Source organism: Leptospira chreensis (genome assembly GCF_016919165.1).
GTDB classification, from domain to species: Bacteria; Spirochaetota; Leptospiria; order Leptospirales; family Leptospiraceae; genus Leptospira_A; species Leptospira_A chreensis.
The window spans coordinates 1-57,671 of sequence record NZ_JAFFPS010000015.1; the positions used below are offsets into that span (position 1 = coordinate 1).

The window sequence follows — 57,671 nt, forward strand, 5'->3', positions numbered from 1 at the left end:
GGGGATATGAACTGTGACAGGAATGTTCCCATCATCGAAGGAATCAGAAACGGAACGAATGGTCACCACTTGCACCACATCCCAACCACTATCACTGGTATCACCTGAATAGTTCGCAGCCTGCCCGTTCGTTGGTGTAAAGGTGAGTGTTCGTGAGGAAGCAACTCCTGCAGAACTATTGAGTAGAACTGCCTCTGATCCATCAGAAGAAGTAATGGGTCCAATCGTTACATTGGCATTTGGTTTTAATGATAATCTGATTTCAAAGGTAATGGTAGAACTTCCATTTTCCACCATGGAGGAGGCCGATAAATTTTGGATTCGCACCAATGGTTCATTACTATCGGTATTGATCGCGGTCACTGCGGGAATGGATAGTGAACTATATTTGGGATCTGTAGAGGAGGAATTTCCAAAAGAGATATTTACATTTTGATCCCCGTCATCGGTTCCATCTAACACTGATGTGATGGTGACGGTTTGTGGAGTGTTCCAATTTCCTGTAGTGAAGTTTAAAGAACTAGGAGAAACAGTAATCTCGGATGTATTACTGGATGTGATGGTTGGAATACTCACGGAGTTAGTCGGTTGTGAGTTTAAAACTACAGTGAAGGTTTCGGTCGTTGGAGTTCCATTCTCATGAACCACAAGTCCACCGACGGGAGTGACGGTAAATCCTGCGGTATCATCATCGGTGACAAGGATGGTCACTTGTGCTGGTGGAGTTACGGAGTTATAAACAGGATCGGCAGAACCACCAGTATCCACCGTTCCAAATTGTAAAGTGACGGTTCTTGTATCTTCATCAATGGAATTGTTGTTTGTGGTAATATTGACGAACTGGTCTACGTTCCAATTGGCATTGGTGAAAACTAAACTCGTAGTGCTGGCATTAGTAATGGTATTGTTTTCTGAAATTCCTGTGAGTGTGACCGTAAATCCAGGAGGAGGTTGGGATAAAAGATGGATGGCAAAGGAAAGATTTCCTCCATTTTCCGATATAGTCAAACTCCCGGGCGAAGTGAGAACAAAGCCAGGAACATCATTATCTGTATTGGTAATCGAGGGAAATACTGGCCCCGCCAAACCATTGTAATCTGTATCCGCAGAGGTGGCAGCACCTGAAACAACAGAAACAGTTCTTGGCCCATCCACAATAAAATCATCCACACCAGTCACAGTGACAATTTGGGGAGTAAACCATGTTCCCGGTAAAAAAGTGAGAGAAGATGGAGAAGCTGTACCTTCTGTACTCGGTGTGCCCACAATCGAAGGAATGGTTACGGAACTCGTGGGGAGAGTGTTCATCACAACAGCAAAACTCACAGCACCACCTGCTTCTGTTGTTGTGAGTCCCGATAAGTTGACTACTGTAAACCCAGCCACATCATCATCGACATTTGTTCCTGTAATGACAGGAACAACTTTGCCTAAGTAAGCAGGATCATCCGATATTGTCGGATCGGCTGATATTTGAAAGGTACTGTTATCCACACTAAAGTCATCCACACCGGTCACTGTGACTCTTTGTGGCACATCCCAATTGTTAGGTGTAAAAACAAGTTCTACTGCAGCGACTGTCGCTTCTGTTGTATCATTGGAAACAAAGTTTCGTATGATAACATCTCTCATGGGTCTTGTTTGTAAAACATAAGCAATGGTTCCGGTTTCTCCGGTTTCGGAAGTGATTAGGCCAAGACTGGGACTTGCGGCCACACCGGAGGATTCATCATCCGTATTGACAACTAGTAATACGGGAAGACCTTGTGTAGAAAATCGAATATCGGAAGAAAACATAGTTCCCAGTTGGACTCTATAGTTTTGATTTCCATCAGACAGTAGATCATCTACTCCCGCCAAACGTATGCTTTGTTGTACATTCCAAGTGTCTGCAGAAAATTCAAGGTAGGTGGCTGATAATAAAACACCTTCCGTAGGATCGGAGACCGTGATTGGTCCAATTCTTACTGAACTGTTTGGTTCTATGTTCAAACGAATTGTGAATTCTGCTTGTCTTCCATTTTCACTCGTAAATAAAAAATTCTCAGACTCGTAAATAACAGAACCTTGCCCAGTTGTGGACGCAAAAAAAGAAGCAAATAACCTCTGTAGATTAATAGGTGTTATGGATTGGCAAGATACAGTGAGAATGGAGAAAGCGAGGGAAACGATGGAAAAACAGACCCTGAACATGATTCCCTTTTGTCCTCGTATGACTTCCAATTAGGGTTCTCCCTTTATATATTACGAGAAAAATAACCTAAATCAGAAAAAAATTTCCAGGATATGCAATAAACAAAAATGAGCCAAAATCAAAATCAATCATCCAAAGGACCACTTGCTGGTGTAAAAGTCGTCGACCTATCTTTGCTCCTTCCGGGCCCTCTCTGTTCGCAACACTTAGCGGATATGGGAGCCGAAGTCATTAAAATTGAAAACCCCAGAGCTTACGATGGGTCTCGTGCGATGTTCAAAGGAAAAACGGGATACCCTGCTTTGTATATGATGCTCAATCGTAATAAAAAAGCGATCACTCTGAATCTGAAAAGAGAATCGGCAAAAGAAATTCTTTTTAAACTTTTGGAAGACGCTGATATTTTACTCGAAGGTTTTCGTCCCGATGGAATGGACAAGATGGGAATTGGATATGATGTCTTAAAAGAAAAATTTCCTCGTTTGATTTACTGTGGAATTTCTGGCTATGGAATCTCGGGTAAGTACGTAGACTTTGCCGGACATGACTTGAACTATCTTGCGATCTCGGGGGTTCTGGACCAAACAGGAAATCCTCCAAGACCCGCAGGTTTTCAATTGGCCGATGTGGGTGGAGGAACACTCACTGCACTTTCAGCCATCCTTGCTGCTCTCTACTACAGAGAAAAAACAGGGAAAGGACAACGCATTGATATCTCTATGACAGATGCTTCTCTCCAATTTCTTTCGTTATACGGTGGAATTTTATCCGCCTCTGAATCCTCTCCTGAAGCTGGAAACGATATTCTCTCTGGTAAATTACCCAACTATAATGTTTATGAAACGAAAGAAGGAAGGTATGTGGCCCTTGGTGCTTTGGAAGATATGTTTTTTCAAACTTTTTTACGAGCCGCGGGGATGGAAAACCTTACCAAAGACCATCCCATGAACGAAGAAAATATTCCTCTCATCAAACAAAAGTTAACTGATTTTTTTAAATCAAAAACATATTCCGATTTACAACCGTTATTTGATAATACGGATGCTTGTTTATCTCCGATTCTCAATATGAAAGAAGTAGCGCAAGATCCCCATATGAAAGACCGGGGAATGGTCCTCGAAAGAAATCATCCCAAATATGGCCCCATCCTCCAATTTGGGTCTCCTTTTCACTTTTCGGAAACTCCATTCGTCTACAGAAATGATCCCCCGGAACACGGGGAACATACAGAGGAGATTTTGGGAGGTTTGGGTTATCCCAAGGATAAAATTGCGGAGTTCAAAAAAGACCGGGTGATCTAACCGGGTCTTGCTTTTTTTTCGTGATTTCTTTAATTTGTCCCAGGGGGGAGGTAAACTCTCTCCCAACCATACAATATGAAGTTATTACAAGTATCCGACCTCCATCTCTCTAATAGTTCCAAGGACGAAAGAACTTATTCCCTAGCAGTTCTTAAAGAAATTTTTAATACCGCAGAACAAACCAAATGCGATCGTATTTTATTTTGTGGTGACCTTTTTAATACCTTTCCCGATCTAGAAGGCCTTCGGTCGGATTTTTTAAAAGAAGTCTCTTCGTATTCAGGCCTTGTTTACTTCCTTCCCGGAAATCATGAAATCTTGGAGAAAAAAGGGAGTAGCAATCGTTATGCGGATTATGATTGGTCCACAAAAGTAAAGGTCCTCGACGAAACTCCTTATTTTTTATTTGAAGATTCTGGAATCGAGTTTTTATCCATTCCCCACCAAGAAAATTATTCTGGATTGTTGCTTTCTCCTCCTCCTCCCAAACAAACCAAAGTTCGGATCGGCCTTGCTCATGGAACAGTTTCCGGGATGAGTTTCACTGGTCTACATGAGGAAGAAGAAGAGGGCGGGTCGTATTTGGATCCTCATCTCATTCAAAATTTGGGTTTAGATTATCTTGCCATTGGGCACCTCCACCGGGCACGAAAGGGGACCGTTGGAAACTGTAGCGTTGGTTATGCGGGGTCTTCTCGTGTTTGGAGAAAAGGAGAATCAGGGCCGAGGGGTGGGATTTTCATTCATATTGATGGATCCAAAATACAAACAGAATCTGTGTATTGGAAGGAAGCTGGTGAGTATAGAGAAATCCTTGTTACTTTAGACACAGAAGGAAAACCAGAAGAGAGTATTGAAACCTACTTAAAAGGAACAAATCCCGCCGATTGGATTGTGTTTCGTTTTGCGGGTTATGTGGACTCGATGACAGAAAAACAAAATTTCCAAGAATCGGTCCTTCGCGAATGGAAATCAAAGTATCGTATTTTGGAATTTGATCCCGATGAATCACAAATTACAGTCATCAAACATTTGTCTGAAAACGAATTTGTAAAACAGTTCCTAGACAAAATGAATGAACGAAAAGATAAAATGGATTCCACTCTTTGGAAACATACAAGAGTCACTGGGATTCGTTTGATTTTGGAAGGAAAGAAAAACCGATGAAATTGAAATTAGAAAACTTCGGTATCTTTTCTAAAAAAGAATTCCCTATCGAAAAAGTGACTGTGTTTACAGGTCCGAATGAATCAGGAAAAACAACCATCCTAGATGCCTTTCTTTCCGCTCTTGTGAAAGTCGTTGGAAGTACAAAGTATGGAGCTTTACTCAATGCCCGATACAAAGCGGATCGAAGTTCCGATTTAGGAATTCCCAAACTTTCGATTTCTCAGAATTTATATTTGAACTCTCTTGTGATCCGCGAAGGAAATATGGATGTAGGTTCCGAAAAGGAACTCGTGAGCACCATCGAACAAACGATATTCGATAGTGGATACAACCCTTCTCAATTAAAAGAACAAGTCGAACAACTTTCTGCCAAATCAGGAACTAGAAAATCGGCCAAAGAATGGAATTTAGCTTTGTCTGGTTTTGAAACCGCTAAACAAAAGTTTAACGATGCAGAATTTTCTTTACATAAAATTTCTTCCCAATTTGCAGACCTTCCCCTTTGGGAGGCCGAACGCCAAAAATTAAAATTGGAATTGGCATCAACTCTGGCAGAAAAGTCCAAACAACAAACGGCGTTTGAAACATTCAAAGAAACCGAAGAACATGCACAAGCGGATCGTGTGTACAGCCAGTTATTACAATGGGAAACTCTTGAATCCCAATCCAAACAAGAGGAAAAACTTCTAAAATCGGACTTAGATCGAAAAGGGAAATTGTTAGATGGAGAAATCCAAGCCTTAGATCAAAAATTGTCTCTATCGAAAGAAAGATTACAAAGTTTAGATTCAAAATGGGAATCCTCAAAAACCCAAAAAACAGCAGTAGAACAAAAATCCAAAAAACTAGAATCCTATTTTGATTTTTTTGAAACATGGAAACAAACCCTCCGAAGGTTCCAAGAAGAATCTCCAGTAGTCCAAAAAATCATTTGGAATCCACTTTACAGAAGTTTGGCGGGTGGTTCTGGTGTTTTGGGAATTTTTTCTCTTATCTTTTCTCTATTTACAGACTTTGTGGTTTGGATTTACTTTGTGCCTGTCCTTCTTTTGGGTTTGGCTTTGTTTTTTGTATTTCGTGCCAAAGAGATCCAAATCGAAAGAGATGAACCCAAATGGCAGGAAATGGTTCGGCGACTTGCCACGGAGATGGAAACCAAAACTTTAGGGGAGTGGAAACCGGATTCTCTCAGTATGGAATCACTTTCTCTTACCTTCCAAAGATTCGATAGGGAATATACCAAACAAAAACTCGAATCAGAAAGTATGGTTACGGCGATGACGGCCTTGGAAGAGGAAATCGCTCGGTTGCAATCAGAAGATAAAAAAACAAATGAAATTCTTTCAGAGAAAGAGAGAGAGCTAACTTCGATTTGGCGAGAAGCTGGTGTCAGTTCTTTATCGGAACTTTCTGAATTGTTTATCCAAATTCGATTGAAACAAGATAAATTAAAAACCTTAATTGAATCCTTAAAAACCGAATCAAAAAAATGGGGAACTGAGGACTTGGGTGAATGGAAACTCAAACTCAAAGACAAACTCAGTGACTGGGACAAAATGGGAATTTCCAAAACATTTTCTTCGGAAGATCGGACCACCAAACAAAGATTAGAAAATGAAATTCAAACATTCGCAGACAAAATCCGGGACTTAGAACGAAATATTCTAGAGTTAGAAAAAAAATTGGATACGGGAAAGGCTGTTCTCGAATCACAAATGGTTCCGGCACAAAAAGAATGGGAAGGGACCAAACGAGATTTAGAAATCAAAGAAAAATGGAAAAATGATTTGGAGAGAAACTTCCAAGCATTGGTCGTTTTGTCTGAAGTGTTTTCGGAAATGCAGGTCGAAAGTACGGACAAAATGTCCTCTCTTGTTAAATCCTTACAAACAAGAATGGATGCACTGAGAGGTTCTCTTCCTGCAAAACAAATCCAATGGAATGGATTTTCGGATGAAATTCATATCACTAGTGATTCCTCAAAGGAAAGTTTGGTTTTTACCAATTTATCTACAGGGACAAAAGAACAAATCTCTTATGTATTACGTTTGGAATATGCTTTCCGGATCGGGAAACAGTTTAATTTACCCTATCTTTTGTTAGATGAACCATTTCGTCATATGGATGAGGGCCGAAGGGATTCTGCTTTGGCATACACACTGCAGTGTATTGCGAGTGCGGAAGAAGAGTGGAAGGTTGTGTTTTTTAGTTTTGATGGAGAGCTTGTTTCTAAAATCAAAGAATTGGCAGCAGGACTGAATCTCCCCTGCCAAATCCATGAATTGACTAAACGAGTTTCTTAGCTTCCGCAAGAACTGTATCGTAATTGGGTTCACTTCCAATTTCTGGTACAAGTTCTGTGTAACGAACGATATCGTCTTTATCCACAACAAAAACAGCACGTGCGGAAAGTCCTGCGAGAGGGCCTGCAGCGATATGAGTTCCGTAATTTTTAGAAAAAGAAAAATCTTTGAACTGAGATCCTGTAATTAAATTTTCAGAATCGATTCCTTCTGTGGAACAAAATCGTTTCATTGCGAAGGGAAGGTCACCAGAAATGATAAGTGTTGTGATTCCGTTTTCTTTGGCGGCTCTTTCGTTAAACTTTTTTGTTTCCAAAGCGCAAACTGCTGTATCCAAACTAGGAACGGCTACTAGAATTTTTACCTTCCCAGCAAGGTCTTTTAATGTTAGATCACCTAAATCTTGTTTTGCGACTCGGAAATCGGGAGCTTTATCCCCTGGTTGCGGAATCTTCCCTTCGAGTGGAACGGGATTTCCTTTGAGTGTTACTTGTGCCATGATTGTCTCCTGTTATGTTTAGACCAATTCTAGTCTTTCAGTGAATGGATTCTTCGGGAAGGATTTTTTCCATCCATTGCAAAGATTCTGCAAGTTCCCCTTTCCGAATGGTGGCACTCAAAAATCGAACACGCTCGAGAAGCCAAGAAGGTGAAATTTCCGTAATCTCGCTGAATGCCTCCAATTCTTCTTTGTTTAAACTTCCATCAAAAGAGGAACAAAGAGCAAAGGTTGCAATCGGCCATTTTCTCTCATCCTTTGTTAGATTTTGGAGGGAGCGAACAAACTCGGCCCAATCGTCAAGGTTTGTCAATTTGTCTCTTTCGGGCAAAAGGCCAATCAATCGAAAGAGCAAATATTCAAAGTTAGGGTGGAAGGTTTTTGTAAAAACGATGGAGAGGGCCACAGCGCGGACGGTCGATTCAATGAATCCATCGCTTCTTTTTTTAGATTTGATTTTTATTAATATAGCATCGGATAACTTTCTAGTAATGATTCGCTTGCGAAGTTCATATAAAATCATATAGGTGGTTAGGCTATCCCAAATTCCTGTCACAGGACCCGATATGTATTCGATCAGAAACCGAAGCCCCGTCCGTCCTAAAAATACCTTTAACAAAAGTTTTGCGAAAATGTTCGATAGGAATACTTTACTTTTATACAAAATTGTGCGAAAGAAGAGGGCTCTTTCGTTTAGGTGTTTGTAAGGATCAATTCCATACAAACGAACCCTAGGGTCGGGAATTTCCAATACCAAACGGGCCATCATACCGGGAATCGGAGTGATGAGTTCGGGTTCTTCGGCAAGTTCGATGTCGGCATACTGTGCCATACGAAAGGATAAATAAAACCCCAAGCGAAATAGGAGATAAAATTCAATGATGGTGGCAAGAACCAGTAGGAATACAAACCCGAGAAGGGCCGGGAGCGAGATGGCAGCAAGGGGCCAAAATGAGAGAGGGGGAAGGTAAGTACAAAGATAAACAAAAGCAATCGAGGGCAAAAACCCAATCCAAAAGGACCAAAATATGCCGGAAAAGATCAATATCCTTGTATGGTAGGCAAAACTTTTGCCAGAGTCTTTGGGTTTACGAGAACGCGAACCGATGCTGATGAGAACCCGGCGTCCCCACTGTTCTAAAAAACCCGGCTTGTAACGTTCTGTACTCATATTTTTTTGCAACCGAAATCCTTGTTTAGGACTCCCACTCCATGAAACAGGAATTCTCTATGACGACACAAGCTGAAATCAAAATCAAAGCACCGATCGATTGGGTAACCACGATATTTTTACTCACTTCTCCTCTAGTGGGAATCTTCGGAACTCTTTATGTCTATCTTTATGATACCATCCACTTAGGCACTTGGGCCTTGTTTGTATTTTATTTCTTTGCCACGGGAATGGGAATCACTGTAGGATATCATAGACTTTTTTCTCATAAGGCTTATGAAGCAAAATCCCCGATCAAACTCCTCTTACTTCTTTTTGGAGCAGCGGCTTTTCAATCTACAGCTCTCGAATGGAGCGAAGACCACCGCATCCACCACAGATTTGTAGATACAGACAAAGATCCGTATTCGATCCAAAAAGGATTTTGGTTTGCCCACATTGGTTGGTTGTTTCGCAAACGAAAGTATATACAACATGGGGTACAAGATTTAGCGAACGATCCTCTGGTTCTTTGGCAACATAAACATTTTTATCCCATTTCTATCTTTATGTGTTTTTTCCTTCCTGGTTTTATCACTATGTTATGGGGTTCGTTTTTAGAAGGATTTTTTGTTGCGGGGTTCCTTCGGCTTTTTGTAGTACACCAGTTCACATTTTTTATCAACAGTGCTTGTCATGTTTGGGGAGAACGAACTTTCTCCAAAGAACAAACGGCAAGAGACAATTGGATCATCGCCTTTTTTACGTTTGGTGAAGGTTTTCACAACTTTCATCATGAATTTCAATCCGACTATCGCAATGGAATTCGTTGGTTTGATTATGATCCGTCCAAATGGATGATTCGAGGCCTTTCTTTTTTGGGACTTACATATAATCTAAAAAAAGTATCAGAAGAAAAAATCTTACAAAAAACTATGTTTCTGAAAGAAAAAGAAACCCTTCATAAATATGCAAATGTAGGGGAAGAAAAACTTCGTCATTGGGAAGAACAACTCGCAAGTCTCCGTGAATCCGCCTTACAAGAATACCAAAAATGGAAACAAGCAAAACAATCTTCTAGTGAAAGTGAAGTCGGAGTTTTACGAAAGAACTTTGAACAAACCAAAGAGAGTTGGGAAAAACTTTTAGGTAGACCTCTTTTTTCTTAACCTCGAATTTCCCGGAAGATTTCTTTCGGGATGCTGGGAACATCTCCAGGACCAACTAACGGTAGATATACCATAAAAAGAGTTCTTCCAGGAGCCGATTCCACTTCAATCCTTCCTTTGTGTTTTTCGATAATCCCTTTCACAATCCCAAGGCCAAGCCCTGTTCCTTCGCCTTGGTCTTTGGTTGTAAAGAAGGGATCCCAAATTTTATCTTTAATGTCTGTGGGAATTCCTGATCCATTGTCTTCAAAACTAATGAGTACATAGTCTTCCCCAATCCTTCGGGAGGAGATGACAAGTTTTGGATGTTCTATTTTTTTCATCGCATGGATGGCATTGGTGATGAGGTTTGTCCACACTTGGTTGAGTTCATCGATATTACAACGAATTGGTGGAATGGTTCCATAAATCCTTTCGATTTCCACTCCATGTTTGATTTGGTTTTGCATAATCACAAGTGTGTTTTCCAAACCTTCATGTAGGTCGGATACAGCATAGGAAGCTTGGCCCAAGTGAGAATAATACTTCAGCGCTTTCACAATACGCACAATATTACGAATCGCATATTTGATGTTTTTGATATTTCTTTGGAGGCTTAAAGTATTCTTTAACATCTCAAAGGTTTCTTTTCCCCCTGTTTTCCAAATCCGTATTAGCTCGTCTTGCATATGCAAAAGATGATGATCGATAAGAAATGTAGATAAGTCAGAAGCATCGTTTTCTGGAATTCCATCTTGGATGAATCGAAGCTTAGTTTCTTTTTTCAGTTTGAATTTATCTTTCGGATCGATCTTGGCTGCGGGATCTTCTTTTACAAAACTAAAGAGGATGTCTAAATAAATGGAACGAAAGTCTGGGTTTTGGATGAGGTGGGTGATCTCTCCCAAATGAGACAATACAAACACCAAGTTGGCATCTAAGTTGTCGGCCGCTCCATTGATCACAGCTGCTGGGGTATTGATTTCATGAGCGATTCCGGCCACCATCACCCCAAGGGATGCCATTTTTTCAGACTGCACAAGATGGGCTTGGGTCTCTTCTAATTCTTTGGTCCTTTCTCGCACTTTTGCTTCCAAGGTCTCTGTTAGATTTAACAACTGTTGGTAAATCATCGAATTGGAAAGAGACATGAGAGATACAGATAAGATCTCTAGAATGATTTCGATTTCTTCTATATCGTAAATTTTTCCTTCTTTGTGTTTTCCAAGAAGGATAAAACCCACAAGGCTCGACTTGATGGAAAGAGTAGCCACTAACTCTGATTTGGTCTCTGTAAAAAAATCTAATGCTTGTTTTGCTATTTTTTCATGATTGGTAGAGGCAAACTGAATGAAGTTTTCTTTGATATGGATTCCTTCTCGTTCCGATAACCATAACAAAAAAGGATTGAATACGGGAAGGGAAGGGAGTTCCGAAAATTTTTGATCTCGTGATTCTAAAAAAGGTCTTGGGCGGAATTGTCCTTCTTTTTCATCCCAAGTATACACTTGTACAAAATCTGCTGGGATCTTGGAGGCAAGGAATTGGCTGATGGTTTCGCTGATTTGGTCTGGGTCATTGAAGGAAATCAGTTCTTCTTTGAATTTTTCTAAGGCAAATAGGTTCTGAACGAGTTCATCTCGTTTTTTTGGATTTTCTGTCGGTTTAGATTTTGGTTTCTTACGTAAAAAATACAAAAGGGAAAGTGTCAAAAGTCCTAAGGCAAATGCAGGAACTGACAAGTTTTTTGTCGAATCGGCAGTATTTAAGGCATAAGCAAAAACAAACCAGCCAAAAGAAGAAAGGATTATGATTCCCAAAGGAAAGAAAACTTGTGTTTGCATGTCATCTATGTAGAATGTAAGAACTTGATTATTTTGGTGAAGATTCCACTTGGGTAAAGAACAATTTACAATCGCTCGCATCTTCGGAGCCTATTATGAAATTTATTCAGAAGGAACTGCGTACGCCCGCGCCGTTCTTAAGGGGAAACTTAGGTTAAAGGATTCAGGCGAACGCCATCCCTTTGTTGTCGGAGACATGGTCCTCGCCGAAAAATCATCTGGTGAGGAATGGGTCATCTCGGAACGGATGGAACGAAAGAATTACCTCACACGAAAGAGTGATCGCGGCGACAGTCATGTGTTATGTGCTAATCTAGACCAGTTGGCCATCCTTGCTTCTTGCAAAGATCCGGAAACAAAACCTGGATTTATCGATCGTCTCCTGGCTGCAGCTTACCACACCGAAATTCCCCCCCTCATTATTTTTACTAAAAAAGATTTAATCTCGGACGAAGAAATTGAAGAACGTGAAGTTTACTATCGTGAGTTAGGTTACGAAGTGATGACAGTCTCTCTTCTTTCGGAGGAGTCCATCCAACCTCTCTGGGAAAAAATTCGTGGGAAACAAACCTTTCTCTGCGGAAACTCAGGAGTGGGTAAGTCCACACTCATGAATCATCTTCATAAAAAGACGGTGCAACGAACGAACCTTGTGAGTGGGTCCACCAAAAAAGGAAAACACACCACCACCAATTCCTTTGCTCTTTTTTTGGAAGAAAACACGGTCCTTATCGACTCTCCCGGAGTCAAAGAATGGGGCATTCTGCACCTGACACCTGTTGAACTTTGGGAAAGTTTTCCCGAATTACGAAAGATTAAAGAAACGTGTAAGGAAATTTATTGCTGTGAACTGGGTTCTGAGTGTTCCATGCGAAAACACCTAAATGAATCCATGGATGAAACCAGAAAAAAAAGCTTAGAATCCATGATTGAGAGCCTAGAAAACCCCCATAGAGTGACAAGACGGGACCATTGGGCAAAAGCTGTCACAAAAAGGCATTAGGGAAAAGAGTTGCCAAGCCCTCAGTTGTTATCTAAAATTAGAATGTTATTTCCGGAGGAAGGAATATGAAACGTGCAATGATCAATCGGTTGGCGGTATTGGGATTTGTGGCAATTTTTGCCATATTTTTCGCCGCTTGCCAAAAAGATTCTAAGGAATCTTTAACAAATGTTACAGAGAAATCGAACCAAGAAAGTAATGTCGTTGTTGCCTTTGTAAAAGGTGATGTCGTCGTGATTCGCGAAAGCGGACAAGTAAAACCAAACTTGGGTGATGTTTTAACTTCCAAAGATACCATCGTAACCGGCCAAAACGGTTCCGTGGAAATCCTTGTTGGGGAAGACGGAGTTTTGAAGTTAAACAAAAACACATCCCTGAGTGTAAGCCAAGCGTTTGCAGCAAACGACGGTTCACGCGAAACAGAAGTGAACATGCAATACGGAAAACTAGTGACTGTTCTTCGCAAAGAAAGAAAAACAGAATCTTTCAGCGTAGTCACTCCGACTTCCATCGCGGGTGTTCGTGGAACGATCTTCCTCACCAATGTGGAAAATCCATCGGCTAAAGGTGGAAACGTAGCTTGTGGTTCTGGAAACTGCGTAGTGAAGTATACGGTTCTTGATGGTGCGGTTGCGATTCGCAAAGCAAACTCAGAAAACGAAATCGTTGTCGACAAACAGAAAACAGCTGAAGTAGGAAATGATACTAAAATTTCTGATAAAATGATCAAACCAATGGACAAACAATCTTTATCAGAAATGAAAGAAATGTTGGCTTTTGAAAATACTAAGATGTTACAGTTTGAGTCTCTTGCAAACGAACTCCGCACTAACAACGAAGAACTTCAAAAATTGAACATTGGATCTTCTGTTGAAGAATTGGAAAAAGCAGCAAAATCTCGTGAGATCACCAAATCAAAATCAGACGAAGTGATTACAACTGCTAAGTCCATCGAAGATTCAAAATACATCAAAAAAGATGTTCAGAAAGATTCCCTAAAATTAGCACCTAAAGAGAGTTTTGATAAGACGAAATGAGATATGTTTATTTACCGGTCCTTTGTTTTTTAGTCGGTTACTGTTCTTCGGTCACAAAGATCGAAACACTGAACCGAAGTTTTACAAAACCTAAGTTCATCACTCCTGAACCGGGTGAATCAGAACCCCTTCCTTCGGGCAGAGATTACAAAGAACGACTGGTAAATAAATCCACTCCTCATTTTTCACTCCTCTGGAAACAAGTTCCAGAGGGGTTCTCTAAATCCGATTTATTGTTACTCGAAGAGAAAGTCCTCTTCCCTCACAACAAACTTGGGTTATACAAAAAAGCCCCCAAAGATCCAGATCCAAAATTTGCGGAAAACGCCGACTTGGATTTGTTATTGGAATTGTCCCTCACTCGCAGTGCCGAAAGGTATTCGGTGGAAGTACAATACAAAGATCCAGTTCTTTCACAAAACTATGGAAAGGCGATCTTTGTTTACCAAGAAGAAAAAGAACCTGTTGTTAAATCTTTAAAATCATTTGATGTTTTTCATGGCAAAAGACAACTCCAACCTTTGACAGGAAGTGTTCCTGCTTATTTTGCAGAAGTTTCTTCTCCATCAGAAGACGAATTACGTAATTATTTTTCCTCCTCTTTACGAGGAAATGCTTCTGTGTTTTCTACTTCGCCCGGAACCACCATTTACTTGGACGGTGTGGAAGTTGGCAAAGCACCTTTACTTTCCTATCCCCTCATCAATGGGAAACATGCTCTTTCTTTTGCAAAGCCGGGTAAAGATCCGGTCAAACGAAATATCTTAATTCGTGCAGGGAAAACCACTCGTGTCTTCCAGGAATGGAGCGATGATATCTCCCAAGGAACCATTGTCATTTCTAGTTTTCCTCCTGGCCTCGACATCGTGGTGGATGGTCAGAAAAAAGGAAAAACACAATATGCCGAATCGGGTGTTCCTTACGGAAGTTATCCGATCCAGTTCATTCGTACGCAAAAAGATTCTAACTTTGAATATGCGAAAGCCGGAATCAAAATTAGGCCAAAACAAATCACATCCATTGCTCTGCCAATTTCTTTGGAAGATGGGGTGGGTTGGGAATCAGAAGAATTTTGGAATCTAACCTCGGCCTCTCCCAATTTTTCGGCCACATTCCCTGGTAAACTTACCTTTGCAAAAAACAAAGATTTGCCTACCGGTTGGTATGGAGTGTATTCCGAAGACCTCATCCCCGATTATCTAGAAGCAGAACTTGTTTTAGATCTTGAGAAAGATTTAAATGGTGCCGTTGGTTTGTCTTTTACGGACCACAATCAAAATGCCATCCTCATCTATGTTGATAAAACAGATTTCCATATCATTAAGTTTTCTTCGGAAGAGAAAGAAGCCCCTGTTCGTTCTTCCTTTCGTTGGAATAAAGAAGACCCACTCAAAGGTAGAAGTATCAAACTTTCGACCGACATTGAAAAGAAACTGATCCGTTTGTCTTTGGGAAATAAAACTGTGGAAGAACTTCCATGGAACTTTGAAACTTTTTGGAATTTGGGAGTATTAACTCCGCATAACGCTCCGGTGACGGGCAGTCCTCTTCGAGGATTAAAAATTCGATATCCTGATATGGTTAAGTTTGAGGAAAGGCTCCAAAAATGAGACAACTTAGTATTATATGTATTACCGTCGTGTTTTTTGTCGGTTGTAGGTCCCGGGATTTTAAACCTGTTACTGTAAAAGATGCAGTGGTAGAAAAATCCGATGTATCGGATCGCCAAAAAATTGAAGAAGCAAGGGAACTTGTCGCTGAAGGAAGTAACGAATTCCAAAAAGGAAATATGGATGTTGCTTTGGAAAAAGCAAAGACCTCCATTAAAACTTTTGAACTCATCGATGGTTATTCTCTTTTAGGATCTTCCTATTACCAGTTAGGTGATTATGAGAATGCAAAACTTGCTTATGAAAAAGGCAAAAACTTAGAACCAAAAAACGAAAAACTACTCATTGGCCTTGGAACTGTCCAATCCACTTTGGGTGAAAATGAAGAAGCCCTTGCTACCTATCAAACTCTCAGTCAGTTAAAACCTGAAGAAACAATTTATACTTACAAAACAGGATTACTTTTAAAAAACTTGGGTCGTTACCAAGAGAGTCTTGTGGTTCTAAAACCTTTGGAACCAAAATCAGAATTTCCTTATCCAATCGAATTGTTAAACCAATTAGGGGATATTTGTTTAGAATTGAAACGGTATGACGAAGCAGAAGCTTACTTTGCCAAGGCGGAAAAACTCAATCCTGAACTAAAAACTGCCAAAGACGCCAAACTTTCTACAAAAATCGCATCCCTCATCCAACGTGGTAATGACTTTCTTGCCAAAAAGAATTACACAGAGGCAACTTCTGAATTCAAAAAAGCCACGGAGTTACAACCGCAAAATGGTTCTGTGTGGTCCTTTCTTGGAAATGCTCAGTTACTAGGTGGCAAACTGAAAGAAAGTGAAGAGAGTTTTAAAAAATCCATTTCTCTTTCAGATACAAACCCCAATGCCTATGTGGGATTGTGTAATGTTTATATCCAAACTCATAATTATTCCGATTGTTTGAAAACTTCCAAACAAGCAGTTCAAAAAATCCCTAAAAATGCAGAGATCCGCAACAAACAAGGGATATGCGAGTGGAAATGGGGAGAAACAAAAAAAGCAACCCTTAGTTTTCAAGATGCATCGGCTTGGGATCCTAACTTTTTTGAACCAAAACTCAACTTAGCGTATGTGCTGATTGATTCTGGTCGTTTTGATGAAGCACTGGATGTATTAAAAAAAGCAGAGTCACATCCTAAGGCTAAAAAAGAAGAGATTCGCAAAGCAAAGATACTCGCAGAATCACAAAAGTTTATCGCTGATGGGGATGCCTTCCTTCGCCAAGGAAAACGCAAACAAGCCTTCGATGAATACGGCAAAGCAATGGGTGTGAACCCAGAAAACCCGGCAGCACAAAATGCCTTTGGTCGTGCTTACTTTGCCTTCGGGGAATACAAAAAAGCAGAATCCTCTTATTTAGAAGCCTACCGATTGGATGCCACAAACCCTGGTGCCTTACAAGGCCTTGCTCGTGTGTATGCCAAAACGGGTGAATCCAAAAAGGAAAAGGAATACATCAAAAAACTAGAAATTCTTTCCGCTACAGATCCTTTCAGTTCCATCACCTTGGGTCGAATTGCAGAAGATGCTAGTAAATGGGATGAAGCCGAATCCATATACATAGGACTGAAGAAAAAATTCCCAAACAATGATGCTGTCGATTACCGATTGGGAAGTTTGTATTACAAACGAGCGGTTGAGGAAAATTCCAAAGAAAATTATACTCGTGCGAATGAATTCATTCAAAAGTCCAAAAAATACACGAAAGACATTCCGGAACTGATTGAAACAGAAAAGACGGTAGCAGAGAACTCTCGTTTTGCGGAGATTTTGCCTTTCGTGAAAGAAGGGAACTCTCTATTCAATCGCAAAAAATACATTGAAGCGGTGACCCCTTACCAAAAGGCTTATGACCGAGTTCCCAAAGCTTCGCTTCTTGTAAAAATTGCAGAATGTTATATCGAAAAGGGTGAAGAAGAAAAAGGTCTTTCCATTTTGGAAAATGCCGTTCGTACCAATAAAGAAAATGCAATTTCTTTTAAAGAAGGGATTTACTCTTTCTATTATAAAAAAGGCGAACTCAAAAGAGCCGAAGATGGATTCTACGATATCTTAAGAGAAAAACCAGATTCTTATTACGCCTACTATATGTTAGGCCTTGTGACCATGAAACGTAAAAACTACGAAGCGTCCATTAATGAATTTGATCGTTCTATTTTGGTAAATCCGAATTTTGCACCGAGTAACGTAGCGAAAGGTTTGGCATTGTATAAACTAGGCCAAATGGACGGAGCCAAAAGAGAATTTGAAAAAGCAAGGGTCAAGGATTCTGAATTTGGCCTTTCTTCTTATAACCTAGCCATTGCTTATTTTAATGAAGACCTCACAAAAGAATCAAAATCCATTTTGGAATCCATTCGCAAATCGGATCCAGATTTTATGGATGGTGAGATCCAATTAGCGTATATCTATTTCAAAGAAAACAAATTAGACGATGCAGAGAAGATCATTGATCGTGTTCTGAAAGAAGAACCTTCTGCGGAAGCATTGTTTGCGCAGTTTCGCATTTTAGATGCCAAACAAAAACAATCTCCCTCCGATAAAGTAAAAACCAAACGGAACCAAGTAAAAGAAAAAATCTTACGTGAATATGGGGAAACCAAATACGCAAGACTCCTTCCTTCGGATGCTTTGGACGATGAACCACTTCATGTGACCGATCTCAATCTTTCGGGAACTCCTGTTTCCACACCGATTGTATATCCCAACCGAATCATTGTGAATTATGGAACGGCTCTTGTGGGATATGATAGGATCACTAAGGAACTGGTTTGGAAACAATACACTTCCGCTCCTTACCAAATCTTAGTTGCTGGAAAAGAACTTGTGGGAATTTCTAATGATACAGCAACAAAAATCTATCCTGAATCAGGAAAGGTGAGTTTCAAAAAACAAGTTCTAGCTGGTTGGAAAGTCAAACAAGGTTCGGCCGAAGGGAATGGGTTTTTACTTCTTTTGGAAAAAGAAAAAGGGAACGATCGTAAGATCGTAAGAACCAATCCCAATTTAGAAATTGAAGAAGAGTGGAATGGAAATGATTTTCTAAGTTTTTCTCATACAACGGAGGGAAAACTTTTTGTCCTTCGTGATTTAAAGAAAGAATTCCAAGTGCAAGTGTTTACTATCGGTTCTTCCAATTCTGAAAAAGATAAGAAGGTATCGGCTCCTGTTCTTAAGAAAGATACAAAAGAATCGGCTCAGATCCTCGGATGTTTGGAAGATACTTGTTTGGTACAACTCGGAAATCAAATTTACCAAGGAACGGAAAAAGCAAAACTCTCTTCTTTAGGAAATACAGAATCGATTCGATCGGTTGTGAAAAATCCAGAATCTTTACTCATCAATACCGAGAACACCGCCTATCTTTGGAAAGGTGGCTCTAAATGGAAAGATTCCTATGCCATTCAAGGAGATTTTTATTATCCATTGGATGGGCTTGTGGTGGAAGGTAGATCCAAAGAATTACTTCTTATCAAAGGAAGTGACAAAACCTCTGTTCCTTGGAAGGGAGACCGTGATGGCCTCCGTATCAGTACGGTCACAGTAGATTAACTTTAAAGTAGGTATTAAGAACAAACTTAATACGAAATTCATTCTAAGTAAGATTGCTAGTTCTTACTTAGATGGTTTTGGTCTGATAAAAGGAGAACCACCCTTTCTTGGAATTTTCATTTAGGTTTGGTTCTATTTAGATAATAGATTCGACTTCCTTCATTTCTTTTTTCGGTCTCGAAAAAGGAAACGGGGAAACCGGGTCTTTCGAATTCATATTCTTTTTCTTCCCAAACAAATTTGGAAAATTTTCGGAATAGGGAAATGGTTCGTCTCGCGTAAGGGCCGTAATCGGTCGCAAATAACAACTTCCCGCCTGGTTTTAATAGATCATAAATCTGTTCGAGCATATCAGTTTGCATCAGTCTATTTTTGCGGTGTTTTTTCTTGGGCCAAGGGTCAGGGAAGTTGATGATAATTTTGTCAAAAATTTCTTTCTCTAATAGTTCATCGAAGAACCACTGGAAGTTAACGGTCATATAGCGGATATTCTCGAGACCGAGCGTTTTTCGTTGTTTTTCGGTGTGAATGATTCGGTTTACCTTCTTCTCCATCAGTAGGTAACCTGTTTGGCGGTCGTTTGCGGCCAATTCGATTGCCACTTCGCCCCATCCCGATCCAAGTTCTAAAACAAAGTTTTGGATCTCTTCCGGGAAAGATTTTTTTAGGTCGATTTTTTCCCCCCGATCTTTAGGTTGCAGGAGAAAGTCTGATTGATAGGAAGTCTTGGTAGTAAACTTCCAAAGTTTTTCTTGGATTTCTGGGTTAACTAACAAATGCATTCCTTCCGATGATGTATTGTCAGGATTTTAAAAAGGAACTAGATGAAAATAACTCTTTTTGGTGTTAGAGGCTCTCTCCCCACCCCGATTTCTAAACCGGAACAACGGGAGAAAACTTTAAAGATTCTCCAAATGGCCAAAGAAGAGTGGAAAAAGGATCCCGACGGATTCTCTGAAGAAGAATTTTTAAACCATTTGCCCATCCCTCTTTCCCAAGATTTGGGAGGAAACACCACCTGCGTATACGTTGAAGGGGACGGGGGCGAAAAAGTCATTTTAGATATGGGGACGGGACTTCGGGTTCTCGGAAACCAACTAGCACCGCAAGCTTTTAGCGGAGAGAATATGGACATCCATATTCTTGTCTCCCATACACATTGGGATCATATCCAAGGTTGGCCTTTTTTTAAACCTGGTTATTCACCTTCTTGTAATATTCACTTTTACTCATGTATTGAAAATTTAGAAGAACGTCTCGTTCGCCAACAACATCCAGAAAATTTTCCAGTTACCTTAGAACAAATGGCTTCGAAGAAACATTTCCATCTTTGGAAAGAATTCGAATCCTATATGTTAGGTGGACTAAAGATCATTCCTTTTGGCCTTCGCCATCCTGGTTCTTGCACAGGATACCGGATTCGAGAAGGAAATAAAATTTTCCTTTTTTGTACGGACGTCGAATACCGAGAAGAAGACCGGGAACATCTAATCAAAATGAAACCTCAAATTGCAGGTGCCGACCTTATCATCATTGATGCCCAGTATAGCACTGCTGAGGCGGAAAAAAAACTGGGTTGGGGTCATACTGCGGTAAGTAAAGCCGTGGAGTTTGCGGAAATGATGGAGATTCGTTCTGTTGTCCTCACTCATCATGAACCAGACCATACAGACCACGAAGTCGCACGAATAATTTTAGATGAAGCTCGGTTATTAAAACCAGGTGGAATGCAGGTTCATATTGCCCATGAAGGACAGAAGTTTATTCTTTAGGTTATCAATTTGTATTGAATGGGATTTGAGTTTGATTATGGATCAGGTATCCATTCATATTAATGCAACCATCCCTCATTCATTGATTAAATAATTGGAATGGTATCCTCTGGCAGTCCCTGACCACTCTGGGCAATCTAGTTTTAGATCTGCATCCCAATGGATTTGGTAGGGTTTGGCAAAGAAGAGTTGGATAAAGAATCGTAAAAATGATGAAATGTTTTCCAAAGCACTCATTGTGGCAATGGGACGAGTCCGTTTGACAAGTAAGGAACATGTCCCTTCGTTAAAGTACAAAACTTCTGTTTTCGGGATTGTATAACCAGAAGTAGGTTCTTTTTCCCAGTCTAAAACTTCGGCTCTTTCCACTGTTCCTTCCAGAACCAAGTGGCCTGTTTGATCAAGAACGGCAACACGGCGAAAAAAGGCTCCAGGGAAATCAGCATTCCCCACAAAACCACCGGTAAAAATTCGATGTCCATCCTTTGTAATGGATCTCACCAATTCCCATTTTTTGGAAAACTGATACACGGCTTCGTTGGAGAGGATATGTTCCAATCCACCTACACCTTTGACTTCTTCGATTGTTTCTTTGTATCGAATGGTGCCTGTGACTTGAGAGAAGGAGAAGGGGATGTCGGCTTGGACAAATTTTCCTTCCTCTTTCAACGGATATCTTCCTTTAGAGATAGGAACAGATCCTCGTCTTGGTTTGTAATCTAAATTGATTTCCCAATCACCATAGTTCATATGGAAAGAATAAGTTCCGTTTTTATTTTCCATCCAATTGTCACCGCTCTTTTGGTAGAACAGGCCTTTTTTGGATTCATATTCATCAGCATCGAATTCACGAGTAGAATAAAATACAGGTTGGTCTTTCGGTTTTAAAAGTAACGATATACCGTTGTTATGCGACCCTGGTCCAAAATTACTCACAAGGAATGTGGCGAATAAATTATATTTTTCATTCCTAAAAGTGAAATTCCAAGCTTGGAGATAACCTTCATCAGGGAAATATTGGGTTTTAAAATCTTGTGCAGGTAGGTTTTGGATTGGTTGTAGTAGAAACAAAAGACCAAACCAAACCAATCGAAAGAATTGCCGAAACACCGGCAAATCCTAACGGGTGCTTGTAAAAGAATCAAGATTTTTCTTGGGGATTTCCTTTAAATGGAAACAGAGCTGGGAAGAGAAAGAGCAAACAAATCTCCCAGACAAACGAGCGAAAACACGGGATGTTCAGTATTGCCAATTTGTTTCAAACGTTCCCTCTCTTCGGCGATTCCATCGATATGGATCCAACTTTCAATTTGTTCTTCGGGTAGAATGCGACAGGCCACTTGGTATTCAAAGGTTCCGATTTGTGAGAAAAAGATCTGCACGGATTCAGGGGCGGAGTCAGCTAAGGCGCGTCGAAAGGCAAATTGTTTGGATTTGGTTTCGCCCCGCATTTCATAGTAGTGGTTCAGAATTCGTAAGATATGTAGGAATTCTTCTTTTTTTGTCATAAGCTCGCGCCAGGAATCGTCGGTTTCTTTCATACTTGTGGGGGTCAGAGGGGATTGAGATTGGTTCTTAAAAAAGGATTCTCACTTGAAAAATACTTTCCCCTATCCAAGATGAACGAAACGGGCATGGTAACGGAGATATTAGAAATATTCTGGAAAGAGAAACTCCGGTTCGCCCAATACTGTTTTGATGAATTGGCTCTTTTGGATGCAAAGGCCTTTTCTGAAAAAAAAACCAATGGAAAGACTCCGGTTTGGACCCTCCAGCAGATGATCTCTTATGATCGCACTTTTAGTTTTTACCTTCCCCTCTCCCTTCGCATCAGCGGATTTTTCTTTTTTACCACATTCAAAGACCAAGACATAGAAAAAGACCTGGAAGCCATTCGGGATCGGTACACACCGCCAGCTTTCCCAACCCATTTTTGGGAGATTCAAATTGCGAAAGCCGAAGACCTTCAAATTAAAGCAACAGATCCTTTGGTCAAAGAACAATGTGAATCTTGGAAAGAGGTTCTTGTCCGATTGGAATCAAAACTTTCTGGGATTTCCGAACGTGATGCCTATAGAAAAAGATATACATCCCTTACGGGAATTCATACCATTTCAGGAGCGATCAATAATTCTACGGAATTTTGTCACTACCTCTGGAATTTACATATGGTAAATCCAACATAAACGTATTTATGCAAATCAAAAATTGAATGAGTTTAGGAGAAATCAATGGGAAAAATTAAAGTAAAAACACCGCTTGTTGAGTTAGACGGCGATGAAATGACAAGAATTATCTGGAAAGAAATTAAAGATCGTTTCATCCACCCTTATTTAGACATCACTTTGGAATATTACGACTTAGGTGTTGAATACCGTGATAAAACGGATGACCAAGTCACTGTAGATTCTGCTAACGCGATCAAAAAACATGGCGTAGGTGTTAAATGTGCAACCATCACTCCTAACGCAGACCGTGTAAAAGAATATAACTTAAAACAAGAATGGAAATCACCTAACGGAACGATCCGTGCCATCCTTGATGGAACTGTTTTCCGTAAACCTATCATCATCAAAAATATTCCAGCAGCCGTAAACTCTTGGAAAAAACCAATTGCGATTGGACGACATGCTTACGGTGATATTTACCGTGACGTGGAAATCTTAGTTGATGGTCCAGGTAAAGTAGAACTCGTTTATACAGATGCTTCTGGTACTGAAAAACAAAGATTGCTTGTGAATGAATTCAAAGGTGCTGGTGTTGCGCTTGCAATGCACAACTTAGATGAATCCATCAAATCTTTTGCGAAAGCATGTTTCACTTATGCTTTGTCTGAAAAAATCAGCATCTGGTTTGCAACGAAAGATACAATCTCTAAAAAATACCATGCTCGTTTCCGTGATATCTTTGATAACATGGCAAAAGAACAAGAAGCTGCTATGAAAGCTGCTGGTATTACTTATAGTTACTACCTCATTGATGATGCAGTTGCGCAAATCATGAAAAACGAAGGCGGACAACTTTGGGCCCTGATGAACTATGACGGAGACGTTATGAGTGATATGGTGGCTTCTGGTTTTGGTTCCCTTGGTCTTATGACTTCCGTTCTTGTATCTCCCGATGGAAAATACGAGTATGAAGCAGCACACGGAACTGTGACTCGCCACTATCGTAAATACCAAAAAGGAGAAACCACTTCGACAAACTCTGTAGCGTCTATCTTTGCTTGGACGGGAGCACTTGCGAAACGTGGGGAACTTGATGGAACTCCAGATGTAGTGAACTTTGCTTTGAAATTGGAAGAAGCAATCATTGAAACCATCGAAGGTGGTGAAATGACAAAAGACTTACTTTCTCTTTCTACAGCTGCGAAAAAAACAGAATTGGATACTTTCCAATTTATGGAAGCTGTACAAAAACGTTTGGACTCCAAACTTAAATAAGTTTGTTTCCGTCACCCTGTCATTTGGCAGGGTGTGATCTTTCTTTTCTAATATCCTTACTTTCCCACCTCCTTTTTGATTCATAAAATATTTCCTTGCAATTGCCATTGGATACCATACATTCAATTTCCGTAATACAGGGGATTGTTATGAAATTATATAGATACGTTTTTTGTTGCCTATTTCTGGTATTTGCATCGATTTCCGCCGATCCAATCTCTCCCAAAAAAGGGGACCGAGTGGAAGTTTACGATGCGAAACAAGGTAAGTCGTTTTCAGGTATGGTGATCAAAGTAGAGAAGGATGGATTTTTGATCCATTACGATGGTTATGCAGATAGTTATGATGAAGTTGTCACTTTGGATCGGATGAAACCCATGTCGGAAATTCCTGGTGTTTCCTTTATTAGATCAGAGAAGGGTAAGTCTGTCACCGTAATCGGAAATCTAAAAATAGGTTCTATTATGGATGATTTAGAATGGGCCGAGTCCAGTTCTATGGCGTGTTGGCCTGGGATTCGCAATGTGGAATTTGAAGGAAACCAAATTCACTATTGGACGGACCTTCCCAAAAAATCAACACTGATCATTACAGTGAAACCGAAAGATAGTGAAACGCGTGTTAATTTGTATGCCTTTAGCGGTTTTGATCCCAAATACATTCCACCAAAAGTATTTGGAGCCGTCAGTTGTGAAGCCTCGCATCCCACTTGGATTGGAACTCCTGATTTTTCAAAACCTGCAGAACCGCAAAGCGTAGAACTTCGTGCCGTTGGTAATCCTTACCGAGTCTTTATTGGAGTGAGTGGAGCAAAAAATATAACCGAAGGTGACTTTGAGCTTATCGTGGAAGTCAAATAGGATAATGATCGCTGAATTTATAGATTGGTATGCGAATGAAATCTCAGAAGTAAAGACTTCGGCCGAACTATTTGATAAATGTATTGGTTATTTACAAAAACTGAACTTTCAGATTGTTCGGGTGAGTATGGGGACTCGCACTCTCCACCCACAGGTAGAATCTTTATCTTATACTTGGGTTCCCAAAGGAAAATTAGAATATTTTGACGAAACTACCAATCAACTGCAACATTCAAAATCAATTATAGAATCTGAAAATGGATTCCTTAGAGAGGTTCGTTTTCGATTGGGATCGTTGCAAACTTCTCAGTTTGTGGCAAGTCCTGTCCAACATGTAATGTCTACCAAAATGCCGTATTACTTTAGTTTTGTGGATCATAAAGGAGAAACATATCCTTATCCCATTCTGGATGACTTAGGTCCGCTAGGGGCCACCGGTTATTTTGCAGTACCAATCTTCCAAAAAGGGGCAGGTTTTGCTTTCCTCAGTTTGGTTACAGACAAACCAAGTGGTTGGTCGAAGGACGAACTTATTTTTTTAAACCAAGTTCTAAAAATGATTTCTCTGCAGTGGATCAACTTCATTCAAAATGAATTAACAGAATCTCTGCTGAGTGTTTACTTAGGAAAAAGAACTGGATCTACAGTATATTCAGGGAAGGTTTTTTTGGGGGAACTGGATAAAATCCAATCGGTGATTTGGTTTTCTGATATTCGCAATTATTCGGGAATGAGTGAGAAGTTATCTCCTCCAGAAATTATACAATTATTAAATGATTATTTTGGTTTAGCCATCCCACTCATTGAAGCCCATGGAGGTGAAGTTTTAAAACTTCTGGGAGATGGGATATTGGCTGTATTCCCTTATTCAGAATCCAATAAAACCTTTGTTGGAAAAAAGGTTCTTCTCGCTGTAAGAAAGTTAGGTGAAGATTTATTTCTTCACAACCAATCGAGAGAAAAAGAAGCAAAACTTCCGATCCATCATGGGGTCGGTTTACATTCCGGAGAAATCCTTTATGGGAATATTGGTTCTACGGAGAGATTGGATTTTACAGTGATCGGAGAAGCGGTCAACTTAACTAGTCGGATTGCTGGGATGTGTGGGGAATTGGGGAAAGCAGTGTTGGCTTCTGCAAATTTAGCGAACCAAATCCCCGTTCGTTGGGAAGAACTCGGGGAACACAAACTCAAAGGTATTGGTTCTCCTCAGAAAATCTTTGCCATTTCGGAAAGAACTAAGAAGAAGTATTAAGATAATATCGGTTAGTTTGTTTTTGAAAAATAAAATTTCAGAAAATATGAAATATATAAATAAATTTACTTCCATCATAAAAAGATGAAAATTAAACTCACTCCATTTACGAAAGAAGAAATTGAAAGTATTATTTCTTGGACAAAAACTGAGGAGTTTTTGTTGGTTTGGTCGGGCCCTGTATACCAATTGAATTCTTTAAGAGAACAATTGATAAGGGACTTAGACTTTGCAGAAAAAAATCCGAATCAGTTCCAAATGTATTCTGTGATTGATTCTGAAAATTCAAAACTGATTGGCCATGCTCAAATCACCATAGATTCTAAAAACGATTCCGCTCATATTTCTAGAATTCTTATTGGAAACGAAACAATCCGAGGTCAAGGAATTGGACTTCAAATTATAAAGAATCTATTGGAGATTATTTTTCATAAACTTCAGTTACACCGTGTCACTTTGAATGTTTATGATTTTAATCATTCGGCTATCCAATGTTATGAGAAAGCGGGTTTTAAGGCCGAAGGCCTCTTCAAGGAAAATACAAAATTTAAGGATAGTTATTGGTCAACGATACCAATGGCCATCCTTAAATCCGAAATTTCTATATAGATTATCTAACAATCACCCATTTACCATTGATTAGGCTTAAATACAGCGGAATGGCTGCTCCTTTTTTAGATGTGAGGATAGAGTCTCCTTTCTGATTTGTCACACTTACGATTTGGTTATTACAAAGTAAGGTAAACTTAGGATTCTTTGTATCTAGTTTCCAACTGGAACCGATGGCTTTTGTCATACCTGCTATGGATTTGAGTTCCTCAGCTTCTACATAAGGATAGTAACGAACTTCGGATGTGTCCTTTGCGCGAAATTCGATCCAAGAAAGGATTTTCTTGGAATCTTTTGTGTTGAGGATTTTAGTGAATTCTTTTGCAAATTCAAGGATAGAAGTTTCTTTTTCCTTTGTAATCGTGATACTTTCTGCTTGTTTCCACAATTGGCTTGGTGGGTCAAAGGGTGGATTGAATTCTATCTCGAACCATTCACCTAATTTTGCTTTTGTGAGAGATGGCCACTGGAAGTGATGCAAAAGAAGTCCCTCATCAGGGAATTGTCCTTTTTGGCCTATTAATAGTTTTACTTCTGCTTCTTTGGATAAACCTTCCGTTTCTTTTTGTTTTCCCTTTCTTTCCGTGAGCCTAATTTTGATTTTGTTTTTACCAGGCAAAATCCAGTAGTTGATGTCTGCTTGTCCTGAAGAATCATCATTGGAGTTTGCACTGCGAACTTCATAGCCGTTGGCATCAATCTCTAAATTGACCGAATAGTTTTTATAGGTGATGATATAGTATCCTTCTTTAGGAGGAGTCGGAGCACTGGGTTTTTCTTCCGCTTGGATTGGGGAGAGGAGGAGGGTCATTGTTATAATAAGGAACAAGATTCTTTGCATCGAGAATTCTCCAATATCGAGGTAACGGAGGATTCTAAATGGAGGAAATAAATTGTCGATGAGAAATTAATTTACGACAGTATTTTTGGAAAGGGTTAGAATCAAGAATCCATCACTGGATTTGTGTTAAAGAAATTTCTTTCCATGACGATCGAAAAAGAAATTTGTATTACAGGCAGAACAATGAAGCCGTCCATATTTTTTGGTAGGGATGGGTTTGTTACAAGAAGGACAAAGGACAGTTTTGTTGATGAAAGTAGATAGACGTAAATTATGTTCCAGCCGATCTAGAAATTGGAATCGGATAAAGATATGAGCGAGAGTGAGACCGGTTAAAAAAGCAATGACTTGCCCACCATAAACACTTCGCACTTGTTTGTCTAATTCAACAACATAGAAATAAGATTGGATGAGAATCCAAACACTGAGGCTGATAAAGATTGGTACATCACGGAAAGTTCCCTTTTCGAATACCATCGTACTTTTTACATTGGGAAAAAATACAAAATACATACCAAGGATTCCGGAGATGACACCAGAAGTTCCGATGACGGGAACAATGGAATTTATATGAAATAAAAAATAGGTTAGGTTGGCTACAATCCCAAAGAAGAGAAATAAAATGAAAAAATAAAAATGCCCCACTACATCTTCTATATTGTCCGCGAACATATATAAATAAACTGCATTCGTAAACCATTCACTAAAAGAAGAATTAAAGAAAATAGAAAAAACAATACTGAGACCAAACTCCTTTTTTGGTGTGAATGCATAAGACTCGGGATGATCGAAGAACAATGTCAACATCGTTAAAAAAATAAACCCAAGGGTTAGGATTGGTTTTCTGTAGTTATGATTTGCTTTTTCGAATACAAACATTGTTAGTTGGCCTTTGAGTCTGCCAATAGTTGTAATAGATGATTATATTGCCAATCCCGTTCTTTTTGGACAGAAAGATCGGGATCCGCATTTTCATTGGCTCTATGGATGGCTTGTAAGGAATAATTAGCAGCTCCGATGGCATGGGTTTTGACATGGGCAGTGGCGACAGCTTGTCCTGCCGCACGAGCCACAGATTTTGCCGGGTTATCCATCTCAATCTTTCTTGCCGTAGCATGGGAATCTAAAGCGGCCTTTCGCACTACAGCCATACTGAACTTTCCCGTTTGGATCCATTCTTTTAATACATCCAAGGCTTGTTTGGGGTGATTGTCATGAAAATCGGAATTTTCATAATAGAAAAATACTCGCTCCACACAATCTACGGCCCACCGAGCCGATGTTTTGTGATTGGTTTCTGAGAGTAAATCCATGATTCGATTTTCTTTGGTAGCAATGCTAAACTTGGACTTTCGAGCCATGTTTCCATTGTATCACGGTAAACTTTCTTTCAAAGCGAATTTAAAACCAAAGGTAAAACAAAAATGTTAATCCCAGAAGGATTCCATACAACCACTCGTCTCGTTTTCGAATTAGTGTCGTGAAGCTTTGGTTTGGCGATTTTTTTTGAATGGTAATGAAGATCGAAAAAATCCAAAAGAGTAGAAAACCGGCAACCGATATAAAAATCTTAATTTCTGGAATTTGGATTCTTGTGACAATCAAACCAAAAAACAAAAAGAGAAATAAAACCCAATACTTTGTATTTGGTTTTAAAAAGATTTGCAGAGAAAACGGTTCACCATTTTTTTCTAATGATTTTAATGGTTCTGTTTCTCGATCCTTACTGCCTTTCTGTTTTCGGTTCTGGAAGTAGGCTGCCAAAGATAGAATTACAATGGCAAAAAGAAAACTAAAGAAAACACGGTGTAAAAAGTTAAGTTCTTCACCAAATGTTTGTTTTATGGAAATAGGAGCTGCGTAAGAATAGAGAGAGGGCAATAGAAAAGAAAATGCAGGAGTCAAAAGTATGGTAATGCAAATCATTCGGCTGCTGATTTTTATATTTAAAATTCCAAATAAAAATACCACAAGGAGGGCCGGAGTGAAATGAGAACTTTGGTTGGAAAGTTCGATAAAGAAATTTTTCTTAGAATTAGGATCTACAAAGAGAATGGCAAGGACAGTGACCAAAGCAGAAAAAATCAAAAGAAAGATCCTGCCGGAATTCATTTCTTCTACATCGGATAGTTTTCGATTCGATCTTTCCATAAGTGGTTTATAAAAATCAATGGTGAAGAGAGTGGCTGCAGAATGTAACATGGAGTCAATGCTGGAAAAAATAGCTCCGAGGAGTCCGGCAAGAATCACTCCAATCAGTCCATATCCCAAAGGAACTACGAGCACCACTAATTTTGAAAATGCTTCGTCTGGGGCAATGTCTGTGGCAGCACCGAGGGCAGTCCAAATTTGGTAAGCTGCTACACCGGTAAGGATAGAAAAAAACGGAACTGTGAGTTTGAGTAGGCCACCAATTAAAATTCCGAGTCTGGCTTCTCTTAAAGACTTACCACCTAGCGTGCGCTGCACGACATACTGGTTGGTGTTCCAGTAAAATATATGTAATAAAAAAAGTCCACTGAGGGCCCCAGTCCAGGGAAGGGTTGGGTGGTTCGGTGGTAAGTATAAATTCATTTTACTGAGTCCATCAGCACGACTTTCTTCTTTGGCAAGGAGTTCAAAAATTCCTCCCACTTCTGGTCTTGTGATGGAGAGATAGGCCAAGAGGATTCCAGAAGCTAGAATCAGAACGGTTTGGATGACATCGGTGTACACCACTGACTTTAAACCGCCAAACCAAGTGTAGATGGTAGAGGTAAAAGCAATCCAAAGGACAAGTTCGGTATAAGTAATTTCAATACCCGCATCCTTTAGAAAGGGTAAAAAACTTCGAGTGCCAATGTACAAGGCACCAGTCAGTTGGATGGTAATTAAAATAAGTGAGATTCCAGAATAAATCCTTCCGGCAGTCGGTCCGAACTTCCCTTGTAAAAATTGGGAGAGAGTATAGAATTTTTTGCGACGGAATAGGGGAAGGAAAACAAAGGCCAAAAGAACAATGGCGGGAATGGAACCAAATTCATAGTGGCTTTGGGCAAATCCAACAGAGAAACCAATCCCGAGCATTCCCACCAAATGATTTGCCGAAATATTAGTTCCAAATAAAGATCCAGCAATCCCCCACCAAGGAAGGCTACGTCCACCCAGAAAGTAATCGGAAGAAGAGGATTCCTTTCGGCCGGCATACATCCCCACGCCGAGGACAAGAAGAAAGGTAGCTGTAAAAAATAAGATGTCGATTGTTGCTATCATAACAGAGAATTGATTCGCCATATTAGATATTTTCTAAAAATATGGCAAGCGATAGATTTCCGGGAATTCTCTCTTGTCGCCGGTCGATACCTATCTTCCAGTAGTTAAGAATGAATCCGATCCCCAAAGCACCCATCATCCGTTCTGTTGACCCCGCTGTGGAAGTTGCCTGGTTTTGCGACCTTTGCAATGGAGACTATGAATACTTAGGAGTGCCTGATGGCTCCTTACGATCCAGTTTCGAACATTGTTCGGATATCATCCGTTTGGCGGACGAATTAGGATACCAAAACATTCTCCTTCCCTCATCTTATCAAACAGGACAGGATACGTTAACTTTTGCGGCAGCGGCTTCCCAATTAACAAAACAGATTTCTCTCCTAACGGCCATTCGGTGCGGAGAAATCCATCCTCCTATGCTTGCCCGCACTCTTTCCACTTTGGATCATATGTTGAAGGGAAGACTTAATATCAATATCATCTCCTCTGACCTTCCGGGAACCCAAAAAGATTCTAAAACAAGGTATGAGATCTCCAAAGAAGTGATTCAAATTTTGCAACAAGCTTGGACACAGGACCAAATCAAGTTTCAAGGAAAACACTATCAGTTCGATTTACCATCAGATCCTGTGAAGTCCTACCAACAAAATGGTGGCCCCTTACTATACTTTGGTGGGATTTCTCCTGATGCCAGAGCTCTTTGTGCTGAGTTTTGTGATGTATTTTTGATGTGGCCAGAAACCGAAGAGAGACTTGCGGATACAATGTTGGACTTAAGCCTTCGTGCGGCAAGTTTTGGAAGGACAATTGATTTTGGACTTCGTATCCACTTAATCGTCCGAGATACAGAAGAAGAAGCCCGGGATGCCGCGAAACGTTTGTTATCTAAGGTAAACATCGAGAAAGCCAATGATATCAAACATCGAGCCCTAGATTCTAATTCTGCCGGGGTGTTACGCCAAGATGAACTTCGTAAGTCTGCCGATGCCGATTTATTTATCGAACCTATGGTATGGTCGGGGATCGGCCTTGCTCGTTCAGGATGTGGTTCGGCCATTGTCGGAACTCCGGAACAGGTGTATGAAAAAATCCAAAGATACATCCAAATGGGAATTCGTGCTTTTATCTTTTCTGGTTATCCACTCATGGAAGAATCCAAATTTTTTGCAAAAACAGTTCTTCCTAAGTTACGAACCATCAACTTTGCAGAAGCACAAGGTCGAAAACCAAAAGGGATTCCTGTGACTCCTCTGACTACAGGAGAGAGAAAATGAAAGTTCCACAAATTGAATTTACAAAGAATGAATTTTCTATCTCTCGATTGGTGTATGGAATTTGGAGGATGCATGAAGATGGGGCAGGTAGTTCTCCAGAGCGAATCCTAGAAAAAATAGAAGTCTGTCTTAGTTTAGGAATCGATACCTTTGATCATGCAGACATTTATGGAGGTTTTGAAAATGAAGAACTTTTTGGTAAAGCCATCTCCAAACTTCCATCGTTAAAATCAAAAATCAAAATCATCACAAAGTGTGGAATCCAAATCCCAGGATCCAAATTTACCACCAAACATTACAATACTTCCAAAGAACACATTCGATACTCAGTAGAACGATCTTTACGAAAACTCCATGTCGACAAGTTGGACGTGGTTCTCATCCATAGACCTGATCCCTTGATGGATCCTTATGAGCTGGCTGAAATTTTTGAAGTTCTAACTCGCGAGGGAAAGGTATCCCATTTTGGAGTTTCCAATTTCACAACTTCCCAGTTCCAAATGTTGCAATCGGTTTATAAGAAACCACTTTTCACAAACCAAGTGGAGTTTCATCCTTTCCACACCGAACCTTTGTTTGATGGAACTTTTGACCAGGCTTTAGAACACAAATCCCATCCTATGATTTGGTCACCCACAGGGGGAGGACGAATTTTCTCACCCAAGTCAGAAAGAGAACTGAATACGGCTTCGAAACTAAAAGAAATTGCGAAGGTTTATGGCTGTGGGGTGGATCAGGTTCTATATTCTTGGTTCTTAAACCATCCAGCGGGACTTGTTCCCATTTTGGGAACGAATGATCCGAAACGAATTCAGTCGGCGGCAGAATGTTTTTCCTATCCTCTCACTCGCGTGGAATGGTTTTCCATTTTAGAAGCGGCACGTGGAAAGGAAGTGGCTTAAGTGCTTCCTTAAAAAGTCACTAAAAGGATAGAATTTCCCCAATAAATGATTGCACGAATTGGTAAAGATATTGCTCGTTATATTGAATTAATATCTCATATAACAGACTAAATTTCTGGTCTCCCCTAACCTCCCTGGTGGGATGGACGGGAGAGGTGGTTTGTTATGCTTTCTGAATTGGCTCCCAACCATTATTTTTCTGGAATTTCGCTAACAGCAGACCTTGCTGATGATTTGCATTCCTTTGGTTCGGGTCTGCCTTCGGAACATGTGTGGAACCAAACTGTACAAACCATAGCAAGAATCCCGGAAATCATTACATCCTGGATTTTTGAATACCTACCAGAATCACAAAACTTTCGTTTGTTGGCACTCCATAGCCGTTCTGAATTTCACATCCCTGATCTTGTTTCCAAATATTCTGTACCTTGCCACCATGTAGTGGATTCCAATATGATTTTTGAAATGAATCTCGTAGGTGAGGAGTCCTTTTTTCAACCTCTCACAGAAACCCTTCCAGAAAAAACTTCTGCGACGTATTTGGGATATCCCATTCGTTCTGATATTGGGACTGTAATCGGGGTCATTGGGATGGTTGTTGAAGATAAGTTCAAACATAAATTCAAAAACTTAAAACTCATCGATGTGATTGCCGACCAACTTAGCCAAGAACTAATTCGATTTAAAAATGAAAATTTGATTTCACAAACATTGAACACTGCTTCCTTTGTGAAACAATCGCTCGCAGAGTTGTTTCGTCTTCTTTCCAATCGATCATCTGACCTAACTACGATTTGCCGAAATTATTTACAAACAGGAACTCGACTCTTTGGATTACCGCTTGGACTCATTGCTTCCAAAATTGGTGATGATTGGGAATACAGTCTTGTGGAAGGAAATGTTCATGGAATTTTTGAAGGACAAAGATTTTCCAAAGAAGAATCCAAGTTTTCTAATAGGAGCCTTTCCCCATCAGCAAATATTATAAACAAAATTTCAGAAAGTTCATCTCCTAGAGTCCGAACCCACTTATTGGAATTAGGTGTTTCTTGTCTTATGGAATTTCCACTGAAGGTTCACAACCAAACCATTGGAGTTTTGGGATTTTACGGATTGAAAGACCAAGAAATTGAATCTGTTGAATTATTCCAAAGGGTATTTGAGCTGATGGGAATAGGACTCGCGAACACAATTGAAAAACATAACATTGATTTGTTGTCTAAAATTGTGTTTTTGGAAAAAGACTCACCGAATTCCTGGTAAAACAGAGTTTTTAGATCTCAGCTTTCGTTTGCGGCAATAGTCATTCCCGGACGAACTTTCAGAAAAGAATCAACAATCCAAAACTTCTATCATTATCCTAATTTTTGCGACTTGCATCATTAGGGTAATTCGCCTTTCCCAAGATTTACCTTTTGCATATTTAGCAAATATTTTTCCCAAAAAACGATTGACTTTGGTATTATATATAGCCAGATATTTATATAACAAAATGGTTATGCAATCACTTGATTTCACATTCTCGGCTCTCGCCGACCCCACTCGCAGGGAGATCCTCATGCGTCTCGCGAAAGGTGAGTCAACGGTCATGGAATTGGCGAAACCTTTTCGAATGAGCCAACCTGCCATTTCGCGTCATCTCAGAGTTTTGGAAAAAGCCGGTCTGATTTCAACATCCATCCGGGCCCAGGAACGACCCCGCCGATTGGAAACGGCACCCCTCAAGGTTGCTATCGATTGGATTGAAAAGTACCGCCAGATGTGGGAGAAACGATATCAGGCGTTAGATGGACTATTAGAAGAATTACAAACAATGCAAACCAAAGGAGATAAACAAAATGAAATCAGAAAAAAAAGAAGCAAAGATGGAACTTCGAGGCGAAACTGAAGTTGTGTTTACGCGTTACTTCGCTGCACCACGTGAATTGGTGTTCGATTGTCACACCAAACCAGATCTGATGCGCCGCTGGCTGATTGGTCCCGAAGGTATGGTATTAGATACTTGCGAACAAGATCTTAGAGTTGGTGGCAAATACCTTTATCTTTATGCGGATGCAAATGGAAACAAAGGTGGTGTTTATGGAACATTTCGGGAGGTCGTTGTACCTGAAAAATTTTCCAATACTGAGAATTACGTGATGGATATGTCGACTTTTGATCCGAATGCTCCCGAAGACCCGAATGTCACTATCGAATCTCGTACATTCACAACCGAAGGCAATACAACACTCATGACACATGTATACAGATTTTCTTCCGCCGAAGTGCGTACGACGATGATTGAATGTGGTGCGGTTGATGGTATGTCGGAATGTTACTTGGAACTCGATAAAATATTGTCAACGATGGTTTAGAGATTGTATCCATGCCTTGTGTGATTTTGCTCGGGCATGGACGTTACCTTGATGTAGTAAACCGACTAAACACTACTTAGTCGGTGGATAGCTTCCTCTTCCGAATTCAGAAAAAAGACATCCTTTCCCGAATTCATTTCATAAATAAAATCATTTAGACTTTTGCTGGAATAAATTGAAAAATCCCCAATGATGGCCAGTTTCATTCGGTAATTCACAATCTTTTGTAATACATCGCCAGCAAGACCGGATTTTAAATCGAAGAAACTTTCGGGGATTTGAGATTGTTTTAGTACAAAGCGCTCAGTTCCTGATTCGTATTGCGTTGTTGCGAAGAAGTCAAGGGCTGAGGAACCATCGGTGAAAACGATTTCCGTTGTATCGACCACTGCGATATCAATATTGTTTTTTTGTATTTTGCGAATGTTCATTTGTTGTTATACGACAAACCTGAGTTTCTTAAGTGGATTTATCTAATTTTGTAAAATTACCGATCCCACTGCAAACCAGGAGTTTTGAATTCAGTTCCCACTGGAAAGAAAAGATTAAATTTTTCTTTCAGAGTTACTAATAACTCTTCCGGTGACTTAATGATTAATTTATGAGCGACACCATTTTTATCTCGTTCTGATAATTCTCTATTTACAAGTGTATGTCTTTGACCATCCTTTCCCGCTTGTGCAACGATTAAACGATCTTTAAAATGTGATTTTGGATGAGCACTTGTGAACCAATTTGCTAGTTCACGATCAATTTCAGGCATTTCTTCCAGTGTAAATTCACAGACATCAACCCAGCCACTCGGGAAAAGGACTTGATGGAAAAATCGATCATTCTCAGAAAGAATGCGTCTGGTTTCGTGATTTGTTTTTTGTTCAATGTTTGGTATTAATTGTATGGCTGATGTTAATGATACTCCTCCAACTCCAACATCAGTTAGCCATGAATTACCAGAAAGTTCTATACGTAGAAAAACATGTGTTCGAGGAGGAGTGAAATCTCTAGATTTATCTAAGCGAACTCTCGCACTGATAGGAGCTACTTCAAATCCTAATTTTTTTAAAATATACAAGAGAAGTCCATTTTGTTCAAAACAATACCCTCCACGACGCTGAATGATTAATTTTTCAAAAATTGAATCTAAATTAATATTTATATTTTTACCTAACAAAATATCTAAGTTCTCAAAGGGTATACTTTGCACGTGTGCCAGAGTGATATGGTTGAGCAAATCGAGGGAAGGAATCCTTGTTCCCTTATACCCAATTCTATCAAAATACGCATCTAAAAATTGGTTATCATTCAAAAATCACATCCTAAATATTTTATAAATCTAATTCAAAATATATGAAATTTCTCAGCATATCACATAATTCTTGCTAGCTGAAAATTCATTCCAAAAAAAGTTCTAGATGGTGAGTGTTCGTTTTGTAGAATCAATGGCAAATGATAAAGAAACTGAACTTGGAAACTACCAACCAATCTCCTTCTTATCCCGAAAGAATTTTCCTGTAGGCCCGCCATCAGGTAAAGTTGCCGCCCACACAATGGTTTCTGCCCCTTTTTCCACAGGCCTTGTGGCACTCTCTCCCCCCATATCCGTTTTCACCCAACCAGGACAAACCGAATTGATTTTGATATTTTTACCAACAGCTTCCACACTCGAAAGACTGGTCAGTGCATTGATTGCTGTTTTGGAAATGCGGTAAGCGGGATACCCGCCACCCATTTCAGACAACTGTCCCATCCCAGAACTCACATTCACAATTCGTCCAAAATTGTTTTGGATCATCATGGGTAAAAATGTCTGAATCAATCGCAAAGGACCATAGAGATTGACGAGAAGGGTTCGGTGTAGGTCTTCACTTGTGGTATCAAAGAAGGAACCGGGATCGGCAAAGATTCCTGCATTGTTTACGAGAATGTCTAATTTTCCAAAACTTCCCGTGATGATATCCAAAGCTTCGTTAATGCTTTGTTCCTTGGATACATCCAGAGAAAGAATTTCACCTTTACCCACAGCCTTTACAGCTGCTAAAGTATCCTCTGCCTCGCCGGGGTTTCTCGCACCGATGAGGACATAGATTCCTTGTTTTGCCAGATCAATGGAGACTTGTTTTCCAATCCCTCGGTTGGCCCCTGTGACAAGTGCAATGCGTTCCTTGGATTCTTTCATGGAATCAAATCTCCTTAGATAGAGAGTCTCTACCTTATCTTCTATAGACTGATTTTACTTCGATTTAGAAAGTTCAGTCAGCCATTTTTCCGTCTGTGCTTCGATAAAAGCTTTGTCTGTGATCACCCACTTGGACATCAGAACATGCATTCCATTTTCCACTGGCACTTTTCGGTTGAGTGGATTTGGTGATTTATCCAAACCAAAGTTGGTATATCCTTCTAACATTTTTGGAACACTGGCCGTGGGGTCTTGTTCTTTCTCGGATTTATAATAATACAGAAGTAATGCGGGAGAAGTTACCTTTCGAAATACTTCGGGAACAGCTGCATAATTTCGTAAATCATTCACACCAGCGAGTGCCGCAAAATATTGTTCCGGATACCAGTAACTATTTCTTTCCGGTAACACCTTGGGATTGTTATTGTGTGCAGAGGCTCTCACTTTTCCTTTTAGCAAATGGATGAAGGTAAGTCCACCGGGGTAGTTGAATAAATTCAAACTACTATCCACAGGGGCATAAAACGGATTCGCTAAAACCAAACCATCCACTTCTTCCGGATATTCCGAAGCAAGCCAAGTGGCAAGGAGTCCACCCATGGAACTTCCAAACACAACCACTCGGTCTCCTTGGGACTGCATCATATACAAAGCTTCTCTAGATGCATCTAAGTAGTTGTTAAAATTTTGATCTCTTTGGTCTTCTTTGTTGGTTCCATGACCTGGAAGACGAAGTAAATAAGTATTTGCCTTAAACTTCTTTGCAAGTTTTTCCATCACTTCTTCACCTTCTGCACGAGAAGCTCCATAACCATGGATGTATAAAAAAGCTAAGGGAGTTTTTTTACCAAAACTGATATAACGTTCTTCGTTACCCGGTCTGTGGATTTTGCGTTTACTCTCCGTTAACTTTTCTTGGAAGTAAACTTCAAAGTTCGCATAACTTAGATTTGCTTTGGGTTCGTATTTCGGTCGTCCAGAACAGGAAACAAGGACGAAGGAAACTGTGAGGAGGAAGACAGTCGACAGCTGTCTAAGGTTGTGGAATAAAGAACACGATTTAGCCATACAAATGGAAAATTTTACAGTGTTTTTGCTTTCTTGTAAAGAGAGAAAAACCCTTGGCACAGGAAGGGTCGTACGAAAAAAGGTAGTAAATACCCATTCTCAGAAGGAACATCCCGGAATGTATAGCCAATTCACAGAGCAACAACTTGAAATCAGAGATTTAGTTCGTAACTTCGTAAAAAAAGAAATCCCACATGAAGTCGCATTGCACTGGGATGAGAAGAACCAACACCCAACAGAACTCATCAATAAAATGCGTTCGGAACTCGGAATTAACGGTCTTGTCATTCCGGAAGAATACGGTGGATGGGGACTCGGTGCGATTGAACAGTGTTTAGCCATCGAAGAACTTTCTCGTGGATGCCTGGGAATCGCTCTCGGATTTGCCTACACTGGTCTTGGAGTTCTTCCAATTCTAAAAGGTGCCACTCACGAACAAAAGCTAAAATGGCTTCCAGAAATTGCGGACGGAAAGTTCGGAGTTTCTTTTTGTTTGTCTGAGCCAGGTGCTGGATCTGACGTTCCTGGTATGACCACTCGCGCAGAGAAAAAAGGCGACAAATGGATCATCAACGGTGCGAAACAATGGATCACTGGTGCATCTGATGCACAAGCCTTTACTGTATTTGCTTATACTGATAAAAACCGCGGAACACGTGGTGTATCTTGTTTCTACGTTCCACGTAGTGCTAAAGGTCTTACTGTTGGTAAAAAAGAAGACAAACTCGGAATCCGTGCTTCTTCTACTCACCAAGTTATTTTTGAAGATTGTGAAGTCGGTGAAGACGCACTCGTAGGAAAAGAAAACCTAGGTTTCGTTTACGCTCTTCAAACATTGAATGCTTCTCGTCCATTCGTAGCAGTTATGGGTGTGGGTGTGGCACAAGCCGCTCTTGACCACGCAGCTCGTTACGCACGTGAGAGAGAACAGTTCGGTGTTAAAATCGGAACTTTCCAAGCAGTGCAACACATCTTAGCTGATATGTCTATCAAAGTAGAAACTGCAAGAGAGATCACTTACAAAGCAGCTCGTCTTTCTGATGCAAATGATCCTAACCTTCCAAAATACTCTGCGATTGCAAAAGCATACGCATCGGAAATTGCGGTTCAGAATGCTACTGACGCAGTTCAAATTTTTGGTGGATACGGATATACAAAAGAGTATCCTGTTGAGAAGTTAATGAGAGATTCAAAAATCCTCACGATCTTCGAAGGAACCACTCAAATCCAAAAGAACGAAATTGCAGCTTACGTAATCAAAGAAGCAGCTTCTAAAAAAGACTAATTCGAATCTTCTAATAAGAAGACCGAAAGGTTTTTAAAGAACCCTCTGGTGTTTGTCAGGGGGTTTTTTTATTGGAGTGGTTGGCGGTACAAAGTTGGATGAATGTATCCCCGCCCTGAATTGGGTGGGGTGAGTCCACCCGCCACCCAATGAGTTCCCTTTACCACATCCCAAAATTTCCCTCCATCCAATTCTTGGATTTGCAAAATTTAATATTAAGAAGTTCATCTTTTTTCATAAGAATGAGAATCAAAGAATTTCCTACATTTGCAAAATGAGTAGCAGATATTACTGTGATCTGCTTTCAAAAAAAATCATCTGAGCATTTCTGGCCACCCGGGCGGGCTAGTCCGGAGTCCGCGTTCGCTTCCCCCTGATTTGTCTATCGCCAAACCAGGGTGCCTACGGCATCCTTCCTATCCCTGGTGGAAGCCAATCCAACTATATTCTGTTAGTTTTTCTATTTTGAAGTAAAAAAAGGGCTGACTCCCATTTTTCAATCGGTCAGAATCATACTCCTGATTTTAGGGGGAGGTGGTTTGTTGTGAAAAAGAAAAAAAACAATATGGATCCTCCTTCCTCCGTGAAAGGAGAGGGGAAAAAAAACGAACTCATCTTACGCCAGATGGAAACCTTGGGAAAACTCGGACATTGGGAGGTAGACTTCGTCAACCAAACCCTCCATTGGTCAGAAGGGGTATTCCATATTTTAGAAATGGATCCATCTTCTATGCCAGTCAACCTAGAGATCGGATTTCAGTCAGTACATCCAGACGACCGCGAACGGGCCATTCAACATATGACAGAAGTTCTAGAAACGGGAATCGATTATAATTTAGAATGTAGACTCATCACAGCCACTGGTAAAATTAAAACCATTCATTCTCTGGCTGATGTGGTTCGAAATGAAAACAACGAACCTTTACAAATCATTGGAATTTTTCAAGATGTCACCGAACAAAGAGAAGCTTACGAATCCTTAAAACAACAAGAATTACGTTTGAGCTCCATCCTCCAATCAGAACCAGAATGTGTGAAGGTAGTCAGTCCCGAGGGAATCCTAGTGGAGATGAATCCTGCGGGTTTACAAATGATAGAAGCTGACTGTCCAGAAGAGGCACTGGGACAAAAGGTAGAAAACTTAGTGCATCCGGCGGATGTAAAATTCTACAAATCTCTACATGAGAGTGCTCTTCAAGGAATCCAATCGAGTGCCAGGTTTCGCATCATTGGTTTTAAAGGAACGGAACGATGGATGGAAAGTACGGCGGTCCCTCTCGCAAATCAAACAGGAGAAATTATTTCCGTAATCAGTGTCACACGTGATATCTCAGACAAAGTCGTTTCTGAAGAAAAACTCATTCGTATCAAACGAAACCAAGAAGCACTGATCAATGGAACTTCTGATTTGATTTGGTCTATGGATTCTCGCTTTCATTTAATTGCGGCCAACCAAGCCTTTTTGGATGTGATGGGATTTTTGCAAGGGTTCCCGGCACAAGAAGGAGATTCGGTTCTCATCATGAGCCAAGGCGAGGCCTTCTATGAAAAATGGAAGGGGTATTATGAAAGGGGACTTTCGGGTGAGTCGTTTAAAACTTATGAAAGATTTATCAGTCCCATCACCGAAAAAGAAGAACATCGCGAAGTATTTTTTAATCCGATTCGAAATGTAGAAGGGTTCATCACAGGCCTTGCTTGTTTTTCCAAAGACATCACAGACATAATGGCAAAACGAATGGAACTCATTTCGAGTGAAAAACGTTACCGTGCGCTTGTTGAAAATGGGGCCGATGTGATTGCGATACTCAGCATTGAAGGGAAGGCTAAATACGTCTCTCCATCCATCACGAAAGTATTGGGTTATACGGAAGCCGACGCCATGCATATGAATTTATTCGATTTTTTGCACCCGGATGATGTCCCCAAAATTATCAAACGATTGGAAGAGGTTCGCTCCATCCCTCAAGGGAATTCATTGCCGAGCCATAATTTTAGAATCAAACACCAAGATGGTTCTTGGCGGTGGGTGGAGTCTACCATTACCAATCTGATTGAGGACGAAAACATTGCCGGGATTGTGGATAACTTTCATGATGTGACCGAACGGGTTGTCCAGATTACGGCCATCCAAACCCAAAATGAAAAGCTAAAGGCCATTGCTTGGACCCAGTCCCATATCGTTCGTAATCCTTTGGCAAAAATTATGGGGATCGTGGACTTAATTCAAACGGGAACCCTTTCTGTAACGGAAGAACGGCAGAGTTTGGACCACCTCATCGAATCGGCTAAGGAATTGGACGGAATCATTCAGGACATTGTACTAAAATCGCAAAGAGTCATAGTTCCATGAATGAATTTCTTTCGAGATCGTTTAATTTATCTTGCATCTTGTACTAAATTAGTTCTAATTCGTGCCATGGTTTTCTCAACTTTCCTTTCAGACTTAATTCTTTCTTTAGTTTCTTTGGCGATGGCTTACCGGTTTGTCGGAAAGTCTTCTATCCCCTCTCGTTCCGCTTTGTATGGGCTTGGTATCATTGGTATTTCCGCCGGACTTGGTTCGATTCATTTCCTAGGTATCAACACTCTCGATTCCATCTATCGTTTCTTTGTGGGATTGTCAGGAACCGTGGGTGTGCCTCTCCTCGGTTTGGCCTTCTTTCACTTTACCTTCCGATCCCTTTCGGAAAAAACTTTTTTCCTCTTCATCGCACTTGCTTTTGTTCTCTACTTAGCGTTTACTTATCTCTATCCACTTCCGATCTACCCGACAGTTGTTGGTGGCATTTCCATGTTCATCATTCTTATCAGTTCGCTAGTTCGTTTTCCTAGAAAATCAAATGCAGCGGTGATGGGAATCATTGGATCTATTTTGTTTATTGTCGCAGGTCTTGTGATTGGTACTAAGGGATCAACCGGATCAATTTTGAATGTTGATATCTTTCATATCTTACTTGCGATTGCAAATTACTGTATCGCAGAGGGAATTCGAAAATTAAGCTAGATCAAAAGAGAGGAGTTTTTTAAAATATATTTCCAAGTGTATCTATGGAAAACTCCTCCGATTCAACATTAGAAAAAATACTCAAACTCCAAACAGAATTAACTGCTGCCAAACCAGATGTTCCGCATCTATTAGATCTCATCACTCTTCGTGCCAAAGAGATCACTTCCTCAGAGGGTGCTGTATTTGAACTCGTAGAAGGGGAAGATATTGTTTACCGTTCGGCCAGTGGGATTGCTGAAAAACAAATTGGTCTTAGAATCCCCATAAAAGGAAGTTTTTCCGGCCTTAGCCTTCAGTCCAAAGAAACATTGTATTGTATGGACTCCGAAGTGGATGACAGGGTAAATCGAGAAGCTTGCCGTCGTGTTGGCCTTCGTTCCATGATTGTGCTTCCTTTGTATTTTGATTCCGAAATCTTGGGAGTATTAAAAGTCCTTAGTCCTGAAGTAGATGCCTATTCAACTAACGATACTTATGTGTTGAATATGTTGTCTGGTACGATGGCCGCCATTTTGCACAATGCATACCGTTGGGCAGAAAGAGAAAAAAGTCTTACTTCTATGGCATACCTAGCAAGCCATGATGCACTCACTGGTATATACAACCGTTCCGCTTTTTATGATTACTTAAGAAGGGGATTACATCGTATTCAAAACGATCAGTCCACTGTGACCATAGCCTTGTTTGATTTAGATGATTTGAAAGTGGTGAACGATACTTATGGACATGCCGCTGGGGATTTTTATTTATCCAACTTTGCCAATCGTTTGTCACATTTGGTGCCAGACCAAGACGTTTTCGCTCGTCTTGGGGGTGATGAATTTGGTCTCATTATGATCCACCAGGAATCGAAAGAGTCCGCCATTGCCCATCTTGATAACCTAACCAAAATGGTAGAAGGCGAAGTCCAATTTGATCAGACAAAACTTCAAATCAAAACCAGTATGGGGGTGGCTTTCTATCCTGAAGATGGGTCAGAGCCAGACTCGCTACTTGCTGTCGCCGATACACGGATGTATGAAAACAAAAGGATTCGAAAAAATAAATAATTAGAAAATCGGGGGCAAAGCCAGACTCGACAATCGTTTAGCCAAAACGGAATTGGAGGAAAACCTTTCTCACTAAAGAAAGGTTTTGCATTTTACTGATAGAATTTGTTCTTAAATCCAATTGCAAATTTGACAAGTAGGATGAGGGCTGGCACTTCAATGAGTGGTCCAATTACACCGACAAAGGCGACACCACTTTGGATTCCAAAGACCCCAATTCCAACAGCAATCGCCAATTCAAAGTTGTTTCCTGTCGCTGTAAAACTAACAGCCGCATTTTTTGAGTAGTCCACACCCAATTTGTATCCGATCCATAGGCTTACAAAAAACATAATTCCAAAATACAGAAGTAGGGGAACTGCAACTCTTAAGACATCATCGGTGAGTTCTAAAATCATACCACCTTTCAAACTAAACATAACGACGATGGTAAATAGAAGTGCAGATAAAGTTAACGGAGAAATTTTCGGAAGAAATTTTGTTTCATAAAAATCTTTGGCACCAAACTTTTCAAACCCATAACGAGAAATAAATCCAAGAAAAAACGGAATTCCCAAATAGATACCCACGGTTTCTGCAATATCAGAAATCTGAATCGATACTTCTGTTCCCACAAGTCCAAAGTAAGGTGGAAGTACTGTGATAAATAGATAAGCATAGAAACTATAAAAAAATACTTGGAAGATACTATTGAGAGCGACTAGGGCCGCCCCATATTCCCTGTCTCCTTCTGCCAAATCATTCCAGACTATTACCATCGCAATACATCGTGCAAGGCCGATCAGGATGAGACCTGTTCTATATTCGGGTTCATTGGCTAGAAAAAGTATGGCAAGTCCAAACATAAGGAGGGGACCAAACACCCAATTGAGGAGAAGAGAAAGTGTTAGTAACTTTCCATCCTGAAACACTTTTCCCATTTCTTTGTATTTCACTTTTGCAAGTGGGGGATACATCATGAGAATGAGTCCAATGGCTAATGGGATATTCGTAGTTCCTATAGAAAGAGTGGAAAATCCCTCCACGAGAGAGGGCAAAAATTTACCTATGAGTAATCCAATGCCCATTGCACTAAAAATCCAAAGGGTTAGATATCTATCTAAAAAAGAAAGATTTTTCATCTAACAACAACCTGCTGGTTCTTCTGCACTTTCCGATTTTGTTTTTGGCGAACAACAAGAAGAACTAGTTTTCTCTAATTTAGGGAAGGTAACTACATCTTTAGGTAATCCACAACTTACACTGGCTTTGCATTCTGTTTTCCCATCTTTTAAATGAATGAGAAAGGATGAATCTTTAGGTTGCATTTCGGATACAAAGTATTGTCTCATGGCTGATTCCGCGTTTCCAAATTCAATTCGCAAAGTTGCATCTTCTGGTATATCCATTGATGTGGTTACTTTTTTGAGAATGGAATTTACTTTTCCTAGTGTCATGGCCTCGGTATCTTTTTCTACTTTTGGTTCTAATACTTGTAAAATGATCTCAGACCAAGAATCTGATTTTCCACCACAATCGACCGATTGGATATTTGCCAGCTTGAATTCGGTGATATGGTAGTTGGGGAATATGGTTTGGTTTTTTCCATATTCAAATTCCAAGTGAAGCTCTGGATATAAATCCAAATTCGTTTTAAAATCTTTCCATGTGAGTGTATTCATTGTATCCTTCTTTATCCTTTATAGTTCGGTTTTTATAAAATTTTCGCAGTAGATTCGTATTTCTTCTCTTGTGTTCGCAAAGGCCGTTTTGATTTCTTCTTCCGATCCGATCTTTTTGGAGGGATCAGAAAAGTTATGATGGAAACTTTTGGCATTTGTTGGAAAGTACGGACAGTTTTCTTTGGCGTGGTCACAAACTGTGATTAAGAAATCAAATTCGATGTCTTTATACTCATTGATATGATTGGAGGTATGATTAGAAATATCAATCCCCGCTTCTTTCATCGTAGCGATGGCTTTTGGATTCACACCATGGGTTTCAATTCCGGCACTGTAGACATTGGCTTTGTTTTTTGCATAGAACCGCATCCAACCTTCTGCGATTTGACTCCGACAACTATTTCCCGTACACAGGATTAAAATATTCTTTGGTTTACTCACAACAGTTCTCCGTTTTATTTTTTTTGAATGTTTTTATGAATTCGATATGTTCTGAAAACTCATCATAAGCTTTTGTGAAGTTTTCCCAATGGATACAATAACAAGAGGAGGTTCCTTCTACATCGCCCTTGACAAGCCCCCCTTCCTTAAGTTCTTTTAGGTGTTGGGAAACTGTGGACTGGGCGAGAGGTAAAATTTCAACGATTTCTCCGCAAACACAAGTTTGACGCTCTGCCAAAACTTCTAAGATGGCAAGTCTTGCCGGATGCGAGAGTAATTTGGTAAAAGAGGAGATCCTTTGGATCTTCTCGGGGAATTCTGCTTTTTTGTTCTGTGCCATAGTTTATCGTAAATATACGATAAACCGACCTCTCCCATTCCCGTCAAGGGAAATTGGTAGAATTTCGGGGGAGGAAGGCCCCTGGATTTCCAAGGGGCAGTGGCAACTGAGTGGGCTTACAAAAAAAGAGAAAGAGAATCCGTTTCTAGAGGCCTGAGTTATCAGGAATGACTACGGGTTCGTCAGAAGTCGGGGTGTCCGGTTTGACATCGGCGGGTGTGTATCCGTTGTCATTTTGGGGTTTGGTGCGGTTGTCCCATTCTCCCGGGTTTGGTTTTTTATTTCCTTCTACAGAAAACAACCAACCATCTTCTTGTTTGTTTGTGGCACCTTGTTCATGAGGATAGGAATCAATGGGCCTTATGGTAATGGATATGTATTGGATGATTCTTTCATCTTTTACCGGATCTAAATACGCCAAACTATCGTTACGCCATCTGTTCTTTGTGCGAGTTTCACGGCGAAAACTTTTCATTACTAAATCTAAGTCTTTGGAATACTTTGCAAAATAAGCTCTAGGTGTTTTTGCCTGAACTACATAATACAATCCACCTTTCCTGTGGAATAAAAATCGATTGGAAACAATTTGTTTGTGTTCTGTATAGTGTAACACAACGAAGACGGACTCATCGAATCCAGCCACTTCGTTTTCTAATAATTTTTCACGAACGAGTTTTAGATCTGGATACTTTGCGAGGAAGGTATCCACGGTTTCTTCAATGAACCGGTCGATGTCGTATTCTTTGGTGCGACGGGCGACATCAATTTGTAGGATGGCCTCCCTGTTTGTTTTTGAAAACTGGATACGAACGGTATCTGGATGTCGTAAAACTGACTTTGCCCAACCTCTTGGATATTCAAATGCAAAACTTAAAGAATCTTCGATCCAAGTTGCTGCATCCAAATGAGAAAGAGTAAGACATAATAAAACAAGTAGGCAAAGTCGCTTTTTCATACTTAGAATATCGGCCCCCAGTACCTTGATTATTGATAGTCGGTGAGTCCTTTTCGTAAATCTCGTTCTGGAAAAAATCCTAAATTTTCAAAGGATGGGGAATCATAAATGGCCACCGATTCGACCAACGGCTGGAGCGGGGAACCATGGAAGGGTTTTCTTCGCAAAAAAGAAAGACTGCGAAAGGCAAACTCTAGGATTTTGCCCGCAAATCCACCTACGGGAATGGGAAGAAGGAAACTTTTGGCAATTCCGAGTTCCTGAAAGGTTTCGACCACTTGGTTTACGGTTACAAATTCTGGATGAGAAAACACATACACTGGTTTTGGTGGTTTTCCATTTAATGTTTGTTTGGTCCAAGTGAGTAAGGCTCTTGTGGCATCGGCAATATGGATGAGGGATTTTTTTCGATTCGAGGAAATATAAGGATACACCCTTAGTTTTGTGAGGGATCTTAATTTTGATATAAAACTTTTGGTTCCTTTTCCGTAGATACTCGCCATACGAAAGATGGAATAGGGCCGACCGGAATCTAATACATAGTTTTCTGCCAAGGCCTTGGTTTTTGCATAAATGGTTTTTCCAAGCCGTTCACTGTTTATATTTAAATTGATTTCTTTGGATCCATAAACAGAAACAGAACTGACAAATCCAAAATAAGGAACATTTTTTGATTTTGCAAATTCCACAAGTAATTTTGTCGAGGTAACATTGATTTGGTGGTATATCTCTTCCGTGACTTTGACTCCGGAAACTACAGCTGCTAAATGAAGGATTAAATCAATCGACTCTGGAATTAAAAATTCTTCGATTTTGTTAATGAGAGAAAGATCTCTTTCATAGAACTTAAAATTTTTATGAAACCTGATGGAGTCGGGAAAGCTGGCATAGTTTTTACCAATGGCTATAATTTTATAATCTTCGATCAAACCATACAATAATTCTTTTCCAAGAACACCGCTACCTCCAGTAATGAGTATTGTTTTTGTCATACGAGAAATACCATTTGAAACCATCCCACTACAGCACCGAGTGCCGCACCCACTAAAATTAATAACAATTCATCTTCTTGAAACGCAGACCTTAGAATGGATTCAAAGTCTTTGGGAGGTAGAGCCGACATTCGGTCTCCCATCATGATTTCAATTTCTAAGGCTTCCCCTAAGTATTCTTCTAAATGAAATGATTTTTCTACTGCATTGTCAGCCATAGCCACAGCAATTCTTTCTTTTGCAGCATCAAACTCATCAATCTTTCCTACAGCATAGAGTGCAGGTTTGGCAAGGAAGGTAATGGTATCCACATGATGGATTACTTCTTTGCGAATGATATCGATGATGTCAGTAGAGGCTTTTCCAAAAATAAGTTCTGATAGAATGTTTTTGGGAGTTAAAATTTTTTCACTCACGAGTTTCGCATAGAGCCTGGATACTTGCGATTGTCTTTTTAAGAATAAACCTTGGTAAGTAAAGAGTCCTAAAAACTTTTTAGGAAGTAGAGGTCGAAAGATCATTTCTAAAGCAAGGTAGTTGGTGAGATAACCAACGATCACTCCCTGGATGGGAAGAGTCCATGCCACGGGAAAATAAATCATAAAAATCATTTGGACTAGGCCCAAAAGGAATCCAAAATAAAATCCAGAGCGTTCAATGAATCGAAACTCCGGAGCTCCCACTTCTTGAAAAAGTTCCACCACAAGACTTACATTGTTACCGGATAACTTTTTTAAAACTAAGGCCTTCACATCAAACAAGTTATCAATGTCTTTTTGGAGTTTTCGAATCACCTTACGAATGGTAACTCCACTTTCTCGTTTGACCTTATGGTAAATTTCTTCCCGAACCACTTCGGGAATCATATCCCAAAGTTTCGGATCCAAACTATCTGAGAATTCACGCATCGTATAGCGAATGCTAGGCTCTAGCGCGGGTAAAAATAACAACTCTGCTTTTTTGGGATCTACTTTTAAAAATACTTCTTTGATATTGAGAAGGCGTTCCGTGATCACATCCACGGACTTACTGGCCATTTTATGGGCCTTTCTCGGAATGATGCCCTGCCAACCGAGATACGGCGGAATTCCCACAAATTGGATGGGGTAGAAGGTCATTTTCAGTGCCAACCAGTTGGTCACCCAACCCACAAATCCGTAGGTAAACGGAATCATGAGGAGTTTCCATTGCTCTGGTGTCATCCAATTCTCCCACATATTCCGCTATGAGTAGGCTTAAAAACTGGGGCCAAGGGCAATCGAAATTCCTGCCTTTGGTGATTTTTCCCTCCATTTGGTTACTTTTTTATTTTTTTTGCCGATACCCCTAAAAAAGATTTGATTTGTGTACGGAAACAGACTACAAATGGTACACTTCGGTAAGGTCTTAGGTATTTCCCGAAGTGCATTAGAAAATCTGTGGGCATCCACAAAGCGAATTTTGATTAGAGGGTAAGTCTATGCGCGTTCGAGGAATTTTCACAATTCTCGTTCTCATTTCGTTGGCAGTAGTGGGTTGTTCCCGCAAAAAGAAATCAATGCCGTTCTGGTTCTTGTTAGGAACTGGTGGTGCTGTATCCGATGCAAGTGCTGGTGCTGCGACTCCTCCGGACTCCAATGGGGTTCCCCTTCCTCCTCCTGGTGATTCTGTTGGTATCACCGATCCCGATGAAGTTCCCGGTAACAATTCCGAACAAGAAGTTCCTAACCATGGACCCGCTCGTGTGATTGGAACCATCGTTCCCGTAGTGTCTGGAGTTCCTGCCAACGTAGTCTGCGGAAATCCTGGTGCTCCCCAAGCCCCTGCTTGTGTTGACCTTACTTTAATCACTGTTAGGATCGAAGTTGCCAATGGTGAAAACAATACCCTCGTTGCTTCCACTAATGCAGAATCCAATGGAAAATTCCAATTTGATCTAACGGACCTTCCCAATAATAACTATCGTGTACTCATCAATACAGGATTTGGACTCAATTATACATACCAAGACTTCTCACTTGTTTTTGATCCCACACAAAATCCTTATACCCTTGTCAATGTGGGAAATCTTCTCGCAGAACGTTTGTACTATAGTCAAGGCCCCGCACAATTTACGGGAGTCGTCACAAGCCCTGGATTTTCCGGCGGTGGTGTGACAGTTCCTGCAGGCCCAATCGCAGGGATCACCGTTTCTATCATAGATGCCAATGGGAACACAATCGGAACCGGTGTGACCAATGCCAATGGATCTTATGTGATCACTATCAATCCTTTGCCTAATGGAAATTATACGGTAGTTTATTCCGGTGATTCTGTCGAAGTATCTGGCCAACCCTTTGCCAATGTCACAGAATTCATCCATTTTACTTTCCCGGGAACCAATCCAAACACTGTAGCCCATGTGGACTTGGGAGAAACAAGCCTTCCTTGGATGGCGGCAACAGAAAGTGACCTCCACCTAACAGGAAATATCCTCAACGGTGCTCTTCCTTCGGATTCCACCACTGTATTTACCATCAAACTTAAGAACGAACAAGGTGCGATTTTACAAACCGCTCAAATTACTGGGAATGGAAGTTTCACCATCGAAGGAAGTTATCTTTCTAATGGTGTTTATTATCTAGAAGTATCAAACCCTGTATTTTATACAGCTTCTCGTTCCTTTCTGTTTACAGCATCCCCTAACGGTGGAACCAAAAATGTCGCTCTTACAGATCCTATTTATGTGATCGCAAAACCTTCTCTTGTTACCGGCTTTGTAAAAGATGCGAGTGGAAACCATGTTGCAGGAACTGTGATCAACGTAAGGCCTTCGGCAAACCAAGCACCGTCTCGCCTCCTCTATTTGAAAGATGATCCTACTTTAGGAAATGCCATCAAACTTTGGATTGTCGAAGCTCTCAGTGCTGTCGCAGGAACCAATTGTTCCTTAAATCCATCGGGTTCTGTATGTTCTTGTGCGATCAACCCAACTGCTTCTTGTTTGGCGGCAGTGCAAGGATCCGGTCCATGGGGATACCAAACTTATGGGAACAAACTCTATGAAGTAAACCCAACAACGAAGGAAGTATCCTTTCTTGGAGCTAGTGGTCTTTGGGCTTATTACATCTCGGCACCTGGATTTGAAAATTACTGCGGATCCAATGCCACTCCTTGTTCTTCTAATCCACTCCAAGTGAGTTTGAATGGTGGAAATTACAATGCGGGAACCATTTCCCTCACATCTATTGCCACTCGTTCCCAAATCCTTGGATCGATCTCTGTCCGTGATACTGCTCCTGCAGCCAATGCAGTCCATACCAACCAATCGGGACTCTTTGTGGTCTTACTCGGAAATACTTCTGTGGATGGATCAAACCTTGCCCACATCACAACCACTGCCGCAGGACAATTTAGTTTTGGTGGTAGTTCCTATGTTGTGACTTTGCCTGCGGTTCTTCCAGTTCCATTCACCAATGATGAAGCCGGCCGAGTCGGTTATGCCTTATACCAATTGGGAACGGGATCTGCCACAACTCTGGCACAAACGCCAAGTGTGGCTCGAGCAAATGATAATGCCGCTTCGGTGGATGTGATCAATGGAAATGAATATAACTTCCGCCAAAGTTCTTACCAACTCATCGTTGTCGATCGAGTGGCTCCATCATATCAAACAAGTTACTTATCTTCTACGAGTTTGCGAGTAGACACATCTACCGTGGCAACAAACCAATATGCCTTCACTCCTGCCGTATTCAATGTGAGTGGAGTTGTGTCGCATAGCCCAAGAGCAACAGTAACGGGAATCGTTACCGATGCTGTATCCACTCAAAATGTAAGTGGGGCTACAGTGACTCTCGGTCGACTTGTCGGTGGAAATTTTACTGCTGATGTGCATAGAGACTGTTCGGGAGGATTTGATTCTCCGAATTGTTCGGTTTCTTCTACAAGAACTTCTGGTTCCGACCAAGTGGTGGGATCGGTGAGTTCCCAATCCAATGGAAGTTATAGTTTCCCATTCCTTTCTCCTGGTTCTTACCAACTCCGTGTGGAAAAAAACGGAATCACCACTTACTTCCCTGTAGAAGTAGGAACGGGCGGGGGAACGGTTGTGGTAAACACTCCTATCATTACCAACGATGGTCGTGGCCATCTATCAGGATCAGTACGAACTCCTGGTGGATTCTCTTTCCTCGGAACTTACTCATTAGAAATCGTAGATCCTAACGGTGGCACACTTCGTCCATCTGCAGGGGTGCAACCGGCATCCATTGCAACAGGAGCGACCATTTTCTCCAATGCAAGCCAATACACGATTTTCAACATCAACGCAGGTCGTTGGAAAGTTCGATTTGTCTCGGCAGGTTATGCATCAGTGGAAGGAATTGTGGACATCCAAGCGGATGTTACCACTAACTTTGATATCATTACCTTTGTTCCAGGAAGTCAAACCAGTGGTTCGATTTCAGGAAGGGCTTTGTCGGCATTGTATAACACGGGAGTTTGTAACCTAACGGCTCGCATCCGACCAGGTGTGAATGTGAAGTCTGGTGCCTATGCCATTGATGCGAACGGTGCGACCATTGCCTCTGTCAAAACAGCAACAGACGGATCTTATGTGATTCCTTCCGTTCCCCCAGGTAACTATACTTTAGAAGTATCTGGTTCTGGAAAAAGAGGGGATTGTACTTCGGTGTCTGAGAACTACTCCACAACGTATAGAACGGTTGTCTCTGCAGGTTCCGAAACTCCTGCCAACCAAAACATCTTAGTCACACCAATCCTTCCGGATAACGAAATGCGAGTGGTTCTTTCTTGGGGTGCGAAACCTCGAGATTTGGACTCCCATTTGCAGTATGGAAATTCTGCGAACAACCGCATTGTTTGGAATAACAAAACTCCTCTCGGGGCTGGTAACGGAAGTTTGGATTACGATATCACAACAGGATATGGTCCAGAAACCATCACTCTCCAAGGATCTGTCTGGAGCCAACCGAATCGTTACTACAGCATCTACAATTGGTCCGGTGAGGCCCTTATGGGAATCTCTGGTGCGAATGTTCGCATCTTCAAAGGCAGTGTCGGAGAAGTGAGAAACTATTCTATTGCACCAAACCATTCCAATCGTTGGTGGAAAATCTTCTGTATTGCTCAAGACAAAACCATCTCCGATGTGGGAACAACAGGTTGTAATGCTTCCAACTTTATTGAAAGGTCGATGTATTCCAATTAGTCGATAAAGCAGAAGACTCCTAAGCAGGAGTCTGAATTTAAGAAAACTAAATTGTTTTAGGAAAGGACAGTAACGGAATACTGTCCTTTTTTTTCGTTTACTTGTAAGTTCAGATCATAAAGATTCGAGAGATTTTTGTCCGTCAAAACTTGGTCTTTGTCTCCAAAGCTTATCACCTTTCCTTCTTTGATTAACAAAACTTTAGAAAAGTCTTCGGGAATTTCTTCGATTCGATGTGTGATGAGAATTCTTGTGAGTAGAGGATTGTTTCTTTTTAATTGGGATAAGGATTTTCCAAAATCAGTCCTTGCTGTGATGTCTAAGGTGGCCGTGGGTTCATCCAAAACTAAAATTTCTTTTCCAATTCCAAAAGCACGGAGTAGTAACACCTTCATTTTTTCACCGGAAGAGAGTGTGCTATAGATTTGGTTGATTTTGTGACCAAGGCCTATGGAGTTTAACAAGGATTCTGCGGTCTTGTATTGAAGAGGGGTTGGGTCTTTATAAAGTCCAAGTGTCCCGATCACACCAGTGAGAACCATCTCAAAAGTGGTAAGCCTTTGTAATAAGGATTCTTGGTGGCCTGGTTGCACCATACCTATTCGATTTTGTAAAGGTGCCATGGGTGTTTCGCCATAGGTTTCCCCGAAGGCAGAAATAGAACCTGTGGTCGGCCAGGAATAACCAAAAAGAAGGTTGATCATTGTGGTTTTGCCGGCGCCATTTCTTCCGATGATGGCAAGAGAATCTCCTTGGTTTAAGGAGAAGTTCACTAAATCTAGAATCTTTTTGTCGTTTCGAACATAAGAAACAGAATCAAAACGAATGACTTCACTCATTCGATTTTTTGAATAGAAGTTCGATTTTATTCACTGCGGCAGAGAACACATCGATATTGTCTAAATTAAACTTGGCGAGTAGGATTTTATCAATCGCATAAAAACCTTTTTTCTGTTCATGATAATCGGCCATCATATTAGCCATATAAATCACTTCCACAAGGTCACGTAACTCTTGAGGTGCTAAGAAAGGTTTGTGATGGTATTCAATGGCAACACGAAGGTCGAGTGGGAATTCCCATTTTTCTGAAAGAAGTGCACCGAGTTGTGGGTGACTGAGTCCAATTGCCATTTCTTCTAATAGAGTGGAGTTTCCAGAATCGACCCCTCTTTGGTAGGTTTCGATTTTTTTGAAAAAACCTCGATCCACAGAAAGTAAAAGGAATTTTCCGATGTCGTGTAACAAAGCACTGACGGCAATGATATCGGCAATTTTGTTTGTATGATTGTTCTCTGTTGCCAGATACCTTGCATAATAACTGCAACGGCTGGAGTGGTCCCAAACATCCATCATCTTACCATATTGCCCATCCATAATCTTACGAACACCGGACACATAGAGTAGGTTTCTAAGATTTTTGAGTCCCACTACCTTCACTGCTTGTAAGATGGAACTCACTTGGCTTCTGTTGGCAAAAAAAGCAGAATTGGAAAGTTTCAAAAGATCAGCAGAAAGAGCCGGGTTCTTTTCGATCTCCTGCGAAATCATATGTAAGTCAGAATCTGGATTGTTACAAAGTTGGATGATCTTTGTAAGGGAATGAGGCAACGGCGGAAGGCCATCAATTTCATTTAGAAGTTTTGTTTTGAGGTCTGTTTGGATCTCTACTGGCGTAGTGACTTCTGGGACAGATAGTGTAGCGCGTGTTATTTTGTCATTGGTAAAGATTTTGAATTTTTCAGAACCAATTCCTGAATTCTTTAAAAGGAGTTGGATGAGTACTAATCCTAAACCAGCAGACTCCGTGCTGTCCGACACATCACTGAAAGCGTCGGAAAGATCGTTATAGTTCTTTGCGACCTCGATTCTTCGATTAACGCGCGCTAATTCTTCTTTTGTAATGGGTGCGTTGTTTTCAACCGCAAAGTGGATGGATTTACCTTCCACTTTCATAAGCAGGCTGATGTAGTAATTTCCACCGTCTAACCTGTCCAATTGTTCGTTCCATTTCATGATGATATTTTCTTGGAACCGGGACATTCCCTTTGCATAATCACCAGCGTTTTGGATGTCTAAATTTTCACGGGTAAAATAATCGCGTTTTGCATTGGCCTTATTGGCATTCATCAGGAGTTCTTTTAGGACAGTGAAGATGACTTCCACTAAATAAAGTTTGTCCATATACCCCATTACATGGACAAGTAATGCGTATATCTCCTGATTTTGTTCTTCAGTAACGAAGTAAAAATTGATTCTGGATTCTTTTGCGGTTTCTAATTGAGAGATAATATCTTGAAAATTCACAAACGCTTTTTCCCGTAACACTCTTATATTTTAATTTCTTTTGGACGCAATAGATATTTTTTTCCCATCCAATTTCTATTTTGTCCCAGGGAAATTGTATAGTGATGACATCAGTGGAGGAAATCACTATGGATATGTTAGACCAAATGAATTTGCATTTACTCATGCAAGAGAGATTGGAAAGAATTTTAGAGGATATAGAAAAAAGACCTAAGGGGAAATATAAAAAAACAAAAGGTTTTGATCGAATTCCCGCAAACAAAGAACAAGCAGAGTGGAATCTACAAGAAATACCGGTTCTATTCGGTGCTTAACTTAGTGAAAACCGCAACCAAGTGTTGAGAGTTTTCTTATGGATGATGCCGGAATGGTCTTGGTTGGCCCACTTTGCCAATTCCGCTATTGATGGGGGAAAACCCTGAAATGTTTCTAGGGAATGTTCCTGATCTTCTTTGGATCGGAAACTTATTTCCTTGGCTTCTGCAAGGAATTGAATCTTGGAAAGAGATCCTTTAGGATTCATTTGTTCCCAAGCTTTTTGGTTTTTGCCTTTTCGTTCCCCAGAATACAAACGTTTGGTGATAAATTCTAAACTTCTCGTTCTACCAGTTTCTGGTAAATAATACCGTTCATATCCTGTGCCCTTACAATGGGACTTTCCCCGTTCTGCTAAGTAACTAACACCGCTCACAAAAAATTCCCTGTTTTTTATCGATTCCGTAATGGAAGATACCATCCCGAGTAAATTCAAACTGGGGTTGGAATAATGAGGCCAGGTTTTTCCAAGACTACTTAAAAATAAATGTTCTAGAATTTGGTCCAGAGGGTGGCCCGTATTGACTAGAATTTTTGGATTTACCAAATCAAAAATATAGGCAGAGCCACCTAACCAAGTAATGATGGGGATATGTTTCGGGAGATCCAATAAAAAATGGTAGGTGGTGCCTCGGCCAGAATCAAAAGAAACAATATAATCGGGGACAATCCCGTTTGGTAAGAGGTACCCGAGTGCTGTGTCACTGGCAAAAATTAGAAAGTGATTTCTTTCTCTTTGGATTTTAGGAAGATCCAATTCTAAACCGGGACTTGCCCCGGCAAATAAAACGGAAGTTTTTTTTCCAACAAACGATTGGAACCACCGGATACTTGTATCGTTGTAAAAAAGGCCGATCCGATTTTTCAGATAGTTATGTGTCCATAACTTACTAAAATGTTGGATTGTGTTTTGATTGATTTCGTTTGAGGATAATTCTTTTTGAAAGTTTGTTTGGCATTCGGATACCAGTTCGGGAAACATCCGTTCATAACTCGGCGTTGGATACAAACTCCACTTGGATAGGGATCCCTCTTGCGTATTTTGAATGGATTGCACCTCTGTTTTTAGTTCTGACCAGTTGGGGGAAGTTCCTCTGACAAAAAATAGAAACAGGCCTTTCTTTTTGGCAAGATCCTCCAAAACTTGTATTTCAGTTTGGAATTCATTGAGTTCAAAAATTTCTTTCTGAGGTTCCCAGAAAACAATAGTTTGGTGGTTATTTGGGGATTCTAAATAAGCTCGGACACTGTGTAAAGCACCAACACCAAGAATTACAGGAATGGAATCGGAACGAAGGTTTGAAAGAAACCGAGAGGCCTCCTTTTCAGGAGAGACTCTTGAGTGTAAATAAGACTGATCGGAATTTTGAAAGTTATAGAGAAGTTTGTTTTGAAAGTGAAGGATTAGAGGAATGGGAGTAACCTCTAGTCCTCTTCTTCCTCATCAGCTTCTGCTTCGTCGTCAGAGTC

At 40.5% G+C, this 57,671-nt stretch carries 51 protein-coding genes and 1 pseudogene (1 of these 52 running past the window's edge); 25 read left to right on the forward strand and 27 right to left on the reverse strand.

Going from position 1 to position 57,671, the window contains the following annotated elements; all coding sequences use genetic code 11:
• Positions 1-2,223: pseudogene (locus JWG41_RS04690) on the reverse strand (beta strand repeat-containing protein); the annotation flags it as partial.
• A 78-nt stretch (positions 2,224-2,301) separates the two neighbouring features.
• Between JWG41_RS04690 and JWG41_RS04695 the strand changes: the two are divergent.
• The 3 genes from JWG41_RS04695 to JWG41_RS04705 all read left to right on the forward strand — a co-directional run bounded on the left by JWG41_RS04695 (position 2,302) and on the right by JWG41_RS04705 (position 6,968).
• A complete protein-coding gene (locus JWG41_RS04695) occupies positions 2,302-3,495 on the forward strand; it encodes a CaiB/BaiF CoA transferase family protein (RefSeq protein ID WP_205268789.1) in 1,194 nt (397 codons plus the stop codon).
• A gap of 75 nt (positions 3,496-3,570) precedes the next feature.
• Positions 3,571-4,662, forward strand: coding sequence for a metallophosphoesterase family protein (locus JWG41_RS04700; protein WP_205268790.1), 1,092 nt, complete (start codon positions 3,571-3,573; stop codon positions 4,660-4,662).
• The gene (locus JWG41_RS04705) at positions 4,659-6,968 is read left to right on the forward strand and encodes an ATP-binding protein (RefSeq protein ID WP_205268791.1); all 2,310 of its coding nucleotides are present in this window, start codon (positions 4,659-4,661) and stop codon (positions 6,966-6,968) included. Before JWG41_RS04700 ends, JWG41_RS04705 begins: the two co-directional genes overlap by 4 nt.
• Here the strand turns inward: JWG41_RS04705 and tpx are convergent.
• Together tpx and JWG41_RS04715 are read right to left on the reverse strand one after the other, a co-directional pair.
• On the reverse strand, positions 6,952-7,467 hold the full coding sequence (tpx, locus tag JWG41_RS04710) for a thiol peroxidase (protein WP_205268792.1): 516 nt from the start codon (positions 7,465-7,467) through the stop codon (positions 6,952-6,954). The genes JWG41_RS04705 and tpx overlap by 17 nt on opposite strands.
• Positions 7,468-7,504: 37 nt before the next feature.
• Positions 7,505-8,638: an LBF_2804 family protein gene (locus JWG41_RS04715; protein ID WP_205268793.1), complete on the reverse strand. Its 1,134-nt coding sequence runs from the start codon at positions 8,636-8,638 to the stop codon at positions 7,505-7,507.
• Between the two features lie 59 nt (positions 8,639-8,697).
• Between JWG41_RS04715 and JWG41_RS04720 the strand changes: the two genes are divergently transcribed.
• Positions 8,698-9,786: an acyl-CoA desaturase gene (locus JWG41_RS04720; protein ID WP_205268794.1), complete on the forward strand. Its 1,089-nt coding sequence runs from the start codon at positions 8,698-8,700 to the stop codon at positions 9,784-9,786.
• Here the strand turns inward: JWG41_RS04720 and JWG41_RS04725 are convergent.
• On the reverse strand, positions 9,783-11,609 hold the full coding sequence (locus tag JWG41_RS04725; RefSeq protein ID WP_205268795.1) for a sensor histidine kinase: 1,827 nt from the start codon (positions 11,607-11,609) through the stop codon (positions 9,783-9,785). The two genes, JWG41_RS04720 and JWG41_RS04725, sit on opposite strands and share 4 nt — an antisense overlap.
• Before the next feature lie 49 nt (positions 11,610-11,658).
• On the opposite strand from JWG41_RS04725, the gene rsgA reads away from it, so the two are divergent.
• The 4 genes from rsgA (at position 11,659) to JWG41_RS04745 (ending at position 18,852) form a co-directional block, all read left to right on the forward strand.
• Positions 11,659-12,612, forward strand: a complete 954-nt coding sequence (gene rsgA / locus JWG41_RS04730) for a ribosome small subunit-dependent GTPase A (RefSeq protein WP_205268796.1) — start codon at positions 11,659-11,661, stop codon at positions 12,610-12,612.
• A gap of 65 nt (positions 12,613-12,677) precedes the next feature.
• On the forward strand, positions 12,678-13,649 hold the full coding sequence (locus JWG41_RS04735; protein WP_205268797.1) for a FecR family protein: 972 nt from the start codon (positions 12,678-12,680) through the stop codon (positions 13,647-13,649).
• On the forward strand, positions 13,646-15,259 hold the full coding sequence (locus tag JWG41_RS04740) for an LIC10124 family lipoprotein (RefSeq protein WP_205268798.1): 1,614 nt from the start codon (positions 13,646-13,648) through the stop codon (positions 15,257-15,259). Before JWG41_RS04735 ends, JWG41_RS04740 begins: the two co-directional genes overlap by 4 nt.
• On the forward strand, positions 15,256-18,852 hold the full coding sequence (locus JWG41_RS04745; RefSeq protein WP_205268799.1) for a tetratricopeptide repeat protein: 3,597 nt from the start codon (positions 15,256-15,258) through the stop codon (positions 18,850-18,852). The genes JWG41_RS04740 and JWG41_RS04745 overlap by 4 nt, the downstream gene beginning before the upstream one ends.
• 116 nt (positions 18,853-18,968) lie before the next feature.
• Here the strand turns inward: JWG41_RS04745 and trmB are convergent, their stop codons facing one another.
• Positions 18,969-19,628, reverse strand: coding sequence for a tRNA (guanine(46)-N(7))-methyltransferase TrmB (gene trmB, locus JWG41_RS04750; protein WP_205268852.1), 660 nt, complete (start codon positions 19,626-19,628; stop codon positions 18,969-18,971).
• Between the two features lie 48 nt (positions 19,629-19,676).
• Between trmB and JWG41_RS04755 the strand changes: the two genes are divergently transcribed.
• Positions 19,677-20,624, forward strand: a complete 948-nt coding sequence (locus JWG41_RS04755) for an MBL fold metallo-hydrolase (RefSeq protein ID WP_205268800.1) — start codon at positions 19,677-19,679, stop codon at positions 20,622-20,624.
• Positions 20,625-20,699: 75 nt separating this feature from the next.
• Here JWG41_RS04755 and JWG41_RS04760 read toward each other — a convergent pair whose 3' ends face one another.
• Both JWG41_RS04760 and JWG41_RS04765 read right to left on the reverse strand, forming a co-directional pair.
• Complete coding sequence (locus JWG41_RS04760; protein ID WP_205268801.1) at positions 20,700-21,734, reverse strand: hypothetical protein; 1,035 nt, start codon at positions 21,732-21,734, stop codon at positions 20,700-20,702.
• 56 nt (positions 21,735-21,790) lie between these two features.
• A complete protein-coding gene (locus tag JWG41_RS04765) occupies positions 21,791-22,165 on the reverse strand; it encodes an LIC_13246 family protein (RefSeq protein ID WP_205268802.1) in 375 nt (124 codons plus the stop codon).
• Positions 22,166-22,243: 78 nt separating this feature from the next.
• On the opposite strand from JWG41_RS04765, the gene JWG41_RS04770 reads away from it, so the two are divergent.
• The 5 genes from JWG41_RS04770 (at position 22,244) to JWG41_RS04790 (ending at position 26,791) form a co-directional block, all read left to right on the forward strand.
• Positions 22,244-22,810, forward strand: a complete 567-nt coding sequence (locus JWG41_RS04770; protein WP_205268853.1) for a hypothetical protein — start codon at positions 22,244-22,246, stop codon at positions 22,808-22,810.
• A gap of 45 nt (positions 22,811-22,855) precedes the next feature.
• The gene (locus tag JWG41_RS04775) at positions 22,856-24,067 is read left to right on the forward strand and encodes an NADP-dependent isocitrate dehydrogenase (RefSeq protein WP_205268803.1); all 1,212 of its coding nucleotides are present in this window, start codon (positions 22,856-22,858) and stop codon (positions 24,065-24,067) included.
• A 149-nt stretch (positions 24,068-24,216) separates the two neighbouring features.
• On the forward strand, positions 24,217-24,927 hold the full coding sequence (locus tag JWG41_RS04780) for an MBT domain-containing protein (protein WP_205268804.1): 711 nt from the start codon (positions 24,217-24,219) through the stop codon (positions 24,925-24,927).
• Between the two features lie 4 nt (positions 24,928-24,931).
• Positions 24,932-26,182, forward strand: coding sequence for an adenylate/guanylate cyclase domain-containing protein (locus tag JWG41_RS04785; protein ID WP_205268805.1), 1,251 nt, complete (start codon positions 24,932-24,934; stop codon positions 26,180-26,182).
• An 84-nt stretch (positions 26,183-26,266) separates the two neighbouring features.
• Entirely contained in the window at positions 26,267-26,791 is a 525-nt protein-coding gene (locus tag JWG41_RS04790; RefSeq protein WP_205268806.1) for a GNAT family N-acetyltransferase, read from the forward strand.
• Position 26,792: 1 nt separating this feature from the next.
• On the opposite strand, the gene JWG41_RS04795 is transcribed toward JWG41_RS04790, so the two are convergent.
• From JWG41_RS04795 to JWG41_RS04810, 4 genes are all read right to left on the reverse strand, one after another.
• Entirely contained in the window at positions 26,793-27,632 is an 840-nt protein-coding gene (locus tag JWG41_RS04795) for a hypothetical protein (RefSeq protein WP_205268807.1), read from the reverse strand.
• Between the two features lie 126 nt (positions 27,633-27,758).
• Complete coding sequence (locus JWG41_RS04800) at positions 27,759-28,511, reverse strand: rhomboid family intramembrane serine protease (protein WP_205268808.1); 753 nt, start codon at positions 28,509-28,511, stop codon at positions 27,759-27,761.
• Positions 28,512-28,513: 2 nt separating this feature from the next.
• On the reverse strand, positions 28,514-28,993 hold the full coding sequence (locus JWG41_RS04805; protein WP_205268809.1) for a putative immunity protein: 480 nt from the start codon (positions 28,991-28,993) through the stop codon (positions 28,514-28,516).
• A gap of 40 nt (positions 28,994-29,033) precedes the next feature.
• Complete coding sequence (locus JWG41_RS04810; protein WP_232373695.1) at positions 29,034-30,884, reverse strand: SLC5 family protein; 1,851 nt, start codon at positions 30,882-30,884, stop codon at positions 29,034-29,036.
• Positions 30,885-30,994: 110 nt separating this feature from the next.
• Between JWG41_RS04810 and JWG41_RS04815 the strand changes: the two genes are divergently transcribed.
• From JWG41_RS04815 to JWG41_RS04835, 5 genes are all read left to right on the forward strand, one after another.
• Positions 30,995-32,158 (forward strand): LLM class flavin-dependent oxidoreductase, encoded by a 1,164-nt coding sequence (locus JWG41_RS04815; RefSeq protein ID WP_205268811.1) that lies wholly within the window; start codon positions 30,995-30,997, stop codon positions 32,156-32,158.
• Complete coding sequence (locus JWG41_RS04820; RefSeq protein WP_205268812.1) at positions 32,155-33,060, forward strand: aldo/keto reductase; 906 nt, start codon at positions 32,155-32,157, stop codon at positions 33,058-33,060. The genes JWG41_RS04815 and JWG41_RS04820 overlap by 4 nt, the downstream gene beginning before the upstream one ends.
• A 165-nt stretch (positions 33,061-33,225) precedes the next feature.
• Positions 33,226-34,323, forward strand: a complete 1,098-nt coding sequence (locus tag JWG41_RS04825; RefSeq protein WP_205268813.1) for a GAF domain-containing protein — start codon at positions 33,226-33,228, stop codon at positions 34,321-34,323.
• A gap of 235 nt (positions 34,324-34,558) precedes the next feature.
• Positions 34,559-34,948 carry an ArsR/SmtB family transcription factor gene (locus JWG41_RS04830; RefSeq protein ID WP_205268814.1) on the forward strand — a complete coding sequence of 130 codons (390 nt, stop codon included), beginning with the start codon at positions 34,559-34,561 and terminating at the stop codon, positions 34,946-34,948.
• Positions 34,899-35,414: an SRPBCC domain-containing protein gene (locus JWG41_RS04835; protein ID WP_205268815.1), complete on the forward strand. Its 516-nt coding sequence runs from the start codon at positions 34,899-34,901 to the stop codon at positions 35,412-35,414. Before JWG41_RS04830 ends, JWG41_RS04835 begins: the two co-directional genes overlap by 50 nt.
• A 65-nt stretch (positions 35,415-35,479) precedes the next feature.
• On the opposite strand, the gene JWG41_RS04840 is transcribed toward JWG41_RS04835, so the two are convergent.
• From JWG41_RS04840 to JWG41_RS04855, 4 genes are all read right to left on the reverse strand, one after another.
• The gene (locus JWG41_RS04840; RefSeq protein ID WP_205268816.1) at positions 35,480-35,845 is read right to left on the reverse strand and encodes a DUF4180 domain-containing protein; all 366 of its coding nucleotides are present in this window, start codon (positions 35,843-35,845) and stop codon (positions 35,480-35,482) included.
• 56 nt (positions 35,846-35,901) lie between these two features.
• The gene (locus JWG41_RS04845; protein WP_205268817.1) at positions 35,902-36,720 is read right to left on the reverse strand and encodes an arylamine N-acetyltransferase family protein; all 819 of its coding nucleotides are present in this window, start codon (positions 36,718-36,720) and stop codon (positions 35,902-35,904) included.
• A gap of 165 nt (positions 36,721-36,885) precedes the next feature.
• Complete coding sequence (locus JWG41_RS04850; RefSeq protein WP_205268818.1) at positions 36,886-37,590, reverse strand: SDR family NAD(P)-dependent oxidoreductase; 705 nt, start codon at positions 37,588-37,590, stop codon at positions 36,886-36,888.
• 54 nt (positions 37,591-37,644) lie between these two features.
• Positions 37,645-38,718, reverse strand: coding sequence for an alpha/beta hydrolase (locus tag JWG41_RS04855; protein ID WP_205268819.1), 1,074 nt, complete (start codon positions 38,716-38,718; stop codon positions 37,645-37,647).
• 58 nt (positions 38,719-38,776) lie between these two features.
• Here JWG41_RS04855 and JWG41_RS04860 point away from each other — a divergent pair, with 58 nt between their 5' ends.
• Positions 38,777-39,943: an acyl-CoA dehydrogenase family protein gene (locus tag JWG41_RS04860; protein WP_205268820.1), complete on the forward strand. Its 1,167-nt coding sequence runs from the start codon at positions 38,777-38,779 to the stop codon at positions 39,941-39,943.
• Between the two features lie 68 nt (positions 39,944-40,011).
• On the opposite strand, the gene JWG41_RS04865 is transcribed toward JWG41_RS04860, so the two are convergent.
• Positions 40,012-40,149 carry a hypothetical protein gene (locus JWG41_RS04865; RefSeq protein ID WP_205268821.1) on the reverse strand — a complete coding sequence of 46 codons (138 nt, stop codon included), beginning with the start codon at positions 40,147-40,149 and terminating at the stop codon, positions 40,012-40,014.
• 359 nt (positions 40,150-40,508) lie between these two features.
• Here JWG41_RS04865 and JWG41_RS04870 point away from each other — a divergent pair, with 359 nt between their 5' ends.
• Genes JWG41_RS04870 through JWG41_RS04880 form a run of 3 tightly spaced genes read left to right on the forward strand, consistent with a single transcriptional unit; the run spans position 40,509 to position 44,002 of the window.
• Positions 40,509-42,296, forward strand: a complete 1,788-nt coding sequence (locus JWG41_RS04870; RefSeq protein ID WP_205268854.1) for a PAS domain S-box protein — start codon at positions 40,509-40,511, stop codon at positions 42,294-42,296.
• A complete protein-coding gene (locus tag JWG41_RS04875; RefSeq protein WP_232373698.1) occupies positions 42,297-42,950 on the forward strand; it encodes a DUF6962 family protein in 654 nt (217 codons plus the stop codon).
• 44 nt (positions 42,951-42,994) lie between these two features.
• Positions 42,995-44,002: a sensor domain-containing diguanylate cyclase gene (locus tag JWG41_RS04880; RefSeq protein WP_205268822.1), complete on the forward strand. Its 1,008-nt coding sequence runs from the start codon at positions 42,995-42,997 to the stop codon at positions 44,000-44,002.
• Between the two features lie 92 nt (positions 44,003-44,094).
• Here JWG41_RS04880 and arsB read toward each other — a convergent pair whose 3' ends face one another.
• The 7 genes from arsB to JWG41_RS04915 all read right to left on the reverse strand — a co-directional run bounded on the left by arsB (position 44,095) and on the right by JWG41_RS04915 (position 49,566).
• Positions 44,095-45,123, reverse strand: coding sequence for an ACR3 family arsenite efflux transporter (gene arsB, locus JWG41_RS04885; RefSeq protein WP_205268823.1), 1,029 nt, complete (start codon positions 45,121-45,123; stop codon positions 44,095-44,097).
• Positions 45,124-45,663 carry a DUF6428 family protein gene (locus JWG41_RS04890; RefSeq protein ID WP_205268824.1) on the reverse strand — a complete coding sequence of 180 codons (540 nt, stop codon included), beginning with the start codon at positions 45,661-45,663 and terminating at the stop codon, positions 45,124-45,126.
• A gap of 18 nt (positions 45,664-45,681) precedes the next feature.
• Positions 45,682-46,104, reverse strand: a complete 423-nt coding sequence (locus tag JWG41_RS04895) for an arsenate reductase ArsC (protein ID WP_205268825.1) — start codon at positions 46,102-46,104, stop codon at positions 45,682-45,684.
• Complete coding sequence (locus tag JWG41_RS04900; protein ID WP_205268826.1) at positions 46,097-46,444, reverse strand: ArsR/SmtB family transcription factor; 348 nt, start codon at positions 46,442-46,444, stop codon at positions 46,097-46,099. Before JWG41_RS04900 ends, JWG41_RS04895 begins: the two co-directional genes overlap by 8 nt.
• A 145-nt stretch (positions 46,445-46,589) precedes the next feature.
• Positions 46,590-47,399, reverse strand: coding sequence for a hypothetical protein (locus tag JWG41_RS04905; protein WP_205268827.1), 810 nt, complete (start codon positions 47,397-47,399; stop codon positions 46,590-46,592).
• A gap of 29 nt (positions 47,400-47,428) precedes the next feature.
• Positions 47,429-48,391: an NAD-dependent epimerase/dehydratase family protein gene (locus JWG41_RS04910; protein WP_205268828.1), complete on the reverse strand. Its 963-nt coding sequence runs from the start codon at positions 48,389-48,391 to the stop codon at positions 47,429-47,431.
• Entirely contained in the window at positions 48,388-49,566 is a 1,179-nt protein-coding gene (locus tag JWG41_RS04915; protein WP_205268856.1) for a DUF445 domain-containing protein, read from the reverse strand. Before JWG41_RS04915 ends, JWG41_RS04910 begins: the two co-directional genes overlap by 4 nt.
• A 284-nt stretch (positions 49,567-49,850) precedes the next feature.
• Between JWG41_RS04915 and JWG41_RS04920 the strand changes: the two genes are divergently transcribed.
• A complete protein-coding gene (locus JWG41_RS04920) occupies positions 49,851-53,582 on the forward strand; it encodes a Cna protein B-type domain protein (protein WP_205268829.1) in 3,732 nt (1,243 codons plus the stop codon).
• A 56-nt stretch (positions 53,583-53,638) separates the two neighbouring features.
• Here JWG41_RS04920 and JWG41_RS04925 read toward each other — a convergent pair whose 3' ends face one another.
• Together JWG41_RS04925 and JWG41_RS04930 are read right to left on the reverse strand one after the other, a co-directional pair.
• On the reverse strand, positions 53,639-54,421 hold the full coding sequence (locus tag JWG41_RS04925) for an ABC transporter ATP-binding protein (protein WP_205268830.1): 783 nt from the start codon (positions 54,419-54,421) through the stop codon (positions 53,639-53,641).
• Positions 54,414-55,886, reverse strand: a complete 1,473-nt coding sequence (locus JWG41_RS04930) for an HDOD domain-containing protein (protein ID WP_205268831.1) — start codon at positions 55,884-55,886, stop codon at positions 54,414-54,416. The genes JWG41_RS04925 and JWG41_RS04930 overlap by 8 nt, the downstream gene beginning before the upstream one ends.
• 104 nt (positions 55,887-55,990) lie before the next feature.
• Between JWG41_RS04930 and JWG41_RS04935 the strand changes: the two genes are divergently transcribed.
• The gene (locus JWG41_RS04935) at positions 55,991-56,200 is read left to right on the forward strand and encodes a hypothetical protein (protein ID WP_232373706.1); all 210 of its coding nucleotides are present in this window, start codon (positions 55,991-55,993) and stop codon (positions 56,198-56,200) included.
• Here JWG41_RS04935 and JWG41_RS04940 read toward each other — a convergent pair.
• Both JWG41_RS04940 and JWG41_RS04945 read right to left on the reverse strand, forming a co-directional pair.
• Positions 56,197-57,342, reverse strand: a complete 1,146-nt coding sequence (locus tag JWG41_RS04940) for a 6-hydroxymethylpterin diphosphokinase MptE-like protein (RefSeq protein WP_232373707.1) — start codon at positions 57,340-57,342, stop codon at positions 56,197-56,199. The genes JWG41_RS04935 and JWG41_RS04940 overlap by 4 nt on opposite strands.
• Positions 57,343-57,626: 284 nt before the next feature.
• A protein-coding gene (locus JWG41_RS04945; protein ID WP_205268832.1) for a DNA primase crosses the window boundary here: on the reverse strand, positions 57,627-57,671 show its final stretch. It continues 432 nt past the right edge of the window; only the last 45 of its 477 coding nucleotides appear in the window; its start codon lies off the right edge, out of view; it ends in the stop codon at positions 57,627-57,629.

Coding starts and splice junctions, on each gene's coding strand:
- JWG41_RS04850 (WP_205268818.1), bottom strand. CDS start 37,590: ATGAAAGAATCCAAGGAACGCATTGCACTTGTCACAGGGGCCAACCGA.
- JWG41_RS04765 (WP_205268802.1), bottom strand. CDS start 22,165: ATGAAAGAAACCGACGATTCCTGGCGCGAGCTTATGACAAAAAAAGAA.
- JWG41_RS04815 (WP_205268811.1), top strand. CDS start 30,995: ATGAATCCGATCCCCAAAGCACCCATCATCCGTTCTGTTGACCCCGCT.
- JWG41_RS04825 (WP_205268813.1), top strand. CDS start 33,226: ATGCTTTCTGAATTGGCTCCCAACCATTATTTTTCTGGAATTTCGCTA.
- JWG41_RS04720 (WP_205268794.1), top strand. CDS start 8,698: ATGACGACACAAGCTGAAATCAAAATCAAAGCACCGATCGATTGGGTA.
- JWG41_RS04805 (WP_205268809.1), bottom strand. CDS start 28,993: ATGGCTCGAAAGTCCAAGTTTAGCATTGCTACCAAAGAAAATCGAATC.
- JWG41_RS04870 (WP_205268854.1), top strand. CDS start 40,509: ATGGATCCTCCTTCCTCCGTGAAAGGAGAGGGGAAAAAAAACGAACTC.
- JWG41_RS04715 (WP_205268793.1), bottom strand. CDS start 8,638: ATGAGTACAGAACGTTACAAGCCGGGTTTTTTAGAACAGTGGGGACGC.
- arsB (WP_205268823.1), bottom strand. CDS start 45,123: ATGAAAAATCTTTCTTTTTTAGATAGATATCTAACCCTTTGGATTTTT.
- JWG41_RS04700 (WP_205268790.1), top strand. CDS start 3,571: ATGAAGTTATTACAAGTATCCGACCTCCATCTCTCTAATAGTTCCAAG.
- JWG41_RS04820 (WP_205268812.1), top strand. CDS start 32,155: ATGAAAGTTCCACAAATTGAATTTACAAAGAATGAATTTTCTATCTCT.
- JWG41_RS04830 (WP_205268814.1), top strand. CDS start 34,559: ATGCAATCACTTGATTTCACATTCTCGGCTCTCGCCGACCCCACTCGC.
- JWG41_RS04695 (WP_205268789.1), top strand. CDS start 2,302: ATGAGCCAAAATCAAAATCAATCATCCAAAGGACCACTTGCTGGTGTA.
- JWG41_RS04785 (WP_205268805.1), top strand. CDS start 24,932: ATGATCGCTGAATTTATAGATTGGTATGCGAATGAAATCTCAGAAGTA.
- JWG41_RS04840 (WP_205268816.1), bottom strand. CDS start 35,845: ATGAACATTCGCAAAATACAAAAAAACAATATTGATATCGCAGTGGTC.
- JWG41_RS04800 (WP_205268808.1), bottom strand. CDS start 28,511: ATGTTTGTATTCGAAAAAGCAAATCATAACTACAGAAAACCAATCCTA.
- JWG41_RS04770 (WP_205268853.1), top strand. CDS start 22,244: ATGAACGAAACGGGCATGGTAACGGAGATATTAGAAATATTCTGGAAA.
- JWG41_RS04795 (WP_205268807.1), bottom strand. CDS start 27,632: ATGCAAAGAATCTTGTTCCTTATTATAACAATGACCCTCCTCCTCTCC.
- JWG41_RS04925 (WP_205268830.1), bottom strand. CDS start 54,421: ATGAGTGAAGTCATTCGTTTTGATTCTGTTTCTTATGTTCGAAACGAC.
- JWG41_RS04905 (WP_205268827.1), bottom strand. CDS start 47,399: ATGAAAAAGCGACTTTGCCTACTTGTTTTATTATGTCTTACTCTTTCT.
- JWG41_RS04835 (WP_205268815.1), top strand. CDS start 34,899: ATGAAATCAGAAAAAAAAGAAGCAAAGATGGAACTTCGAGGCGAAACT.
- JWG41_RS04775 (WP_205268803.1), top strand. CDS start 22,856: ATGGGAAAAATTAAAGTAAAAACACCGCTTGTTGAGTTAGACGGCGAT.
- JWG41_RS04935 (WP_232373706.1), top strand. CDS start 55,991: ATGACATCAGTGGAGGAAATCACTATGGATATGTTAGACCAAATGAAT.
- JWG41_RS04900 (WP_205268826.1), bottom strand. CDS start 46,444: ATGGCACAGAACAAAAAAGCAGAATTCCCCGAGAAGATCCAAAGGATC.
- JWG41_RS04725 (WP_205268795.1), bottom strand. CDS start 11,609: ATGCAAACACAAGTTTTCTTTCCTTTGGGAATCATAATCCTTTCTTCT.
- JWG41_RS04735 (WP_205268797.1), top strand. CDS start 12,678: ATGAAACGTGCAATGATCAATCGGTTGGCGGTATTGGGATTTGTGGCA.
- tpx (WP_205268792.1), bottom strand. CDS start 7,467: ATGGCACAAGTAACACTCAAAGGAAATCCCGTTCCACTCGAAGGGAAG.
- JWG41_RS04740 (WP_205268798.1), top strand. CDS start 13,646: ATGAGATATGTTTATTTACCGGTCCTTTGTTTTTTAGTCGGTTACTGT.
- JWG41_RS04705 (WP_205268791.1), top strand. CDS start 4,659: ATGAAATTGAAATTAGAAAACTTCGGTATCTTTTCTAAAAAAGAATTC.
- JWG41_RS04920 (WP_205268829.1), top strand. CDS start 49,851: ATGCGCGTTCGAGGAATTTTCACAATTCTCGTTCTCATTTCGTTGGCA.
- JWG41_RS04915 (WP_205268856.1), bottom strand. CDS start 49,566: ATGATTCCGTTTACCTACGGATTTGTGGGTTGGGTGACCAACTGGTTG.
- JWG41_RS04780 (WP_205268804.1), top strand. CDS start 24,217: ATGAAATTATATAGATACGTTTTTTGTTGCCTATTTCTGGTATTTGCA.
- JWG41_RS04860 (WP_205268820.1), top strand. CDS start 38,777: ATGTATAGCCAATTCACAGAGCAACAACTTGAAATCAGAGATTTAGTT.
- JWG41_RS04745 (WP_205268799.1), top strand. CDS start 15,256: ATGAGACAACTTAGTATTATATGTATTACCGTCGTGTTTTTTGTCGGT.
- JWG41_RS04810 (WP_232373695.1), bottom strand. CDS start 30,884: ATGATAGCAACAATCGACATCTTATTTTTTACAGCTACCTTTCTTCTT.
- JWG41_RS04755 (WP_205268800.1), top strand. CDS start 19,677: ATGAAAATAACTCTTTTTGGTGTTAGAGGCTCTCTCCCCACCCCGATT.
- JWG41_RS04875 (WP_232373698.1), top strand. CDS start 42,297: ATGAATTTCTTTCGAGATCGTTTAATTTATCTTGCATCTTGTACTAAA.
- JWG41_RS04880 (WP_205268822.1), top strand. CDS start 42,995: ATGGAAAACTCCTCCGATTCAACATTAGAAAAAATACTCAAACTCCAA.
- JWG41_RS04910 (WP_205268828.1), bottom strand. CDS start 48,391: ATGACAAAAACAATACTCATTACTGGAGGTAGCGGTGTTCTTGGAAAA.
- JWG41_RS04890 (WP_205268824.1), bottom strand. CDS start 45,663: ATGAATACACTCACATGGAAAGATTTTAAAACGAATTTGGATTTATAT.
- JWG41_RS04790 (WP_205268806.1), top strand. CDS start 26,267: ATGAAAATTAAACTCACTCCATTTACGAAAGAAGAAATTGAAAGTATT.